The organism is Trinickia mobilis (assembly GCF_017315705.1).
GTDB classification, from domain to species: domain Bacteria; phylum Pseudomonadota; class Gammaproteobacteria; order Burkholderiales; family Burkholderiaceae; genus Trinickia_A; species Trinickia_A mobilis.
Window position 1 is genome coordinate 1 of record NZ_JAFLRF010000003.1, and the last position, 57,671, is coordinate 57,671.

Below are 57,671 nucleotides of genomic sequence, written 5' to 3' on the forward strand. Positions count from 1 at the left end.
AACTTACACCATGGTCACCTTCCACCTCAGGCACTTGCCCCCTCAGCCTTCTTGCACATATCTCCGCACACTACCCAATAGGCTTCGAGCTTACGGGTTCGGCCAGTTTCGGTCAGTGGCGCAGCGGTGCTGGATAAAGGGTGTGGTTCAACCGGATGCGACATCAGCCGTGCTGCCAGACCTTTATCGACGAGATCACCAGAATCGCTGCGAGTACTGGCAGCAGCACGGCGCTGGAGGTGATGCCGACCAACCGGCCGCCCACGAATGCGCCGCCGATCGAGCCGGCCGCCATCAGGAGCACGAATGCCCAGTGCCTTCGCAAGACCGCGAAACTGCTGTCCTGGCTGTAGCGCGCGAATCCGGTCAGCATCGTCGGTAAGCTCACCACCAGACTGAGGCTGCCCGCCAGCTTGATGTCGATACCGAAGAGCAGCACCAGCGTCGGTATCAAGAGTTCTCCGCCGGCCACGCCCATCAGAGCCGCGACGGTGCCGATGATGAGGACCTGCGATTACGCCCAGCGTCATCTGCATCATCCCCGTCACGGGCACTGAGTCGTGATGCGTCGCACTGTGGCCGAACAGCAGGATCGCCGCAATCGCGACAAGCAAACCGGCAATCACCTTGTACAGCAGTTGGGGACGCGTTCGCGTTGCCCAGCCTGCGCCCCGCCAGGCGCCGAGGAGACTGCCGGCCAACAGGTTCACGATCACAGGCCAGTGCGCGAGCACGGCGCTCCATGGCACTGCGTGTGCCCGAAAGGGCAGCGCCGACGCGACAACGACGAGGCTCATCGCCTTGTTGAGAATCACCGCTTCCAGCGCGCCAAACTGAAATGCACCAATAAGCAGCGGCAGGCGAAACTCCGCACCGCCGAGACCAATCAGTCCGCCAAGGGCGCCGATGATCGCTCCGCCACCGAACGCGGCCGGACGATTCCGGGCCACGATGTCCTGCGCTGTCATGTCGTCAGTGATGTTTTGATCATGGCTGCCGCTAAAACCGGATCACCTTGGCTGGAATGCGATAAGGGCCATGCCCGTTAGCGTGAAAGCCACCCCCCGTCCAGTCCCACAACGTGGGGCGGATACCGTCTACACACCAGAGCCAGATGATCGCCACTGAGATGTAGACACCCCCATATGCTGCATACGTTCGACCGGCTGCTGAGGGTTGAAGCGTAAGAAGCCATGCAAAGACTGCGAGCGAGAATGCCGCGGGAATCAACAGCCAGACGCTTCCGCCATCTCTCAACCACCGGAATGGTAGGTAGCAACCGATAATTTCCGCCAGCGCGGTGAGAACAAACAGCAAAAACTTCTTCATTTGCTAGCGGGTGCTTGAGAAAGACTGTGTGTCGTACGTCGGGGGCGCTCAGCAGTATAGCGGTCCCTTTGTGGCGCGTAAGCAGCCATTGGCCATTAGCTTCCGAGCAGTGGCAGTGGGTCCGTGCTTGCCGCCCGCATGTCAGACGGCAGGCCGAGCGAGTTCCAACGGGTCGTCGGTCCGGGCGCGGCCAGGTTCGGCCATTCACCGTTGGCTCCCAGATTGCTGACAATCACCGATGGACCAGCCTCAAACTCTGCGCTAGCGTGCCGTTAGCCGGTTTATAGGCGCGGCCGACAAGGGCGATCAATCAAGGTGCTCGCCAGGTTGCCCAGCGCACAAACGATGTCGCGAGTTGTCGGTGATCATTCGAACGACATCGATTTGTGCGCCGAGATCTTCAGGGTAAGGGAGCGAGGGAGATATTGGAGGCTCGTGTTCATTCGTTGCCGCATGTCACCTGCGAGACGGCATCTGGTCAAAATCGAACCACGTACAGGAGCGCGGATGGCAAACGAACTTGTAGTCCCGTGCTGGACGCGAGGTCGAATGTGGCCGACGCTCGTCTATTTTATTGCTGTCTCGGCGAGCAGTTTGAGGTTGTATAAGGGCAGCCATGCGGCTGGTCCTTGGATAGTGGCAGTGTATTCAATCTTGATTGCCGTGCCGGTTTGCCGAGTGCTGTTCAAAAAGAGGTTCGTCTTCACGGGCCAGCCGAAATCTATTCAGTGCGAGTCGCGTTTCGCTGGAATACTGGTAAACACTAGAGCGCTGGATCCTGCCGCATTTAAATGGGTTCGCTCGCGCATGGGCTCGTTCGAACCGAGGGACGCCATTATTGAAATCGGAATGGAGCACGTCTACGACGCCGTAACCGTGCAAACCATCAAATATGCGATGGGCGAGACGCCTGAGGTGGCAAAAACGCGCACTGAAATTGCCGACATTCTCGCAATCGACGATCGCGGACACGAGCGGTTGCCCCCTCAGAAGACCATTTCCTAGGAATGTCATCGAAGATGAAAAATGAAGACCGGGACCCAATAATCATATGGCGCATTCTCCTGCTGTCGGTCATTTCCTGCCTCGCAGCGTTTGCCTACTCTGCGACTCCGATCCCAGCAGATCTAGTTGGTATCTGGGCAACAGAGAACTCGCAGTTCAGAGGTGAGGCGCTATGGAAGGGCCATGCCATCTATCTCGACGCGGACGGCAGCGGTGCAGGTGTCGGCGGTGATGGAACAGATGTTTTGGGTGTGCAGTTTTTGGTAACTTCTTATGACACAAAAACCAACATGCTCAAGGTTGACTTAATCGACAATGAAAAGATCACTTCTAGTGAGATCATGATTTACGATCCGGCAAAAAAGACACTTTCTTTTGATCCTTCTCTTTTTTCCGCAAAGCGTCCTGTGCAAATCTTCAGTCGTCGCGCGAATCGAATTTCAGCCAATATGAGAAAATCGCTTGGGTTTCCCATAAAATCAAAGTGAATACGTCGTCTGTTTGTGCGTATCCCGAGCGCCATACGCCAGCTTTTTCAAGAGCCCTGGTCGCCGTCAAGTGATAGCGATGGAGCGAGCAATGGCTGCTTTCGCTTCGCACCAGTGGCCGTTGCGGGTCGCATTGTGCCGATCGTTGACATTTATTTTGTGTTGGCGGCGCAAACTGATTAATTTTGAGGACTATGCCGTGAGTCTAATAGACGAATCAGAAGGCGAAACATCAACTCAGATAATCTCAGGAAGGCGTCGCAGTAGATGGTCGTTACGGTCGCTCTTCCTACTATTCAGCACTAGTTTTTTGTTCTTGGCGAGTGCTAGTTTGGCCTGGGCAGGCGATGACATTATAGATGTGTCGGTTGGGTATTATAACAATAATCGCGCACATTTCCATATTCCAAAAATATATAAACCGGAGGTGTATGACAGCTTTTATCGAGTTATTGTGGACTATCCTTCGATGCGCCCGACTATATGGTCGAGGTCTCCACCAATAAACAAGACTTCCTTGGACATCGTGATCAACGGATATCCGAAAAACGGCACATTTGCCGACGTTGTTGTGAACGGAGTCACCGGATCACGAATTGCGGGATATGAGAACGGCTACACCGTTTATGTTGAGCCGATCCGATCGACGCCGAGAAAAATCCTGGCGTTTAAGGATGCGCGCGAGAACAATGTGGTGGTGGAAATTGAGGGGAGCTGGTCGATCCGAAATCAGATAAACCATGGAATCGCGCAACGGTATATGATCACTTTTTCTTTCGATAAGAGTTTGAATGTTGATTATCGGGAAATCGATGATGCCGTGTCAAAATTTATATCGGCAATGTATGTTGGTAATAACTGAATTGGCGAAAGATAGGGCTGCGCGCATTTCTTATTTAGAGGCACTCTATAGCCATCATGGGTGGTGGACATCCCGTTCAATTAAGCCCGTTTGAAGTTTCGTGTACGAACTGGCTATGCATGTTGCCTTCGTTGCGCTCAGGTAATCTCCTTGCCTAGCAAGAAGCCAGGGAGGCTACAGCCGTCTCGAATGGCCGCTTCGTGGTGCGACGACTGTCTCTTGTGGGTCGCTTGCTGTCCTCCAAACGGGCACATAGCTGCCTTTCGACCTGATCGTGTGCTCGACGTCAGCAATACTGAGCAAAGCCGCCGTTGGCCGATGGTTGCGCCAGTGGCGGCTATGGCCGAATTGTTCGCGTAGCTCGACCGTTCTCTGCCGTCGCCGGGGGCGGCACCGGCGGATGTGTGCCCGCGGCGAAGCGTGCGGTTATGCCAAGTTACACCGGATTTTTCGTGTCTAACATGAGGTTGAAACTGCCGCTACGCCAAAAGACTACGGTTATAGCGATCGCGCGGTTCCCGCGCGCTGCGCATCGCCATTGAAAGTCGATTTCTTCAGGCACGACGGAATAACCGTCGATCAATCGCGTTATCTGTCGCAATGGCAGTCTGACGATCGGAGCGTGATTCGTTGTCCGATCCCGCTTGCGCCCTGTGCCGGCGCTGTCGGTATGTGCTTTGACGGCTCCCGCGGCACTGGAATGAATGCCAGCCACCAAGCCTGGAGCGATCTTGAGTCACAACATGGTTCAACCCGGATGGCTGCGGATTACGCATTGGATCAACGCAAAGTCACGCGCGACTGGCGGCATCGCACCCCTAGCGCTGCGCCGATCGGATGGGTGGAGATGCGCTATGGAAAACCTCACGAGAACTCGCTCGACGCTTACTATGTTAGTGCTCCTGCTGGCTGGATGTGCCGTCGGCGGCGTGCCACGAAGCGGGCCGCACCTGAGCCCAACGGAGTGCCGCGACTTGGCCGCACTTAGAAGCAACGCGCCTCCGACGATGGCGCAACACCACAGCGAGCTTGCGGCCCTCAGGAAAGCGGGCTACGACCCGCCACCATGGTACGACGACCCATACTACCCAGAGGATCTACAGGCGGCGCAGCGCCTAGTCGACTATTGGTTCGAAACGGAGTGCCAGCAGTTTCAACCCGGGTGAGAAGCCCCGGAGCCACTGCGGACATCCTCAGACTTAGCGCGTAGCAACCGCGCGTCGCATCGCAGCGCTGATCCCTTGCCGCGTGGGCGTGCAAACCGCCCCACGGGTCTCCTTTCAAGGAATGCACACAGGGCACCGCGATTTGGCATCGCAAGTGTATTCGCCCGTTGGCCAATAGCTTGCTCTCGCCGTCAATTTGGAAAAACGATCAAGATTGCTTTCAGCGGGTGGCAACCTCAAGATTGATGCAGCCAACGCACTTGCTCTCCTCGAAAGTGATCCGGTGGGAAATAAGAGCACGAGACGACGCAGCCCTCGAACGGGAGTTTTTCAGTTCTTTAGTATCGAGCAGCCTTCACTAAAAAACTTTGGGGTCGGCGCACTGCATAGGTGATGGCCGGAGCCCATGACCGTTATCTGCAGTTTCACCGGGCCCTTTTTCTGATCTTCCGCATCAGGTTTTCAATGTCACGATGCCGCTTGGTCCGATGCCTCTAAACGGTTACTCGTGCTCGTGTGTTTGGAGCAGAGTGGGAATTTTTCTGTCTTCAAGCGCGACTTTGTAGATTACCGAAGCGTCATTTTCGGGCCATGCCATTTTCACGCGGTCGATCCAATAATAAAAACACGAGATCAATGCTCTCCGATTTCATTCTCAAGGAGCTTTTATGAAAATCAAATTTTGCGTAGCATTCATGGCGATAATGTCTGCGACATCTGTTTTTGCTGAAAATGGTCACGATGACCCGAAGTCAGCCGCCTCCGTCGAGGCATACACGAGAGACCAAACCGAAAAATCGCTGTCCAGTCTCGATGCAGTTAAGGCAGAAGTTCCCGGGGCAGAAAAAACACGTGGGCAGGTGCGGCAAGAACTGATCGAGTCAGAACGCGCTGGCCTCGTGCCTGTTGGGAGAACTGATTATCCACCGAGTCAGGCGACGATTAACCGCAATCGAGTGCGCTTCAGTCTTGCCGAGAAGTACTGGACGAGGCAACAGTAACAAGAAGATATTTCTAGCCATAGACATCCTTCTTTTATTATGCATAGATATATGAACACTATAAGTCGTTTTAAGCGTGGTATTGATGTCGCGGCCCAATGTCGAGATCCATCGACGCGCTACCTCCGTGGGCAATTTATGCTGTCGCGATCTTTTTCATTGAGCCGTCTGATTGTTCTTTTTGCTTTATTTGGAGCGGTGGCAGGGTGCGCAAACTCGACGACGGGAGGAACGGCAGATTCTCTTGCCCGCAACGAAACGCCGCGCCTTCCACACGAATATCCCTGCCAATATATGCATGTGAAAACCTTGAACTGCCCGTCGAGGTAGAAGCAGCCATCGAGTCGTAGAGTAAGAATTTTTCTTCAAACTTGACTTTGTAGATTGCCGACGCGTCATTTTCGAGTCATGCCATTTTCAGGCGGTCGATCCAATAATAAAAAGCCCGCACCAATGCCGTCCGATTCCGCTTTCGGCGAGTTTTTACGAAAATCAAATTTTCCGCAGCGATTGTGGCTACGAGGTTTGCGAGCCCAAAATAGGTACTCACACGCAGAGAGCGCGACGCGTTTGCGGATCAGGCAGATCGATCGGTGGTTGCGCCGGCACAGGCGACACAGCGGACACCCGAACAGTCGCAATCCTTGTCGGGAGGAGCAAAAGCGCTCCTCGCGAATGGGGGTCAATGGCCGAGGTGCTTGTCGAAGAATTGAGTGATTTCTGCGAATGCCGCTCTGGCCTCGGGCACGCGATCATCCATCTGGTACTGAGCGTGCGATATTCCGTCGAAAACTTCGAGTTGTGCATCGACACCGGACTGCTGAAGCTTCTGGTGCACACGGACCGTGTTGCTGAGCAGCAAGTCGCGTGTTCCCGTGGTCAGGATCGCCGGCGGAAAGCCATGCATATCGCCGTAGACGGGTGAGAGCAGCGGGTCCTTCAGATTATGACCGTGCGCGTAGACAATTGCCGCGGCATGGCAGAACCCATTGGGCGACACCAGGACGTTGTCCACCTTTTCGTTCGTGTAGAACGAGTCGCCAGTCTTCGTCAGGTCGGACATTGGCGTACCGGGCGCGATCGCACCCGGCATTTTCAGCCCTTCCTGCTTCGCGCGCAGCATCAGCTCGAGCACGAGCGCGCCGCCGGCCGAGGTCCCGAAAACGCCTACATTCTTCGGGTCGCTCGTCCGGAGCACCGACTTATACACAGTCTCGACGTCGTCGAGCGCCGCGGGGAAATAAGCCTCGGGCGGCATGCGGTAGTCGACCGAAATGACCTTGTAGTGTCCAAGACCCGCCATGATGATGGCCTCGCCCGTGCCCGACTCGCCAGGGTAAAGCTCGTAGCAGCCGCCATGGATATGAATCAGCACCTTGTCGCGATGTTCGGGCGGAATATGGTTGGGCGTCACGATGTGCACCCTCACGCCGTTGATCGTCGATGCCTGCACCGTCACGTCCAGACGCTCGCGCAGGGCCGGGAGCGTTTGCATGACCTTTGCGGCCTGTGCGTTGGCAGCCGTTCTCCATTGCTCGCCCGTCGTCCACAAGACATTCCAGGCGGGGTTGAGTGGCGCCGCGATGAGCTTTTGCAATTGGGGGCTGACTTCCGTCGGCACCGGAATGGTCTTCGCGGGCACTTGGCGGGGCGCAAGCGCACCGTCGTCGGCAAGCGCCGCGCCGGAAACTGAGGCGAAGGCGGCGGCCGCGAGCAGGAGGAATTGAGTGAGCTTCATCTTGGAGCTGTCTCCGGTTCTGGCTTACCAACGTAGTGCGTCGACAGACAGGTGACGTTTCCGCCGCCGGGCCGGCGATGCATGCTCACGCAAGGCGATCAATTGCCTGCGATTTGTTTGCCGGGAGAGGGAAGGGGATCGGAGCGATTCCACCAACCACCGCCCAGCGCCTGGAATAGTGCCGCGGTATCGGCGAGGCGCGCCGACTGTGCCTGAACCACCGCAAGCCGTGCTGCCTCCTCAATCTGCTCCGCGTTTAGAACGTCCAGATTCGACATCGCGCCAAACTGCTGCTGTTTTTGAGTCAGATCCAGGGAGCGGGACGCGGCCTGTTCGGCGGTAACGGCGGCTTGCAGCGTATTGGCGTCGTACTGCAATGCCCGCAGAACATCGGCGACGTTCTGATACGCGCCGATCACGGTCACGCGATACTGCGCCGCCGCCTGGTCGAACGCTGCCTGTGCTGCGCGCTGACGATGCATGAGCGTTCCGCCGTCAAAAATCGGTTGGGATAATTTGCCGATCACGGTGAAGAATTGGTTGTACGGCGAAAAGGCATTGGCGATCGCACCCGGCGACGTGCCGAACGACGCCGTCAATGAGAGCTGTGGCAGGCGGTTAGCAATCGCGACGCCGACCTGCGCACTCGCCGCGTGCAGTGTTGCAGCCGCAGCGAGAATGTCCGGGCGTTGCTCGACCAGCTTCGACGCAATGCTGACCGGCAACTCCTGCGGCAGATGCAAGGAAGAGAGTTCGAAATTCGCGGCCAGGTCCTCATTCGGCAAGCCACCAACAAGCGCAATCAGCGCGTTGCGCTGCAGGGCCAGTTCTTTTTGCATCGACGGCAGCCGTTCCTCAGCCTGGGCCAACACGGCCTCTTGCTGAAGCACGTCCGATTGCGCAATTTCACCCAGCGCATATTCGCGCTGCAGGATATCCCGGAGTTGCGTGTCCGCCTTGATCGTTTCCTGTTGTGCGGCGATCTGTCCGCGCAGTCCAGCCTCCTGAATGGCAGCCAGCACGACGTTCGTGCTCAGGGTCAGATATGCCGCCTCCAGCTCGAAGCGCTGATTGTCAGCCTGAGCCGCAAACGATTCGACCGTCCGGCGGCCGAGGCCGAACGCGTCAAGAGAATACGAAACGGTGAGGCCGGCCGAATAGAGCGAATAGATGGATTTGTTGTTCGCAGCAACCGGTGCGAGGCTTGCAATTGAAGTCTGGTTCTTGCTGCCGGACACGTCGAGTCCGACGCTGGGCAAGAGTGTGCCGCCTTGCGCGAGCATGTTTTCCCGCGCCACCCCGAGCGCGGCCTGGGCCGCTGCGATCGTGGGATTGGCTCTGAACGACCGGTCCACGAGCTCATTCAGAGCCTGTGACTGAAACAGTTCCCACCAGCGGCCCGAGATGTCCTTGTCCTCGATGAAGCTTTGCGCTCCACCGAATTGAGCGGGTGTCGATGTTGTGGTCCGCGCGAGCGGCTCCGGCGTGTATCCGGCGCCGCTCGGCGCCGACGGCTGCTTGAAGTTCGGACCGACCGCACAACCTGCGAGTAGCAAGGTTGCCAAAAGATTTGTAGAGCGCCTGAAAGCCATGACTGAAGAACCCCCTTTTTATTCTGCAAATTGTGGCTGGGATGCGGACTCGGCTGACGTGCGCGGGGCCCGTCGCTTGCCGCTAAACCAGGGGTAGACAGCAGGCAGCACCAGCAGCGTCAGCAGCGTGGCGGACACCAGTCCGCCGATCACGACGGTGGCAAGCGGTCGCTGGACTTCAGCACCCGAGCCGGTGGAAAGCGCCATCGGCAGGAAGCCCAGGCTCGCGACGGTCGCGGTCATCAGCACGGGCCGCAACCGGGTCATCGCGGCTTGCATCGCGGCCTCCACGGCATCGAGACCGCTTGCGCGCCTTTCTTCGATGTAACTCACCATCACCACACCATTCAGGACCGCAATTCCGAATAGCGCGATGAAGCCGACCGCAGCGGAAATGCTGAACGGCAGTCCGCGCATCGAAAGTGCGAAAATTCCGCCGATCGACGCAAACGGCACATTGAAGAAGATGAGCGCGGCGAGCCGCCAGCTTTTGAACATCAGGAACAGCAGCGCAAAAATCAACGCGAGCGCGGCCGGTACGACGACCGCAAGGCGCGACATCGCTTCCTGGAGATTCTGGAAACTCCCCGCCCACGAAACCGAATATCCGGGCGGCAGATGCACCTGTGATGTGACCGCCTGCTGCGCAGCCGCCACAAAACCGGCAAGATCGCGGCCGCGCACATTGGCCTGCACCGTGATGACGCGGTGTCCCTGCTCGCGTGCGATTGCAGAGGGCCCCGGCTCCATGCGTATGTCAGCGATCTCGCTCAACGGAACGGCGCGGCCCGCGCTGTCGCTGACACGCAGATCGCCGATTCTCGCAACGCTGTCCCGGTCATGCGGCTGAAGGCGAACGCGGATATCGAAGCGACCATCGCCGTCGACGATCGTGCCCACGGTGCGGCCGCCCAGCGACTGCACGAGGTCGAGCACCTGACTGGCATTTAATCCATAGCGCGCGATCGCCTCACGATTGACGACGATGCGCAGATAGGGCTGGCCGATCGTCTGTTCGGCCTCGACGTCGGCGGCACCGGGCACGCGTGCGAGAACGGCGGCCACGCGCTCCGCCGTGTCGTGCAGCGTGTTGAGGTCGTTGCCGTGGATTCGCACAGCAACGTCTGCCTGTACGCCCTGCAGCATGTCGTCCATGCGCATTTCGATAGGCTGCGCCCAACTCAGTTGCAGGCCGGGGACGTTGCGTTTCAACGCTGCTGAATAAGCGGCGACGAGTCCTTCCTGAGTTTGCGCAGTGCGCCATTGGGAGGTCGGCTTGAGCATGATGAACGTATCGCTCTGCTCGACCCCCATCGGGTCCGTCGGAATCTCCGAGGTACCACCCAGAGTGACCGTCGACTGCACCTCCGGAAAGCGCATCAGGGTGCGCTCGATCATCGTCTGCGTTTGAATGGCCGAGGCGAGCGAGATGCCAGGCAGTTTGGTCGTCGTGACAGTCAGCGCACCTTCGTCGAGACGCGGCAGAAATTCGGCACCAAGGCGCGAGCCGGCCGCGCAAGCGCTCAACAACAGCAGTACGGCCAGTCCCATCGCAATGCCGGGATGCCGGGCGGTTCGCGCCAGCGCCGGCTTGTACATGCGGCGAGCCCATTGGATGATGCGGCTGTCATGTTCCGCCACCTTGCGCCGGAGCAGAAAACTCGCGAGCACCGGCATGAGCGTGAGGGTGAGCGCAAGCGAAGCGATGAGTGCGAAGATCACGGTCATCGCCATCGGTTTAAACATCTTTCCTTCGACACCCTGCAGGCTAAGGATGGGCAGGTAGACGGCAGTGATAATCACGACGGCATACGTGACCGGTCGCGCGACTTCCTGGGCCGCCTCGCGGACCGTCTGCAGGACCGGGCGGTCCGGCATTTCCGCGCGTCGACGCACGACGTTTTCAATCAGCACGACGGCGCCGTCGACGAGAAGACCGAAGTCGATCGCACCCAGGCTCATCAGGTTGCCGGACATGCCGGCGTAGTACATCGCGGTAATGGCGGCCAGCATAGAGAGCGGAATGGCCAGCGCCACGATCAAGCCGGCCCGAGCGTTACCCAGCAGCAAAAACAACACCACCATGACGAGAACCGCACCCTCGGCCAGATTGTGGGCGACGGTATGGAGCACGCGGCCCATGAGATCCGCACGGTTGTAGTAGGGCGCTATCTCGACGCCAGGGGGAAGGGAGCGCTGGATCTGCTTGATAGTCGATTCAACATTCTGCGCAACGACCCGCGTGTTCTGGCCGAGCGACATCAAGACGACGCCCACCACCGCCTCGCCGTGGCCGTCTCGCGTCACGCCGCCAAGGCGTGGCATCGGCGCCTCGACCACCTTGGCGACGTCGTGCACGTAAAGCGGCGCGCCGCCGCTGCGCGTGCGCAACACGATGTTGCCGATGTCTGCGCTCTTTTGCAGCAGACCCTCGCCGCGGATGATCGCCTCACCGCCGTTGTGCTCGATCGTTGCGCCGCCGGAGGAACCGTTGTTCACTTGTACGGCATTGAATACATCGTCGATTGACAGGCCGTAGCGAGTCAAAGCATCGTCCGAGACCTGCACTTCGTAGGTCTTGAGTTCGCCGCCATTGACGTTGACGTCCACCACGCCGGGCACTTGGCGCAGACGAGGAGCGACCTGCCAGTCGAGGATCGTGCGCAAGTCCATCAACGACTGTCCCTTGCCGCGCACCTGGAACTGGTAGATTTCGCTCAGACCGTCGGAGAGCGGCCCTAGCTGCGGTGCACTGGTACCGGGCGGCAATTGCAGGGTCTGCAGACGCTCGGTCACCAGGTTGCGATCGAGGTAGATGTTCCCGCCGTCCGCAAAGCGCACGTAAAGTACGGACACACCGTAACGCGATATGGAGCGCAGCCCCTGCATGCCCGGCAGGCCCTGCAGCGCCAGTTCAATCGGCGCGGTGATGTTGCGCTCGACATCGAGCGGGGCAAGACCCGGCGCCTGGGTGGTGACCAGTACCTGAAGAGGCGAAATGTCAGGGTCGGCATCGAACGGCAAGCGCTGCATGCTCATGAAGCCGATACCGACCAGAAGCAGAACCAGAAGCAGTACGACGGCGCGGTTTCCGAGCGCCGCGTCGATCATCTTCGTAATCATGGGGTGGCCTCTTAGCCTTCGTCCGGAATGGCGTTCTGAAGGAAATCGGCTTTGAGCCAATAGCTGCCGTTGGTCACGACCTGCGTACCCGCCTTCACGCCCTCGATAATTTCAGTGAACCCGCCGCTGCTGACACCTGTGCGGACGACTTGCTTCGTGAAGTGGCCGGCGCCGGACGGAATAAAGACCGCTGTTTGACCATCCACGTCCTGCAGCGCGCTATCCGGCACCAGTACGGCATCGCGTCCGAGCGGCGACGCGATATTCGCTGTGGCGAACATGTTGGCGCGCAGGGCACCGTCGGGGTTCGGCAGGTCGCACCGCACGGTCACGGTACCGGTGTTCGGATCGACCTGGTCGGCGATGTAGGTGACATGTCCGGCGAACTGTTTGCCGGGATACGCATCGACCGTGACGGCGACCGCATCACCCTCTTTGATGATGCCCAATTCCCGTTCCGGGACATTGGCTTGCAACCAGACTGTCGAAAGATCCGCCACTGCAAAGATCTGCAGCGACGTGTCGACGATATCGCCGGGCGCGGCTCCCACCGAATTGATCACACCGTCAAAGGGCGCCACTACAGCGCCCAACGAATCGCCGGGGCCCAGTCTGGTCAAAGCGGCGTTGTCGCCACTCCTCGCGAGCGACCCGCTCGGCACCAGCCGCTGTCTCATGCCCAGCCACTTTTGCAACTCCGCCTCGCGCGAGCGTAACGTGGCCTGCGCGCTTGCGACCATCGAACGACGGCGCTCGAGTTCGCTTTGGGCCATCGCACCAATGCCAACCAGCTCAGTGGCGCGCGTCAACGCCACTTGGGCGGTCGTGGCCGCGACCGTCGCGTCCGTGACGGCGGCCTGGGCGCTCGCCACCTGACTGCGCACATCGCTGAGATCGAAGTCATCCAGGATGGCGAGCCGTTGGCCCGCACGCACGCGTTGCCCCACCACAACGTCAATTGCTTCGATCCGCCCGCGCGATGGAGAACTGACTTGAGCGAGATGCCTTGCGTCGAAACTGACCACGCCCGTGGCCTGCACCGAGCGCACAAGCGGCCGGAGCTCGGCGTCGGCGAAGTGCAGGTCCATATTGGCAAGCGCCTCGCGCGGCACGTCCACTGCGGTCGGTACCGGCGGGTTAGACGCGACGGCGGAGGGCGGCGTCGTGTTCGCCTCGGCCGGAGAAAACGCATGAAAAGCGACCAGACTGCCGACGACCACGACGCCGGCGGAGCCAATCGATACCAAAAGCCGCCTGCGGGTCAGCATGTCGCCTCCGCGCGCGCTGTCCGGTGCGACCGGGCGCCCCGGCCAATATCGTCAGTATCGTTGGCATCACTAACGAAGCTGTGACGAGCTCGCATGCACATCGCAGACGTATGGGTATTTTGCATTTTCTGTGATCACTCAAGCATTGGAATGAAGGCCGACCCGAAAGCCGTTCCGGTTGACCTTGGAGTGATGTAATTTTTGCCTCGGCGCAATGAACGCGGTGTGGCGAGAAAATGACTTTTCGGTCATTCCTTCGTCATCGCGACGATGAACGCCCGACAGACGAAACAGCGCGTAACTGGTACGATTCACTGCAGGCCATCGGTTTGCTCGCAACCACAACCTGGCCGAAAATGACTGTTAAGTCATCCGCACCAAGATGGCAAAAATGTAATTTTCTTGCCATTCGTCTGTATCAATCGCCAGGATAGCTTTGACAATGCGGCGTTGGCTCCGCTATAGCTTCCTGTCCTAAAAGGTATTCGTGTAATGAGGATCCTGATCGTTGAGGACGAGCCCAAGATGGCGTCCTACCTTCGCAAGGGGCTGACGGAAGCCAGCTTTACTGTCGATATCGCCGCGGACGGGAGGGACGGACTGTTCCTCGCGTTGCACGAGGATTTCGACCTGATCGTGCTCGATGTGATGTTGCCGGAGCTGGATGGACTCAGCGTGCTTAAACGCCTGCGAATGGAAAAAAAGCACACGCCCGTGCTATTGCTCACGGCGCGGGATACGGTCGAAGACAAGGTCGCCGGCTTCGAATCGGGCGCTGACGATTACCTTTCCAAGCCGTTCGCCTACGCCGAGTTGCTGGCGAGGATTCGCTCGCTGATCCGTCGGGCGCCGCGTACAGCGCGCGATGTCCTGGTAGTCGGGGATCTTGAGATCGATCTGATCAAACGGAGAAGTCGACGCGGGAACGCGCGCATCGACCTGACGGCCCAGGAATTTGCGCTTTTGCAACTTCTTGCTGAACGGCAAGGGGAGGTACTGACGCGGACGTTCGTAACGTCACAGATCTGGGATATGAATTTCGACAGTGACACGAATGTGGTCGATGTTGCCGTCAAACGCCTTCGCGCGAAAATTGACGCCGCATTTGACAATAAATTGCTGCATACCGTTCGAGGCATGGGCTACGTGCTCGAGGACAGATCTTGACTGCCTCTGCCAGACCTGCCGTCGCCAGACCGTATTCTCTACTTAAGCGCCTGACGGTAGCGATCTCGGTCGTTGCGCTATTCGTGTTTGCGTTGGTGGGTGGTCTGCTATACGACACGCTAGGGCTCGAACTCCAACGGCGGGATGACACCGAGATCGCCGAGAAGCTGGATCAGTTTCTACAACAGGCTCGCGATTTCGGTTCAACACAGGTGCTGCGCCAAAAAAGTGCGGTTTTCCATGAAGTGCTGCAGTCGCATCCTGCCGTCTATCTCCTGATCGCGAACAGCCGCGGCGACATCCTGGTCCAGCATTCGAACAAGCCTTCGCGGGAGTTGAGATCTATCGGGTCAAGTCACCCCGGTCAACATACGGCGTATACGTGTGATCCCCCAACCATCGGATCTTCCCGCTGCATCTTTGCGGACGAAACTCTGCCCTCAGGCGAAGGGATTCGCGTCGTTCTCGCGCACGTGGCGACGGAACGGCAATCGCTACTCGACACCTATCAAGTCGATGTTTGGCTAGCGATTGCCGCGGGGTCGATCTTGATGGGCATCCTGGGTTATGCAATCGCGAGCAGGGGACTTTCGCCTGTAAAAGCGATTGGCCGTCAGACGTCAACCATTGAAGCGCACAGGCTGAACGAGCGCCTCGATATCAGCGCGGGTCCCATCGAATTGCAGGAAATTGCGGTATCGGTCAATCGCATGCTTGACCGTCTGGAGCGGGCGTTCATGCGCCTGAGCCAGTTTTCGTCGGATCTGGCTCACGATATGCGAACACCGTTAGCGAACGTGATCAGTTCGTCGCAAATCACGCTGTCCCGCACGAGGACGACGGAAGAATACGAAAACCTGATCGACTCCAATATTGAAGAGTGCGAGCGTCTTCATCGAATGATTGAGAACATGTTGTTTCTCGCGCGAAACGACAATTCAAAGCAGTATTTCAAGCTGGGTGAAGTGGACTGCCGCGGTGAACTCGCGAGGCTTACCTCGTATTTTCAAGGCATCGCCGAAGGGACGGGGGTCCGCTTCGTCATCGATGGCAACGCCACGATCTCCGCGGACCCCACCATGTTTCGCCGGGCAGTCAGCAACCTGATGTCCAATGCACTGGATCACGCCGCGGTGGGAACCGACATCGAACTGCGTACGTACGAATCGGAAGGCTATGTGACCATCGAGGTCACGAATAAGGGTCAGCCCATTCCCCCTGAGCACATCGAGAAAATTTTCGACCGGTTTTATCGAGTCAATGCGGCGAGACACGGGTCAGCCAAGAACACCGGGTTGGGTCTTGCGATCGTGAAGTCGATCATGGAGTCGCATCGGGGCAAGGTGGAAGTTGTGAGCAATCGCGACAACACGACCTTCGCGCTGTATTTTCCACGCTCTGCCTGAATCCACGCCGTCGTAAAGGCAAAAGTCCCCTTCAGGGGGGCGACCTTCACGCCTTCTGGCGTACCTGACGATCACGCCCTGCTCGGTCAGGGAGCGCGACGTGATTGACACGGCGCCGTCGCCTTACAGGCGATAGCTCGCGCTGGTCGGTATTGCGTCGCTTTATCACTAGTGTGACAGCGCGCGCCGGCAGAGAAACGCAAGCGAGCGCCGCTAACGCCCGGGCGACGCTGAATGGCTGTAGAAGCCAGACAACAGGTCGACGAGCTTGTCACGATCGTCGCCACATGCATGCGTGGGCGCATGCGTCGGACCGTGGATGAACTTGCTTGTGAGCGCCTGCGACAGTGCTTCGAGCACCGCGGCGGGGTCGTCGCCGCGTGTGAGCATTTTCTGCGCGCGCTCGAGTTCGACGCGCCGCAGCGCATCGGCCTGCGTGTGAATATGCCGGATCACGGGCACCACGCTGCGCTGCTCGAGCCACTGCCAAGCGGTTTTCAGCATCTGGAGCGCGGGCCGGATTTGCTCGAGAGGGAACGCCACACGTTCGCGCAATGCGACCGGCGCGGTGTGATGATTGATCCCGATCGAGAGCAGTTGCATGTAAGGACAATGAGTCGGCGGATGGGCTGAGCAGCATGCTATGGTTTGCGACACCCGACTGCCAATGGTTTGTCTTTATAGATCCAATAGGCGCGCAGACCATACCGCATATAAGGACTTTCTCTTTTTAGCAAGCTCGGGGTTCATTCATCCATCCATTCGACTCCCATGTCCGACCGCGCCAAGGCCGATAGTCGGCAACGAGGACTCGGTGCACGACATCACAATTTCGAAGTCGTACAGCCGCTCAGGCAAGCCCGCAAGCGGAGTCGCCTGGTCAGCGCTTTCAACGTCCGCTTAGCCAATAGATTTCTTTGATCAATCCAATAGCGCGAGGCATGACAAATTTGTCATCTCCCGGTCTCCTAAATGTCTGAATTGCCGCCCTAAGATCCTGCGGCGGTTGTGCCAGAGGTTGACGTCGAGCACGAACTAGCTGCCCTCGGAATCGACGATCGCGCTTCCGCGATTTGACAAGCCCTCGCGCCCCCCGTTAAAAAGGATTCCACCGTGAAAAGATCTAAGGCTTATCTCTCAGCAAGCGTTCTCTCCGTTGTCTCGGCCATCGGTCTCGCTCAACTGGCTCACGCCGAAGGCGTGATGACCCGTGACACTGGCGCGCCTGTCGCCGACAATCAGAACTCCGAGACCGCCGGTCCGGAAGGCCCGGTTGTGCTGCAGGACTCGAATCTCATCGAGAAACTGCAGCGCTTCGATCGCGAGCGCATTCCTGAGCGCGTCGTTCACGCGCGTGGCACCGGCCTCTTCGGCGAGTTCGTGCCGAGTACCGACATCAGCTCGCTGACCATGGCCAAGGTGTTCACGCCGGGCACGAAGACCCCGGTCTTCGTCCGCTTTTCGACCGTGATGGGCTATCGCGGATCGCCGGAGCAGGCTCGCGACCCGCGCGGCTTCGCGATCAAGTTCTACACGCAGCAAGGTAACTGGGACATGGTCGGCATCAACTGGCCGGTGTTCTTTATCCGTGACGCCATCAAGTTCCCGGACTTCGTGCATGCGAACAAACCGTCGGCAGTGACCGGCGTGCAGGATCCGAACCTGGCCTTCGACTTCTTCGCTCACTCGCCCGAAGCGACCAACATGCTGACGCACCTGTACACGGACGAGGGCATGCCTGACTCGTACCGTCACATGGATGGCTTTGCCGTCCACGCGTTCAAGTTCGTCAATGCCCAGGGCGAAGTTCACTACGTGAAGTTCCACTGGAAGAGCCGCCAGGGCGTCCACGGCATCCGTCCGCAGGACATCCCGCATTCGATCGGCGCGGACTGGAACATGATGACCAACGACCTGTACAACTCGGTCAAGGCACATTCGTATCCGCAGTGGGACCTGTATATCCAGGTGATGTCGCCGAAGGATCTGGCCAAGTACGACTTCGACCCGCTGGACGACACGAAGGTATGGCCGACGTCGATCCCTGAGCAAAAGATCGGCACCATGACCCTCAACCGCATTCCGGATAACTATTTCCAGTCCACGGAAGAGTCCGCGTTTGCGCCGTCGCGCCTCGTGCCGGGCATCGAACCTTCCGAAGACCGGATGTTGCAGGGCCGTCTGTTCGCCTACGCCGATACGCAGATGTACCGCCTCGGACCGAACTACATGGATCTGCCGATCAACCGCCCTGTTGCGCCTGTGAACAACAACAACCAGGACGGCTTCATGAATGCCGGCGACCGCAAGGGTGAAGTCAACTATGAGCCCTCCGGCATCAACGAAATCGCCGAGCAGCCGAAGTACAAAGCCGTGCGGACACCGGTGTCAGGTACGATCCAGCAACAGGCGATCCACAAGACGCTCGACTTTCGTCAGGCCGGCGAGTACTACCGCACCTTGTCCGATCAGGACAAGACGGACCTGGTGACGGCGCTGTCGGCGGACCTCTCGCACGTAACGAACGATGCGAACAAGTACGCGATGCTGTCGTATTTCTACAAGGCTGATTCCGACTACGGAACCCGTCTTGCGCAGGCGACGCACGCGGATGTGTCCCGGGTGCAGAGCATCGCTGCGCACCTGAGCGAAAACTAAGTTGTAGCGTTGAGCCTGCGCGAGCAGGCTCATCTTTGCCCACATACGACTTTCGACGGAGCAGACATGCAATGCATTTCTACCGCGCGGAGCAGGATTCGCAGCACGGCGGCCGCGGCCATAGCGGTATTGATGACGGCGGGTTGCGCCCAGCACATGTATCTGTCGCAAGGGTATTCGAGCGCAGATAACACAGCGGCCGCATCGAAGTACACCGGCGACTGGTTTGCCGCGGCGCGTGCCGGACGAACCGATATCGTCCAGTTACTGATCGACGCGCACTACCCGCTCGAAACAAAGACGCCTGAGGGATACACGGCGCTGATTCTTAGCGCGTATGACAATCATCCGGACACGCTCAAGGCCTTGCTTGCCGCCGGCGCCAATGCGTGCGCGGCGGATCAGCACGGCAATACCGCCCTAATGGGCGCACTTTTCAAGGGCGAGACGAACATCGCAAAGATACTGCTGGATACGCCCTGCAATATCGATCAGACCAACAATGCCGGCGAAACCGCACTCTCGTTTGCGGCGCTGTTTGGCCGCCTCGACATGATCCCGGTGCTGGTGGCGCAGGGCGCCAACGCGAACCACGTGGATGCGCGCGGCGGCACCGCACTGCAAATGGCTATCGCACAGCGCAATACGGCGGTGGCTGATGCGCTACGCCAGGCAGGCGCGACGGAGTGAACCTGGGCGAACTCGGGACACTCGCATTCTCCAGCTCGACAATCACGCTGGAACGTTACGGCACCTGTATTGTTGTCTACTTGCGTGAGCCCGGCGCACGGCGGTCAAGGCCTTTGGCCGGCGTCAGAATCGAGGCTATTGCTTCTGCGGCACGCCGCAAGGTGGGCACGTGCGTCATGCACGATTCAATGGTCATCCGAGCGGTCGGCGCATGAATCGCGACCGCCGCATACACCCGCCCTTGCTGGTCTGTCACCGGAACGCCGACGGCCACCGATGCGTCGAATAGCTCGCTGTCATGCGTTCCCACCAAGGTTCGCTTGGTCCGCTTAAGCTCCTGCTCCAGGAGATGCGGATCCGTAATGGTCTTATCTGTATATCGCCTATACGGCCCCTTGCCCAAGAGCCGGTATATCTGCTTGGCCGACATCTGGCTCAGAAAGATCTTTCCGCTCGCGGTGCAGTGCAGTGGAACACGCGTGCCAGGCTCCAAATGGAGCCGCAGAGGCAAGGGTGTTTCCGCACGGTCGATATACAGCACCTCGTTGCCGTCAAGCATCGTTAGATTGCTGCTTTCGCCGATTTCATCAACCAGTTCCTGCAAAACCGCGTGACATTGGGTGCGCAATGTCGAGTGTTGCATCACGTCAATCGCGAGCGCGGACGTGCGTGCGCCGACGATGTAGCGCTTGCTGAGCGGTTCGCGGCGCAATAGATCGGCTTCTTGCAACATCGCCAGTATTCGGAAGACCGTCGGTTTTGGCAGGTTGCACGCGTGGGTGGCGTCATCCAGCGAGACCGGAACGCCTGCTCTGACCACGTACTCCAGTACCGAAAAAGCTCGCAGTGCCGTGGATTCCGGTTTTGTCTCTTCGTTGCTCGGCATGACTCTTTGCCTGAAGAATCCTAAGGGTTCGCTATTGTATTCCACGTGCTCCACCCTTTGTCGCCGATTCGGAGCGCCACATCGCGCCCGTGCGCGCGAGGCTCTGCATCCAGGCGCTGCAGCTATGCTTGGCCAACGGTACGGATGCCCAAACGCTCCAGAAGTTCGAGGTCGCCCCGCGCTTGGGGGTTGCCGGTCGTCAGCAGCTTCTCACCGAAAAAAATCGAATTGGCGCCGGCGAGAAAGCACAACGCCTGCAGTGCGTCGTCCATGCGCTCGCGCCCGGCCGAAAGCCGAACCATCGCGCGCGGCATCGTGATGCGTGCAACGGCAATGGACCGAACGAACTCTAACGGGTCGATCGATTCGTTGTTCGCCAGGGGGGTGCCTTCGACCTTTACGAGATTGTTGATCGGCACCGATTCCGGGTACGGATCGAGACTGGCCAGTTGCGCGATGAGCGCGGCGCGCTGCCGGCGCGACTCGCCCAGGCCGACGATGCCGCCGCAACACACCTTGAGGCCCGCATCGCGCACGCGTCCGAGCGTATCCAGCCGGTCCTGATAGCAGCGGGTCGTAATGATGTGGCCGTAGAAGTCGGGCGCCGCATCGAGATTGTGGTTGTAATAGTCGAGCCCCGCCTCCTTTAACTGCTGAGCCTGCCCGTCTTCGAGCATGCCAAGCGTGACGCAGGTTTCGAGTCCGAGCGCCTTGACCTCGCGGATCATCGCCGCAACGCGTTCAAGCTGTCGCGGCTTCGGGCTGCGCCAGGCGGCGCCCATGCAAAAACGTGTCGCGCCGTTCTGTTTGGCGAGCTTCGCCGCATCCAGTACCGCTTCGAGCGCGACCAGCTTCTCGGCTTTTATTCCCGTGTCGTAGTGCGCCGACTGCGGACAATAGGCGCAGTCCTCCGGGCATCCACCGGTCTTGACGGAAAGCAGCGTCGAGAGTTGGACAGCGTTTGCGTCGAAGTGCTGGCGATGCACGAACTGTGCGTGGTATAGCAGATCGGCAAAGGACAGTTCGAATAGCGCGAGCACATCATCGGCGCGCCAACCATGGTTGCTTGTGCGCTGCTGGTCTTGTGCGAGTCGTCCTGATGAGTGGACGGATGGAGAGACGTCGATCATGGTGGATTCCTGTTTGCGCGACTATCGGTAGGCTATTCGAATCGAGGGCGCATTGCCCCGCGTATCACACCTTTTCTATGGCCTCTTGGTCTTGCCGATCATTGCTGCAAAAAGCGAGCATCGCGCGGCTCGCGCTCACAGGCTCGCAGGCCGAGGATTTCCCGGGCCTCCGTTGGCGTCGCGGGCCTGCGATTGAATTGGCCGCACGCAGCGGCGATTTTTCTGACCAGCTCCGCGTTGCTCGCAGCAAGACGTGTCGAATCGAAATGGAGGTTGTCCTCGAGTCCGGTGCGGCAATGGCCGCCTTCGGCGAGGCACCATTGATTGACTTCCCATTGATGCCGCCCGATCCCGGCTGCGACCCACGTCGCATGCGGCAGCACCTCCTTGAGTTCCGCTCGCAAGAAGTCGAAGACCGAGCGCCGTGCGGGCATCGCGTTGGGAACGCCCATCACGAACTGGACGTGCGGCGGATTCTTCAGGAGCCCTTTCTTGATCAGGTTTGCGGCGCTGTACAGCATCGCCAGATCGAACACCTCGATTTCCGCTTTGATGTCGTTGTCGAGCATGGTCTTGGCCAGCCCTTCAACGAACTCGGGCGGATTCTCGTAGATGCCATTCGGGAAATTCACCGAGCCGGTGGCGAGCGACGCCATGTCCGGCTTTAGATCGAGCATCGCGCCGCGAGCGGCTTGGTCGCGTCCGCGTCCGCCAGTCGAGAACTGCACGATCATTCCAGGACAGTGTTTGCGCACCCCATCCTGCACCTGAGCATAGAGCGCGGGATCGGAGCTTGGGGACTCGTCCGCATTGCGCACGTGAATGTGCACAAGCGATGCGCCTGCCTCATACGCTTCATGCGTCGACTCGATTTGTTCAGACGGCGTGACGGGCACTGCCGGATTGTCTTTCTTGCGCGGTACGGCGCCTGTGATAGCGACTGTGATGATGACGGGAAGGGTCACAGGATTCTCCTCAAAATATCGCTCAGTGAAATCGTGTATTCCATTATTGCAATGTCGGCCTCCGCGTGCAATTATTTTGCTCAGGGGAACGGGCGATTTCGATGGGCGAAATTTCGTGGCGCTGGGCCGCCTGAATTAGCCTCCGTTCACGTCAGGACAACGGGAGACGATTTGCCGTGAGCAACGAACGTATGACCTATCAGGACCTGCTTCAGATTGTCGAACTGATCAAGTCGTCCTCGCACTTCGGCGAGTTTCATCTGAAAACCGGTGACCTCGAGGTGGACCTCAAACGTGGCGCCGATGGCTCGGCGCGCACGCTGTCCACTTCGGCCTCGTCTCAAGCGGTTGAGGTTCCGCATCAGGTCGCGCCTGCGGCAAATGCCTCGGCGCGAGCCGCCTCCGAAGAGCACGCGTCTGTGACGAGCCAGCGACATGGTCATGTCGGCGGCGGCGAAATCGTTGTGGAGCCAGCAGCGCCGGCACCCGGCCTGGCGCCCACGGGCGCGCATGCGCCGCCGGTCGCTTATCCGCCAGGTGCGGTGTTGATCAAGTCCCCGATGGTGGGGAGCTTCTATCGTGCCGCCGAGCCCGGTGCGCGTCCGTTTGCCGAAGTGGGTCAGCGTGTCGAGGCCGATACGACTGTGTGCATCATTGAGGTGATGAAACTGATGAATTCGATCACGGCCGGGCGCAACGGGGTGGTCACGCACATTCTCGTCGGGGATGGCGACCCGGTGGAGTATGGACAAGTTCTGATGGTGGTCGACCCGGCCTAGTGCCGAGCTGGAGCCGGCGGCCTGCGTCGGCGTTGAATCGCCTGACCTTACCCACCTCGAACGCGAAGCGTGACAACGATGGCAAAACCTTTTAAGCGAGTTCTGGTGGCAAATCGCGGTGAGATTGCTGTGCGCGTCATTCGTGCATGCAAAGAGCTCGGACTGGAAACCGTGCAAGTGTATTCGGATGCTGACCGGGAATCCCTCGCGGTACGCCTTGCGGACCGCGCCGTGTGCATTGGACCGCCGCGCTCAGCTCAAAGCTATCTGAATGCGGAGTTCATTGTCTCTGCTGCGCTGATACACGGTGCCGATGCGATCCACCCCGGATACGGCTTTCTGTCGGAGAACGCGCATTTTGCGAGGCTGTGCGAAAAGGAGGGCGTGACTTTTATCGGACCGTCTGCGGAAGTGATCGCGCTGATGGGCGACAAGGCGATGGCAAGACGCATGGCGCAGGAGGCCGACGTCCCGACGACGCCGGGATCGACCGGCACGGTCGATAACGCTGCGCATGCCGAAGCAGTTGCCGCGACGCTCGGTTATCCGGTCATTCTCAAAGCGGCAGCGGGCGGGGGCGGGCGCGGCATGCGTATCGTATGGGCCGAGGAGGAGCTCGAAAGCCAGTTTCTCAATGCCGCGCGCGAAGCCAAGGCGGCGTTCAACGACGATTCGATTTACGTCGAGAAGTACTTGACCGCGATACGTCATATCGAGATCCAGATCCTCTCCGATGGGCAGAATGTCTTGCATCTGGGCGAGCGCGATTGCTCGATCCAGCGGCGCAATCAAAAGCTCGTTGAAGAAAGCCCTTCGCCGGTACTCGATGACGCAGTGCGCAAGCAGTTAGGGGAAGCTGCGGTGCGGCTGTGCAGACATGTCCGATACAAGAATGCGGGGACCATCGAGTACATTCTCGACGGCACCACCGGACAGTTCTATTTCATGGAAATGAACACGCGCGTGCAGGTTGAACATCCGGTCACCGAGCTGGTGACGGGCATCGACATCGTGAAAGAACAGATCGGCATTGCGCAGGGCAATTCGCTTGTGTTGACTCAGGCTGACATCGGTTTTCGGGGGCATGCGATCGAGTGCCGCATCAACGCGGAAGACTCAGACAACGGCTTTGCTCCGTGCCCGGGGACGATTCAGCATTTTCATGCACCGGGCGGTCCCGGAATCCGTGTCGATTCACACATCTTTACTGGGTACCCAATCCCTCCTTACTACGACTCGCTGCTCGCGAAGGTCATCGCGTGGGGCCATTCCCGTGACGAGGCGCTCGAACGCATGCGTCGCGCTCTGTGGGAGATGCGCATCGATGGCGTCAAGACGACCTTGCCGTTTCATCAGTCGTTGCTGCGCAATGAGCAGTTCAGGCGCGGCGACGTGCATACGAAGTTTGTCGAGGAAACCGTATTGGAGACGAAATGATTCAGCCAACATCGACGCGTGGCAACCTCGGCAAGCCAAACGTGGCCGCCGGCGCATTCGGGCTGGTGGACGTCACGCTCAGGGACGCGCATCAGTGCCTGTGGTCGACGCGCATGACGACGGCGATGATGACGCCGATACTGGCGGCTATGGACCGGATCGGGTACGCCTATATCAATATCCTCGGCGGTGCCGTGTTCGACGTGTGCGTGCGCTATTTGCAGGAGAACCCGTGGGAGCGAATCGGTTTGTTATGCGAACGGTTCGCGACGCCTTGCGATGCATTGACGCGTGGCCAAAGCCTCTATACGTTTGAACTCTTTCCTGACGACATCGTCGCGCTGAACTCCGAAGCCTTGGCCAAACGCGGGATCTCGGTGTTGACGGTCTATGATGCGCTCAATGACAACCGCAACATCGAATCGTCAGTCAAGTCTGCCCATGATGCCGGCATGAAGGTCAACACTATGATGACCTATTCGCTCAGTCCGGTGCACACCGATGAATATTACGTCGCGCGCGCCAAGGAACTGGTCGCGCTCAAGGCTGATTTCATATCGATCAAAGACCCAACCGGCCTGCTCACGCCCGAGCGCGCAAGAACGCTCTTTCCTGCGGTAGTCGCCGCGGCCGATGACATCCCGCTGAAATTGCACTCGCATTGCCAGTCTGGCTTGGCGCCCGAGGTCTACCAGGTTGCGATTGAAAGCGGCTTCAAGTTCGGCTATACAGCCGTGGAGCCGCTTGCGAACGGCGCATCGCTGCCGGCTACCGAGGATATCGACGCCCGATCGCGCGGGCTTGGACTGAACACCGGCATCGATCAAGACGCGCTGCGGGAAGTGTCGGGTTACTTCAGCTGGCTCGCCGAACGGGAGGGCAAACCTCGGGGCATCGTTGCGAGCTACGATCCCGCGCTTTATCAGCATCAGGTGCCAGGCGGAATGATTTCGAATCTCAAGTCGCAACTTCAGACGATGGGGATGCAGGCGCGATTGCCTGAGATCCTTGAGGAGGCGGCTCAAGTCCGGCAGGACCTCGGCTATCCGATTCTCGTGAGTCCTTTTGCTCAGTACATCATCACGCAAGCAGTTCTGAATGTGGTGCAGGGCGAACGGTACAAGACGATTCCGGATGAGGTGCGCAAGTATGCGATGGGCTACTACGGCGGGCTGGCGGCGCAGCCGTCGCAGTCGTTCCTGGAGCGAGCGAACATAAAGCCATCTGAGGTCGTAACAGAGCGGCCCGGGGAACACGTCGCGCCATGGATTCCGCGATTGCGCGCCGAATTAGGCAAGTCGGCTAGCGACGAGGACATTCTTCTTCGTGCATTCTTCGACAAACCGCTGCTCGAACCGCTTAGAAGATCCGCGCCGAGCTACCAATACAAGACCTCGCCGCTGCACGAGCTCATTCGCTACTTGGGGTCACGCAGCGACATTAACTACGCACGCATCCGATTTGCCGGCACCGACATGACGCTCTCAGCATAAACGTGGCAATGCAGCAAGAAGGCGCGGACTCAGCGTCAGGGAAGTGGAATGCCGGCTCGGGTAAGGGCTCACGCTGTTGTGAACGAGGAGACAACGATGGAACGCATAGGGAATGTGGCGGGAGTCTGCCGTCCATGGCTGTGGAGGATCGTGGGATTGCTGGTGTTGCTTGCGTCGCCGTCGCTCGGTTTCGCGCAACAAAAGTTCACTGAATGGGGCTGGCCAGTACCGTATGAACAGGTCTCGCCGAAATCGATCGAGTGGCTCAAGAGCCAGGGTTGGTGGCCGCTCAAGATCGCCTATCAGGCGCCGTGGTCAGGGCAGAACGCGACCAACATCGTGATGGACCGGCAAGGCTTGCTCAAGCAGCGCGGGCTGGAGACGAAATTCCAGGCGTTCGCGTCGGGTCCCGCCATCAACGAGGTCATCGTCTCCGGCCGGTTCCAGGCGGCGAGTGGCGGCAACTTCCCGTTCACGTCGCTACTGGACAAACGCGTACCGGTCAAAGCTATTGCCATCGAGAGTCCCAACCTTCTGCACGCGTTGGTCGTTCCCGACGATTCCACGCTGAAAAGTTTCAAAGATTTAAAGGGCAGCAATCCGCCGGCGGCCATTGGCCTGGTGACCGGCTCGTCTGCCGAGTTCTACATTCAAATGGCAGCAGCAGTGAATGGCGTGACGATCGGCAAGGACATCGTTCTCAAGAACATGGCGCCTGGCGATCAGATGGCGATGCCCAAGGGGCTTGCTGCCGTGGCCTCATGGGATCCGACCGCCAGCATGATTGTGGATGAGCGTAAGACGGGGCGGATCGTGGACACGATTTTTCCGTACAACATGTACGAGGGGCAATTTTATGTTCGCGCCGAACTCATCGAGCACGTGCCTGACGTCGTGCAGGCGATGTCCGACGCGTTTGCGGAGGCAACGCTGTGGATTCGACTTTACCCGGAAAAAGCCGCGCAGCTCATGACCGAGGACCCCAATCTCAAGAACTACTCGAAGACGCTCTTATTGCAGCAAGTCAAGGCCTACAACAACCTTTACAAGCCAACCTATATCTATCCGCACGCGCAATTCTGGGGCGCTGCGAATGAGCCGATATTCAAATGGCTCTACGAGCATAAGCGCATCGAGCAGCAAATGAGCGCGAAGGACTTTGCAGCTGCCGTCGATGCACGCTTTATGGACAAGTCGTTCGCGAAGCTCGGCTGGGCCGTGCCGAAGCAGCCGCCGTTCATTCCCTCCGATTGGCAGGGCCGACCTGACAAGGTGCCCTATCCGCATTACTGGACCGAGCAGGATTTGAAGCAGCCGCAACCTTTTCCCGAGACCGGTGACCTCGTCAAGCCTTGGGCGTTCGGTGGCGAGACATACAACCCGTGAAGCAACACGCGTGTTGTTGCTGCCTCGAGCCGCCGAGGCAGGTGGCCACGTTCCAGTGATGATTCGCAAGGAGGAAAGATGGAGATGACGGGCATATCGAAACGGGCCACGCTCGGCGCTGCCAAGCCACCCGCGCCGCTCGTGCGTTTCGCCAGGCGACTTAGACGGCTGATCCTCCTTACAGGGCTGCTTGTGCTTTGGCAGTGCATCAGCGTCTATGTGCTGAGTGACACCACGCGGACGCTGCTTCCACCGCCGACGGCCATGTTTGCGGCCGCTTGGGAGCTGATCCGTTCCGGGGACCTGTTGCGCAACCTCGAGGACAGTGTCCGGCGCGAACTTGTGGCGTTCGTATGGGCCACCATTGCGATCCCGATCGGCATCGCGATGAGCTGGTGGCCCATGGTCGAGGAGCAACTCGATCCGGTCCTGGAAATCTTGCGCCCGGTTCCGCCGCTCGCCTGGATTCCGCTGTCGATACTTTGGTTTGGCATCGGCGACACGCAGAACCAATTCATCATCTTTTTGGGCATCTTCTTTCCGATCCTCTTGAACACCATCGCCGGGGTCAAAGGTATCGAACCCAATCTCATTCGCGCCGCGCGCTGTCTGGGTGCACCGGAATGGAAGATCCTTTGGCGTGTGGCGCTCAGAGCGGCGTTGCCTCAGATCATGACGGGCATCCGCATCGGCTTGGGTGTCGGCTGGATGGCGTTGGTGGCGGCCGAACTGGTGGGCGCGATCTCCGGTCTCGGGTTCATGATCAACGATGCCAGGACCGTGCTGAGAACGGACTACATCCTGGTCGGCATGGTCACCATCGGACTGGTCGGCTTACTGATGGACCGCGTGATACAGCTCGTGACGCGACGGCTTCTGCCGTGGTCGCGCGCAGTCGCCAAGTGACGCTGCCAAGCAGCCCGTCCGGCAATGGAGGCAAGCATGAGCGAAGTAAGAATCGCCAACGTCTGCAAAGAATATCCGGGCCACGGCGCCCACGATGACGCGGTTCTCGCGCTGGAGAGGGTGAATTTCGAGGCGAAGGATCATGAATTCTGTTCGATCCTTGGCCATAGCGGCTGCGGCAAGACTACGCTGCTGAACCTGTTGGCCGGTTTCGAGAGGCCTACGCGCGGACAGGTTCTCGTCGACGGGCAGCCGGTGGGCAAGCCAACCTGGGAACGGACCATTGTCTTTCAGGACTACGCACTCTTTCCGTGGATGACCGTCGAACAAAACATTGCGTTCGGTCTGGAAATGAAGAAAATCCCCGCGCAGGATCGTGAAGCCATCGTGTCTCGTCACATTGACCTCGTTGGCCTAAGCGGATTCGAAAAGCGCTATCCGCATCAGCTGTCCGGCGGCATGAAGCAGCGTGTTTCGATTGCGCGCGCACTTGCAGTGGAACCCCATGTGCTGCTGATGGACGAGCCTTTCGCCGCACTCGACGCGCAGAACCGAGCGATGATGCAGGAGGAACTGGGCCGCATGCTCGCGTCGAGCGACGCACGCCAAAGAAAGACGATGGTGCTGGTCACGCACAGCATCGAAGAGGCGATCATCCTGTCCGACCGCATCGTTGTGTTGACCCGCAGGCCGGGCAGGGTGAAGGCGAATATCGAGGTGGATCTGCCGAGACCGCGCAGCGAAGCGGATCCGAGATTCATCGACCTGAAAATGGAGCTGCGCAACCTGATCCACGACGAATTCCAGGTGGAGCAGTAAACGGACGGCTATCGGGGAGCGTATTGATGAATGGGGTGCGGGTTGGATTTCTGGTGAGCCGGCGGTGAGCCATCTGCTCGTCGTGTCCATGCTCGTCGCCGCTGCCGGTGGCGTGGTGCGTGGCATGACCGGGTTCGGGGGATCGTTGATCATGACGCCCCTGCTCACCATGGTGTTCGAGCCGAAACAGGTCGTCCCGGCCGTCTTGCTGCTCGAAGCGTTCGCTGCCACGCCGATGCTCATCAAGGCCGCCGGGCTTGCGCACTACCGCACGATTGCCCCTATCTGTGCGGCCTCGTTCGTCACGTTGCCGCTAGGGGGATACCTGCTCGTACATGCGGATCCTCACGTGTTGCGGCGTGGCATCGCCGTTCTGGTGATCGTGTCTTCCGCGCTGTTATTTAAGGGCGTGCGGTATTCCGGACCCAGACCGGTCAGCCTGTTGGTCGGGCTAGGTGCCCTCTGCGGAGCGCTTCTCGGGGCTACCGGCATCGGCGCGCCGCCGATGATTCTGTATTTGCTGTCCGGCTCGGACCCGGTGGTCGTCACCCGCTCGAACCTGACGCTGGGCGTTGCCGCCATGTCCGTCGCCGCACTCGTCATGCTGCGGGCACAAGGCATCCCGGTCCTTGATGGTCCGTTGTCGCCGCTGGCGATGGCGCCGTGCTTTTATGGCGGAATCGTGATCGGCACGTATCTGTTCTCGCGGGTCAGTGAAACCAGGTTTCGGCTACTCGCACTGGCGTTGCTGATGAGTGTGTCGACGGTCGCGCTGTTCCGGTGAAGGCGCGACCCGGTCTGACCCAATTCAACAGGGGGAGTTATGCAGCTCAATGACAAGTCCGCGCTCATTACCGGAGCCGGCAGCGGCATTGGCGCCGCAATTGCGCGCGCGTTCGCGCGGGAAGGTGCCAAGGTATGCGTCGCAGATATCGACTTTGAGGCCGCGCAGCGTGTGGTCGACGAACTCGGGCTTCCGCCGTCCTCGGCTGTGGCGGTTCGCATTGACGTGACATCCGAAGGTGAAGTCGAGCGCGGTGTCGATGCCGCCTCGCAAGCGCTGGGCGGAATCGATATCCTGGTCAGCAACGCCGGCGTACAGCATCTGGACGCGATTGCCGACGTCACGTTCGACAACTGGAGACGTATTATTTCGATCCACCTTGACGGCGGCTTTCTGATGACGCGTGCCTGCCTGCGCCATATGCGCGCGCAACAGCGCGGCGGCACGGTGCTCCTGATGGGATCGGTCCACGCGAAGGAAGCATCGCTTCAAAAGGGACCTTACGTCGCCGCCAAACACGGGCTGCTCGGACTCTGCCGGGTGGTCGCGAAGGAGGGGGCGGACTACGGCGTGCGTGCGAATCTGATTTGTCCGGGGTACGTCCGCACACCGCTCGTCGAAAGTCAGATTCCCGTACTTGCCCGTGAGCGCGGCATCACTGAAGAGGCGGTGGTGCGCGAAGTGATGCTGGGCACCACCGTCGACGGCGAATTTACGACGGTCGAGGACATCGCGCGGGTCGCGGTGTTCCTCGCGGCATTCCCAACCAACGCGCTTACGGGGCAATCCGTAGTGGTCAGCCACGGCTGGCACATGGCCTAGTCGAACACCGGAGGGGCATTGTGGCTACATCACAAACTGAGCAATCGTCGCAGGACTATGGCGTGGGTGAACTGATCGCGCGCTCGCGCGCTGCGCAGCGTATCTACGAGCGCTATTCACAGGGGCAGGTCGACGAGGTCGTGACCGCAGCGGGGTGGGCGATCGTCGATCCGTTGCATAACCAGGCACTTGCCGAACAGGCGGTGAGGGATACCGGCCTTGGCAACGTCCCCGACAAGTTCATCAAGAACCGCCGCAAGACCATGGGCCTGCTGAGGGATCTTCGCGATGCGAAGAGCGTCGGTGTCATCGCGGTCTATCCGGACAAAGGGATCGTCGAAATCGCGCGGCCGGTCGGCGTGGTGGCCGCCGTCACGCCGTCGACCAATCCGGCGGCTACCCCGGCAAACAAGATCATCAACGCGTTGAAAGGGCGCAACGCCATTATCGTGTCGCCGTCCCCGAAGGGCCACAGCACTAGCTCGCTGCTTCTCGAGTACATCCATGCCGAGCTCGACCGCGTCGGCGCGCCGCGCGATCTCGTGACCCAACTGCCCGCGCCGGTCTCGAAGTTGGCTACAGCCGAACTGATGCGCTGCGCTGACCTCGTCGTCGTCACCGGATCGCAAAACAACGTTCGCGCAGCGTATTCGAGCGGGACGCCCGCAATCGGCGTGGGCGCCGGCAACGTCGCCACGGTGGTCGACGAGACTGCGGATCTGGCCGACGCGGCACTGAAGATCAGGCTGTCGAAGACCTTCGACAACGCGACCAGTTGCTCGTCGGAGAACAGTGCAGTGATCGTTGACGGCGTGTATGACGCGCTGCTGGGCCAGTTAAAGCTCCAAGGCTGCGTGATGCTCTCCCCGGCACAGAAGGAACGCTTGAAAGACGCGATGTGGCCGGATGGCAAACTCTCGACTCAGGTGACCGCGAGATCTGCACGTGAAATCGCGGCGATCGCCGGGCTCGAAGGGCGGGAGTTCGAAGCGTGCTCGTGCCTTCTTGTCGAAGAAACCGGCGTGGGCGACGCATTTCCCTTTTCGGGCGAAAAACTGTCACCCGTGCTCGCGCTGTATCGAGCGCGCGACTTCGACGATGCGATGGAACGCGTGCGCGAACTTTACCAGTATCAGGGCGCGGGCCACTCTATCGGCATTCACACCGCCGACGACGCGAGACCGCATCGTCTGGGCCTCGATATGCCTGTATCCCGGGTGATCGTCAATCAGGCCCATTGCTTTGCCACGGGCGGCAGTTTTGACAACGGCTTGCCATTTTCGTTATCGATGGGATGCGGCACGTGGGGAAGGAACAGCATTTCCGACAACCTGAATTACCGCCATTATTTAAACATCACGCGCATCTCGCGAGTCATCCCGGCTGTTGAGCCGACGGAAGAGGAGTTGTTCGGCGGATATCGGCGAAAGTACGGGGCTTAGTCAGAGTCCTATTCACTAATTTATTTCACTCAGAGAAATCGTCTATTCCATCATTGCACTCGCATTCAGACCGTGCAATGATGAATCTATGGAGACATCAAATTTCATCGACCGGCGCACCGGCACTGCCGCAAGCGCGTAACGCAAGCAACTACGGCGCTGAGGCAACCATGGATTCGATCGATATCAGACTCGACGGACGCGTCGTCTTGGTGACGGGTGCCGCGAGTGGCATCGGCCTTGGTATCGCGCGGCATTGCATCGCACAAGGCGCAGTGGTCTATCTGACCGACGTCGAGGAGGTCGCCCTGGCGCGCAATGCCGGCGCGCTCGGTGCGAATGCCTGCGCAAGACGCATGGACGTGTGCGACGCCGGCGAGGTGGAACGTGTTGTTACCGAGATCATCGATACGCGTGGCGGCATCGACGTACTCGTCAACAACGCTGGCGTAGTGGCTCAGGGATCTTACGCGGAAACCTTGGAGCCGGCTTGGCAGAAGCTGCTCGCCGTCAATCTCACAGGGGTCTATCACTGCGTGCAGGCCGTTGCCGGCAGCATGCGGCAACGCCAACGCGGCGTCATTATCAATCTTGCCTCGGTGTCGGCGATGCGCGGCGGCGGTTCGATCGGTAACGTCTGGTACGGCGCCACGAAGGCGGCAGTGGTCTCCATCACTAAGGGCCTGGCGCGCGAACTCGGAGCGGACGGGGTGCGCGTCAACGCGATCGCGCCTGGCGTGATCGAAACTGAGATGGTAAAAACCGCATTGACACCCGAGGTGCGGCAACGCGTGTTGACGCGCTTCCCGCTGCAACGACTCGCGACCGTCGAAGACGTCGCTCGAGCCACCGTTTTTCTAGCCTCCGACGCGGCGTCGTTCATCACCGGCCAGACTCTCGCCGTCGATGGCGGATTTCTGACGAGTTGATCGATGCCGGTCGAACCCGGCTTAGAATTTCGGAGTGCTGACGACGGCTGTCGCCCCATTGCCTTTAACGCGTGAGATTCCACTGTTGGCTCGGATGCACACGTTCGACGAGAAAAGCGTTGTCGAGCGAATCATGCTCGGCGCGACGGTCGACGACGAGATGGATGGAACTTCCCAGGAGGAGGCATCATGGAGATTGATAGCAACAGGATGTTACGACGCGTAGCGCTGGCGAGCGTGATCGGTACGACGATCGAGTGGTATGACTTTTTCCTGTACGGCGTGGTCGCGGGCATTGTCTTGAATAAGCTGTATTTTCCGAACAGTGATCCACTGGTTTCCACGTTGCTCGCCTACACCACTTTTCTTGTGGGGTTTGTTGCGCGCCCGTTAGGCGGCGTCATTTTCGGGCATTTCGGCGATCGTGTCGGCCGCAAGAGCATGCTGGTGGTCTCCTTACTGATCATGGGTATCGCTACCATGGCGATCGGACTGGTGCCCACGTTCGCGCAGATCGGCATCTGGGCGCCGCTGCTATTGCTCTTGTTGCGCGTGTTGCAAGGTCTCGGCCTAGGTGGCGAATGGGGCGGCTCGGTACTGATGGCCTTCGAATACGCCCCGCCGGAGCGCCGCGGATTCTATGCGAGCCTGCCTCAGATGGGAGTCTCGATAGGCTTGTGCCTCGCTTCCGGTCTCATCGCGTTGATGTCCGACACCTTAACTGAAGCCCAGTTCTTCGCCTGGGGCTGGCGGCTCGCATTCGGTGCTTCGGTGGTACTGGTCACGATCGGCTTATGGATTCGCTTGACGCTGATGGAAACACCCGAGTTCCAGGCTGTGAAAGCGCGCGGCGAGCAGGCCAAGATTCCCTTCATGGAAATGATGCGCACTGCTGCGCAGCGGGTGGGGCTCGGTCTCGGCATTCGCTTTATCGAAGGCGTGTTCTTCAATATGTTTGCCGTATTCGCGATTACATACTTGACCGCGCAACTGAAATTGACGCGTGCCGAGGCGCTCATCGGCGTGATGACCGCTGCCGTGGTCATGTGCTTTTTCATTCCGGTGTTCGGTCATCTGTCCGATCGCTTCGGCCGAACGCGTACCTTCTTCTGGGGTACTGTGATCTGCGCCTGTTCGATCTATCCGAGTTTCTGGCTGATGTCCCACCAGACCAGTCACCTGCTCGTGGTATGGGCCGCTATCGTCATCCCGTTCGGTATCTTTTACGCGATGATCTATGGTCCCGAGGCGGCGCTCTTCGCGGAATTGTTCGAACCGCAGATTCGCTACACGGGGATTTCATTTGTCTATCAGTTTTCCGGCATCTTCGCGAGCGGACTCACGCCGATCATCGCCATCGCGCTGTTGCGGGCGAACGGCGGTCAGCCGTGGCTGGTCTGCGCCTATGTGGTGTTCGCCGCGCTGGTTTCGGCCTTCTGTGTGTCGCGGTCCGGCGGCCGCAGCGCTACGACCTATGGGCCGTCGCCACAGGCGCCGGCACAACTACGTTGACAACCGCCATAACGAAGCCGGCGAGCATCACGGCGGCCAACTTCGCATAACCGGCACATGGGTGGCAATGCCTCTGCAAGTCCCTGTATCCCAGCGCATTCCATCGGTGCCTCTACTACTTCCGCCGCAAAATTCCGTTTGATTTGATTGCCCATTACGACGGCAAGAAAGAGGTCATGCGGTCCCTCCGCACGTCCGATGAGCGCTTGCCGGATCGTCCGGACATTGATTGCGAGGCTGTGCCTCAAGAGTGAAATGGCCCGCAGCAATCAGGCGGGTCACGACCGCAATTGGCGATGCAAACGGTTGCTAGCCCTGGCCTTGGGACGGCATTGTGCGCTGTACGGAGATTAGGGTTAACGCTCTATTTCTCGACACGTAATGACGCGTATATTCAGTGCGTTTATGCAAACGGTTGCATAGGAGCTGAATCGTGTCCCAATTGACCATTCCAAAAGGCCTTATCGACGACGTGGCGTCCGTCACCGAGGTCGTCAAGGCCGCCATGTCCGGCACGCGTGATTCGAGGCTGAAGGAAATCGTCGACGCGCTCGTCGATCACGGCCATGCGTTCCTGAATCAGGTACGGCTGACGGACGAAGAGTTCGAAAAGGGCCTGGCATTCCTGAAAGACGTCGGGCAGGCATGTAACGAAAAACACAATGAAGTCGTCCTGCTCGCCGATGCGCTGGGCTTCTCGACGCTGGTAGCGTTGCTGAACAACTCGGACGCGAGCGACCGGACCCCGGCCGCGCTACTCGGCCCGTTCTACCGCGCTGGTTCGCCGACCTACGAGAGCGGCCAGTGCATCGCGTGCGAAGGCTCGCCCGGTTCGCCGCTGTTCGTTCGCGGCCGCGTGCTCGACAAACAAGGCCGCCCGGTCCCCAACGCTAAGGTCGACGTGTGGCAAGCGTCGCCGGTCGGCTTGTACGAGAACCAAGATGCAAGTCAGCCCGAGATGAACCTGCGGGGCCATTTCCATACGGCCGCAAGCGGCACGTTCAGCTTCAGGAGTGTTCGCCCCTCGGGCTATCCGGTGCCGACCGACGGCCCCGTCGGTACGCTGCTCGCGCTGCAGCAACGCCACCCATACCGGCCGGCGCACCTGCATTTCGCGATCTTCGCCGAAGGCTACGCGACGCTCGTGTCCCAGGTGTTTGCAGACGATTCGGAGCACCTCGAATCCGATGTCGTATTCGGCGTGAACCGCCGTCTCGTCGGTGTGTTCGAGCGTCATGAGAACGGTTCGGGGCCGCACGCGGACGTCGGTGAGGCGTACTACACGCTCGATTTCGACTTCATCCTGGCCGAGGGGACGCCGACGTATCCCACGCCGCCCATTCAGTAGAGAGGAGCATACCGGTGTCCAGTACGCTGCAAGGAAAGGTAGCCGTCATTCTCGGCGGCACAGGAGGGATCGGCGCCGCAACCGCGAGGCGTCTTGCCCAAGCGGGCGCGCGCGTGGTGGTCGTCGGCCAGCGTGACGAGACGAAGGCGCGGCAGATAGCGGATGCCGTGCCCGGCTCGGGGCACGGCTCGGCAGTCGCGTCGATCACGGAGAGCCGCAGCCTGAACGCGCTCGCTGAGCAGGTCCGCGCGCAATACGGACGCGCGGACATTCTCGTGAACGCGTCGGGTTTTACCCAAGCCGTCAGGCACGCCGATCTGGATGCGCTGACCGACGAGCTGATCGACGAGATCATGAAGGTCAACTGGCGCGGCCAGTTCGCAGCCGTCCGCGCATTTCGCGCGTTGCTGGACGAGTCGGGCGATGGCCTTGTCGTCAACGTGTCGTCCATCGCGGGCGCTACCGGCTCCGGCAGCAACATCGCGTACTGCGCGGCCAAGGCCGGACTGGACGTGATGACGGCCTCGCTCGGCCGCGCGCTCGCGCCGCGCATCCGCGTGTTGAACGTGTCGCCCGGGGTCGTCGACACGGCGTTCGTGCCAGGGCGCGGCGCTGATTTCAACGACAAGGCGGCGGCGGCGACGCCGCTCGGCCGAATCGGAACGCCTGACGACGTGGCGGCCGCGATCGAAGCGTGCGCCACCCACCTGACGTTCAGCACCGGCGTGACGATCGTCGTCGACGGCGGCCGGCGCTTGATCTGATTCCCCCGGAGACCTGCATGCATACCCGCAAGACCATCATTACCTGTGCGGTAACGGGCAACATCACGCGCCCCGAGCAGCATCCCGGCTTGCCGGTCACGCCTGGGCAGATCGCGACCGCATCGCTAGAAGCCGCGCAGGCGGGCGCCGCGGCTGTCCACATTCACGTGCGCGACCCGGAGACCGGCCGGCCCTCGATGGACATCCGGCTGTACCGCGAAGTCATCGAACGCATCCGCGCCGTCGACGACGCGCTGATCATCAATCTCACCACGGGCCCCGGCGGGCGCTTCATACCGAGCGAGAACGACCCGAAGGTCGCGGCGCCGGGCACCACGCTCTTGCCGCCGGAAAAGCGCGTCGAACACATTCTCGAGCTCAGGCCGGACATCTGCAGCCTGGATCTGAACACGATGAATTCCGGAGGCGACGTCGTCATCAATACGCCGAAGAACGTGACGCGCATGGCGAACGTCATTCGCGAGGCGGGCGTCAAGCCGGAGCTCGAGATCTTCGATTCCGGCGACATGCACCTGGCGCGTGACCTGATCCAATCGGGTGTGCTCCACGGACCGGGCCTCTGGACGATCGTGATGGGCGTCAAATACGGATTCGCGGCCACGCCTGAGACCCTGCTTTATGCGCGCGACCTGCTGCCTGCGGGCTCGGTCTGGTCTGCATTCGGCACCGGCCGCTTCGAGTTTCCGATCGTCGCGCAGGCGTGGCTCGCGGGCGGTCACGTTCGGGTCGGCCTGGAAGACAACATTTACATCGAGAAGGGCGTGCTTGCCGAAAGCAATGCCGCGCTCGTCGCGCGTGCGCGCGAGATTGTCGGCCTGCTCGGCGGCGAGGTGGCCAGCAGCCGCGAAGCGCGCGGCATGCTGGGGCTGGCATGAAGGAGGGCGCACCCGATATTCGCACGCCGGTCGTCGATCCGAGCGCCTATGTTGCACGCGGCGCGGTGCTGATCGGCGACGTGACGATCGGCCGCGCCGCATCGGTCTGGTTCAACTGCGTGCTGCGCGGGGATGTACAACGCATCGTGGTCGGCTGCCGAACGAACATTCAGGACGGCACGGTGATCCACGGCACGACCGGCGGCTCGCCGGTGATCATCGGGGACGACGTCACGGTGGGGCACGGCGCGATCCTGCATGCGTGCACCGTGGAGGATGCAGGCTTCGTGGGTTTCGGCGCGCGGGTGCTCGACGGCGCTGTTATCCGGTCTGGCGGCATGCTCGCCGCCGGCGCCGTACTGACGTCCCGCAAAATCGTCGGCGCCGGCGAGCTGTGGGCCGGCAATCCGGCGAGACTGCTACGTACGCTGGCTCACGAGGAACGCGAGGGGTTGGCGGCGTCCGCCGCCAGATACGTGGCATTGGCTGAACGTTACAAGGCAGCGAATCCTGCCTACGTCGTCATTTAGGAGACCTAGTAGAATGAAAAACGTCCGTATTCTGGAAAGAAGCATCGACATCGATTCGCTGGCGTTGCACATCGATACGCAATCCGTTCCACGGGTCGGGGCTACGGAGTGTCTCGTCGAGATCGAGAGTGCGGGGGTGAACCCGAGCGACGTGAAGGCGGCGCTCGGACTCATGCCGCATGCGGTGTGGCCGCGCACCCCCGGCCGTGATTACGCCGGCCGCGTGATCGACGGCCCCTCGCATCTGCTCGGTATGCACGTATGGGGCAGCGGCGGCGAGCTGGGCATCCGGCGCGACGGCACGCATGCGCGCTACCTCGCCGTGCCCACCCACAGCGTGCGCGAGAAGCCGGCCAATCTCACGATGGACGAAGCGGGTGCCGTCGGGGTGCCGTTCATCACGGCTTTCGAAGGGCTGCGGCGCGCCGGCCGCGTGAAGCAGGGTGACGTGGTGCTGGTGCTCGGTGCCAACGGCAAGGTCGGTCAAGCCGCGATCCAGCTCGCGACGATGGCGGGCGCGAAAGTGCTGGGCGTAGCGCGCGGCGAGCAGCGCTACATCGGCCATGCCAGCGGCGACGTAGCAATGATCGACGCGTCATCGGTCAACTTCGATGAAGTCGTGCTCGACGTAACCGGCGGTCACGGGGCGGACTTCGTTTTCAATACGGTGGGCAGTCCTTATTTCGAGCGCGCCAACAAGGCCATGGCGGTTCGCGGCACGCAGATTTTCATCTCGACGATCGAGCGACCGGTGCCGTTCGATATCTTCGCCTTCTATCGCGGGCAGCACACGTACGTCGGCGTCGATACGCTCGCACTCGACGCCAAGGACGGCGCGCTGATTTTCGACGTGCTGATGCCGCATTTCGAGCAAGGCACGCTCAAGCCGTTTCCGATCGATGGCGATTTCGTGTTTGATCTCGCCGATGCCACGTTGGCTTATCAGGCGGTGTATCGCGGCGCGGCCAACCGGGTGCTGCTCAAGCCATGAACGTGACCCGCTTCGACGAGGCCCCCGAGTACTTTCCCGCGAATCACGTTCTGATGCGCTGCGTCCGGCTGCAGGGGCACGAGGCCGGGCCGGCCGAATCGTTGTGGCTCGGCGTGTCCACGCTGGAACCGGGCGGATACACGACGATGGACGCGTCTTCCGTTGAAAAGCACTACGTGGTGCTCGCGGGCGAGGTCTGCGTATCGACCGACGAGGGGGAGGTCGCAATGCGGACCTTCGATTCGTGCCGGCTCGCGCCAGGTGAGCGCCGTGCATTGCGTAACCGTTCCGATCGGCCTGCGCGACTGCTGCTTGCGATGCCTTTCGCGCGGCCGGCTTCGCGTTGAGCGAGCGCATGCGGCGCGACGGCGATTCGCGAAGGCTTCGCGCGTGAGCGATCGCGCCTGCCACGTGGCGGACGTGCAACTCGGGCCATCTGAACGGCGCGATTTCCCGCGTGACGCCAGCGGACGGTTTGTGTATGTCGGGCGAGGCGGGATCTGGGTCGCCAGCGCACGCCGCGCATACTGCCTGACGCGAGGCAGCGGCATCTGGTTGCCGCCTGCGGCTGCGTATCGCGTCTACGCGGCCTATGAGGCGCAATGGTGCGAGTTGCGGGTTGCGCCCGCGTTGAGCGCCGGATTCGTTCGCCCAGGGCGAGTCGAGCGTTGTTCGAGCGTGCTGGCGTCGCTCCTGTCCGCAACTGGACGGCAGGCGCTCGCGCGCTCCCCGCAGGCGGCCGTCGCGTTGCTGTTCGACGAACTGCGCGCCGCAGGAAACGGGGCGTGGGGGCTCGCCGTCGACATGCCGTCGCCACGTAGCCGTGTCGCGAATCTGTGCGATGCATTGATCCTGAATCCGCGCCGGGACATGCGTCTCGACGAGGTGGCCGGTCAAGCGGGAGTCAGCATCCGCACCCTGCATCGGATCTTCGTCGGCGAGCTCGGCACGAGCGCGGGGCGATGGCGCAGACATGCGCAGATCGGCGCCGGCATGTGTGCGCTGGCCCTCGACTTTCCCGTCGCGGACATCGCTCGCGGTCTAGGGTTCACGGCGAGCGCGTTTTCAACGTTCTTCAAGGCGCAGGTCGGCTATGCCCCGCGTGAATGGTTGGCGCGGCGTCGCGCGCCGGCGCATCAGGACCCGGCATGACCGCCGCGAAGGCGGCGGCTCAGCGCGCCAAGGCGGCTGAGCGCGAACGCGAGGTGGCTTGGCGCGGCGCGGCTGTCGATCCGCGAACCATGAGTTCGGGTGCAAGCGTGATGCGCAGCGGCGCGGCGCCCGGCGTCGAAATCATGCCGAGCAGCAGGCGCGCCGCCTGCCGGCCCATCTCGTGATGCTGAATCCGCAGCGTCGTCAGCGGGGGATGCAGCATGTCGACAAGCGGCATGTCGTTGTGGCCGATCAGCGAGATGTCCGTGGGGCACGCGATCCGCTGCGCGGCAAACACGTCGTAGCAGCCGAGCGCGATGAGGTCGTTGGCAGCCACGATCGCGGTGACGTTGCGGTGGGCCTTGAGCAACTGCTCGCATGCTACCCGGCCGGCCTCGCGCGTGAATTCCGCGGCCTCGAATACGACGGTGGAGCTCAGGCCGTGCTGCTGCGTCGCGATCTGGAAACCCTGAAGCCGGGACAGGCCGGTGGCGAGCCGCTCCGGCCCGGACAAATGCGCAATGCACGTGTGCCCGAGCTTGACCAGATGCTCGACCGCAAGCCTCATGGACAGGAAGTCGTCGTTGACGACTTCCGGAACCTGCCCGCCGTCCTCGCCGCGATTCACGAGCACCACGGGTACGCCGTCGCGCATGCAGCGGCGTACCAGCGGGTCGTGCCGTGACGCCGTCGCGAGAACCAGTCCGTCCACCTGGCGTTCGAGCATCTGTTCGAGCATGCGCTCCTGCTCCTTGGGCTTGCCGACGACATTGGCGATCAGCACGCCGTAGCCTTCCGCCGCCAACGCTTGCGAGATGCCGCAGACGATCGGCGGAAATACCGGGTTTTCGATGTCGGGCAGGCAAACACCGATCACTTTTGACTGGCCGCCGCGCAGCGCGGAGGCGAGCCGGTTCTGGCGGTAGCCGAGGGACTTTGCCGCCGCAAGCACTCTGCGCACCACCTCGTCGCCGATCAGGTGGCGCGTGGCCGGATTCAGGACTCTCGACACGGTGGAAGCGTTGACGGAGGCTGCAGCGGCGACTTCGCGAATGGTCACGCGGCCGGTGCCGCGCGTGTCTGGTGTATTGGCCATGGAACCCGTTGGTCGATTTTGGGCCGATTGTATAGATGCAAAGGGTTGCCTTCAATGTCGCAGTAAAAACCCTCACGTTTTCAGGCACTAAAACGCTTTGACATTGGGCAGTGCGTCGGTACCATATGCACACGTTTGCATGAAACTGAAGCAACCCACCGCTTGATGTGCGTCACGACTGCAAAACACCCGCTGCTGGGATGATGTCGGCACGATAAATCGACTTGTGGGTATTGATGCAAACGGTCGCATGGAAGCATCCAAAAGTGCCGGTGCCGCGACGCTGGCGAGGCCACTTTCGCGTCGCGGCGCCGGCAATGTGCAGGTTTACGTGGAGGGAGACGAACTTGAAAGTAGAACGGATGCCAGCAGGCAAGGGGTCCCGGGGGCGCATCGCCATCGCATGTGCCGTCGCGCTTGGCGTGACTCATGCATCGAGCGCATTCGCGGCAGGCGAGAATCTTGCCGCTTTCTACAAGAACCAGGTCGATCCGCATTTCGCGCTGGTGCACGCCGGCGTGGATGCCGAGGCCAAGCTTCTTGGCGTGTCGGTGACCCATTACGCGCCGACGCGGCCCAACGACCTCGGGGAGCAATTGAGCGAGCTCGAGGATGTGAGCGTAAAGAAACCGGGCGCGGTGCTGTTCATGGGGGTGAACCCGCGCGGCGTGGTGCCCGAGATTGAGAAGCTGAACACCATCGGCATTCCTGTCGTCAACTACAACGACCGGGTCGCGGGCGGCACGTTCGCGTCGGTGGTCGTGGCGGACGACTTCAATCTCGGCCTCGAGATCGCGCGATACCTGTTCACGAACATGGGGGGCAAGGGGAATGTCGTCATCCTCGAGGGCGTGAAGGGCTCGACCACGAGTGACGAACGCGTGCGGGGCTTCCGCAAGGCGCTCGAGGAATTCCCGAACATCCGTCTGCTTGCCTCGCAGCCGGCGAATTATCAACGCTTGCAGGCCCTTCAGGTGACGGAGAACCTGATCCAGGCGAACCCGAAGATCGACGGCGTGCTCGCTGCGGCGGACGTGATGGCGATGGGTGCAATCGAGGCGCTGGAGGCAGCCGGCCAGAAGCAGGCGAAGGTGGTCGGCATCGGCGGCGTGCCGGAGTCGGTCAAGGCGATCAAGGACGGCCGCCTGCTCGCTACCGCCGAATTCAACGGCTTCAAGATGGGCTGCATCGCGACGATGGCGGCGGTCCGAACGCTTCGCAAGGAATCCGTTCCGAAGACCATCCTGTTGAAGGGCATCGTCATCGACAAGACCAACTACGCGCCGTTCGAAGTGCCCGGCGACCAGCGGCAATGCCCGGCATGGGATGAAGTGGCCAGCAATTGACGCGACGGCGGGCCACGCGGGGCGCATTCAGGTGCGGCGCCTCAAGGCGCCTCGCGCGCCGTGGTCGCCGCCCCGTCAGCACCCCGGAGGCGAACATGGAAACCACGACTTCGACCGAGCGCGTGCCGCGACTCGAGTTACGCAAGATCTGCAAGAGCTTCCCCGGCGTTCGCGCGCTGACCGATGTCGATCTGCGACTGTATCCCGGCGAAGTCCACATGCTCCTCGGCGAAAACGGTGCGGGGAAATCGTCGCTGATGAAGGTGCTGTTCGGCGCCTATCGAGCCGACTCCGGCGCGTTCTTCTTCGACGGAGAGCCGATCTCGATCGACTCGCCGGCTGACGCGAAACGGTTGGGCATCGCGGTGATATTTCAGGAGTTCTCACTAGTGCCGCATCTGTCGATCGCGCAGAACATCTATCTCGGGCGCGAACCGCGCAACCGTCTTGGCCTCGTCGACCATCGCAGGATGCACGCCGACGCCTCGGCACTGCTCCGCGAACTGGGGCTCGCGTACGACACGCATGCCCACGTGGCGAAGCTCGGCGTCGCGCAGCAGCAGATGGTCGAGATCGCGAAGGCACTTTCGCACGACGCGCGCGTGCTCGTCATGGACGAGCCGACCGCGGCCATTTCGGACCGCGAGGCCGATGCGCTGTTTGCCGTCGTTCACAGGTTGCGCGATGCCGGCGTGGCGATCGTCTATATCTCGCATCGGATGAAGGAAGTCTTCGATCTAGGCGATCGCGTGACGGTGTTGCGCGACGGACGCCTCGTGAAATCGATGCCGGCTGCCGAGACGGCAGCCGAGGAACTGATCGCGCTGATGGTCGGCCGTCAGGTAGGAACCGTGTATCGGCGGCGTTATTTCGGCACGCCCGGCGAAGTCGCGCTCGACGTGCGGCGGCTGACGACCGCGACCGGTGTGAAGGGCGTCGATCTTCAGGTCAGATGCGGCGAAATCGTCGGCCTGTCCGGGCTCGTCGGTGCGGGGCGCACGGAAGTGGCCCGCGCGGTGTTCGGCGCCGATCCGATTCAGGGCGGCCGCATCGAGATCTTCGGCGAACCGGTGACGGGCGGACCTCACAAGGTGACGGCGCGGGGCGTGGGCCTGATTCCTGAAAACCGCAAGCAGGAAGGGCTGGCGCTGAACCGCTCGGTCCACGAGAACCTGCTCGCGTCGAGCCTGTGGCGGCTTTTTCCAAGAGGCTGGTATCGCGCGGAGCGGGCGCGACGCGCAACGCAGGAGCTGATCGAGACACTGCGGATCGCGCCGGGCGATCCGGCAAAGCGCGCGCGGTTCCTGAGCGGCGGCAATCAGCAAAAGATCGTGATCGGCAAATGGCTCAGCGCCCGCTGCCGCCTCTTCATCTTCGACGAACCGACGCGCGGCATCGACATCGGCGCGAAGACGGAAATCTTCAACTTGATCGAGCGGCTGGTCGAAGAGGGTGCGGCGGTGCTGTTGATCAGTTCCGAACTCACGGAAATCGTGCACGTCTGCGATCGCGCGTACGTGATGCGCGAGGGCGCCATCTCGGGCGAATTGCCGCGCGATCGGTTGAGCGAGCAGAACATTCTTGGTCTGGCCATGCATGGAGGGTAACGATGTCACGCGATGGGAAGCAAGGCAGGAAAGTCGAGACGGCACGGCGCGGGCGGCCGCTGCCGTCGATCGTGTGGGCAAGCGCCGTGCTTGCCGTGGCTGCGTCGATCGGCGTGCCGGGATTCGCGTCGCGCGCCAATGTGACCGACATCGGTCTGCAAATCGCGATGCTCGTGATGATTGCGATGCCGATGACACTCGTCATCCTCAGCGAAGGGCTCGACCTCTCGGTGGGTGCGCTGCTTAGCCTGTGCGGTGTGGTTTTCGCCATGACGCTGGGAGCGGGGTTCGGCGTGGCGGCCGCACTGCTGATTGCGGCGGCGGTGGGCATTGCGATCGGCTTGCTGAACGGCACGCTCATCGCGAGGCTCGGGCTGCCGCCTTTCGTCGTGACGCTCGGCACGCTCGGCATCTCGCAGGGCATCGCGCTCGCGTTGACCGACGGCAACGCCGTCGTGGTCGGCACGCCCGCCGTCGCGCAGCTGTACGCGTGGTCGGCGCTCGGCGTGCCGTTTCCGGTTCTCTGCGCGCTGGCGGCCTATGCGGCGACGCATCTGCTGCTCTATCACACGAAGTTCGGCGCCTACGTGTTCGCCATCGGCGGAAATCGCGAAGCACTCGTGCTGGCAGGCGTGAAGGCGAGGGCATTTCACGTCGCGATCTACGCCTTGAGCGGCCTCTTTGCCGGTCTTGCCGCGCTGCTGCTGGTCGGCCGTATGAACGCCGCGGAACCGACCTCGGCGATCGGCATGGAGTTCGACGCGATTGCCGCGGTCGTGCTCGGGGGCACCTCGTTCGAGCGCGGCGAAGGCGGATTGTTCGGAACCCTGATGGGCGTCGTGACGATCGGGGTGTTGCGCAATGCGCTCAACCTGCTCGGCGTCGAGTCGTCCCTTCAGGTGGTGTCGGTGGGCATGCTGGTCCTGCTCGTCGTCGTTGTCGACAGCGTTCGCAAATCCCGCGTCATTGGAGCGCAAGCATGAGTATCCAGAATCACTCCCGGTCCCTGTGGGCTCAAGTGGGCCAGTTCGATGTCCGCCGTCGCGTGCGCGAGGAGCCCGCCGGGCTGATCTCTCGCGCGATACTGGTGGGGGCGATCGCGCTGGCGCTCGCCGTGGCGACTGACGGATTCGCCACCTCCGCGAACCTGCTGAACGTGATGCGGCAGGCGAGCCTGATGTTCCTGCTGGCCTCGGGCCTCACGCTCGTGATCCTGTCCGGCGGCTTCGATTTGTCGATTGCGGCCAACATGACGTTGTCCGCATGCCTTGCCGCCGGCGTGATGAAGTCGGGCGGATCGCCGGTGCTGGCGGTCGCGATCGCGCTTGCGTGCGGCACCTCGATCGGGTTGCTGAACGGGCTCGCCGTGACGTTCCTGAGGCTGCCGCCTTTTCTGGCGACATACGGAATGCTGTGGGTCGTGCAGGGGCTCGCCTTCCACTACATGGGCGGCAACGAAATCTTCGGGTTTCCGGAGGGATTTCGGGCGCTCGGCACCGGATTCTGGTGGCACGTGCCGTTGCCCGTCTACATGATGCTGTTCGTTTTGATCGGCGGCACGGTTGTCACAGCCTGTCTGAACTTCGGCCGCGAGATCTATGCCATCGGCGCCAATGCCGAGGCGGCGCGGCTGTCCGGAATTCCCGTGCGCCGGCGCCGGATTGCCGTCTACACGATCAGCGGCCTGACGGCGGGTATCGCCGCGATCGTCTACCTGGCCAGAGTCAACGCGGCGGACTCGGCGATGGGCGAACCGATTCTGCTGCCGGCGATCGCCGCGATCCTGATCGGCGGCGCGTCGCTGTTCGGCGGATCGGGGTCATTGCTGGGCACCCTGTCCGGGTGCGTGATCCTCGCGCTGGTCATCGACGGGATGAACCTGTTGAACCTCAACGCGAACTGGCAGCCGTTGGTAGTGGGCGCTGTCTTGCTGATCGCCGTGCTGGCCGATGCGCTCGGCCGGCGGCATGCGGAGAAGGCCCGCTGATCGCTGCCGCGTCGGCGGGCACAACAAAGAGACGATTTGACAAGCGGCGGGACTTTTCGGCGACCGCACATGACAGAGTTTTCCGTAGCATCCATGTAACGACGCCGCATGCGGCGTGCCCTGATAACCGCGGCGAGGCATTGCATCATTGCGGTCAACAGGGCGAACGATTCGCTATCGATTTCGACTGCCACTGACCGGCATCGCTTCATCGACAGGGAATCGAGATTAAAAATAAATTCGCAGTGCGAATCGACGAAAGATCGAGTGCGAAATGCACCAGTTACTGGTTTGCTGACATGGAGGGGAATGGTGGAGATGAAAAGAAGGATGATCGCGGCGTCGATCGTTGCGGCAATCAGCAGCACGGCGTTCGCGCAGAGCAGTGTCACGCTTTCGGGCAGGATCGATGAAGGCATCACGTATGTCTCGAAAGACGGAGGGAGCAGCAACACGAAGATGGACAGCGGCGTGCTGTTTCCGAACCTGTGGATACTCTCGGGCACCGAGGATCTCGGCGGCGGAAACAAAGCATTGTTCAAGCTGTCGTCGCTCTTCAACCTGAACAACGGAGAGCTGGGCCAGGCCAACACGCTGTTCGGGCAGCAGGCCTGGGTGGGGCTGCAAACCCGCTTCGGCACGGTCTCGTTCGGCAATCAGTTCGATTTCAGCGCCGACTACTACGGACAGTTCAACATCGGCTCGTCGGGTAGCGGCTATGCCATTCACCAGGGCGACTTCGATCGCACCAACAACGATCGGCTGAAGAATTCCGTCAAATATGTCAGTCCGTCGTTTGGCGGGCTCACGTTCGGTGCGATGTACGGATTCAGCAACACGGCGGGAAGCTTTCACGACAACAGCGGCTGGAGTGCAGGCGCGCAATATGCGAACGGTCCGCTGACGGTTGCGGCTGCGTACACCTATCTCGCGACACCGACTCTGGATCCGTACGCGCAGATCGGCACGCACACGTTTTTCGGCCTGCCGGTAGCGAGCGTGTCGAACAACGTCGCCACCGACCTCGCGCCCAATTTCCAGATCCGCTCGCTTGGCACGTTGGGCGTCGGCGCGTCTTACGCGATCGGCGACTTCACGCTGTACGGCAACTTCAGCGACACGGTGCTGAAGTACTTGAATGAAACGTCCGTCATGCACGTCTACGAAGGGGGCGCCACCTGGCAGGTGACGCCTGCGACCGAGCTGGTCGCGGGCTATCAGCACACGAGCTTCGAAGAACATGCCTGGAATCAAGTGACCGCGGCCGCGCTTTACTCGCTGTCGAAGCGAACCCAGGTCTACGTGTCGTCGGACTACCTGAAGGCATCGGCCGGTGTCGATCCCGTGATCGGCGCGAGCTTCGCGCCGTCGCTGGCGGGACAGCAGGTCGACGTGCGCGTCGGTATCTATCACACCTTTTAGTCGAAGCTGGCGGCGCGCCGGTGGGCGTGCCGCAGGCGAACGGCTGCAACATCCTGTCCCGGCTTCGGCTGGAGCCATCAACGAGTGTAGGAGGAGGCGAATATGAAACGAGCATTGGGTGCAATCACATTGGCGGGCGCGCTGGCGGCGTGCGCCTACGCATGGGCGAGCGATGCGGGCAACGCGCCGAAATGGCTCACCAACATCCCGATGACGAGCGCGAAGCCGTTCGGCTTCGACATCAGCGCGACGGCGGACGGTACCTATTATCTTGCGGACGGTTCGAACGCGACGCTCGACGTATTCGACGCGAAGACGATGACGCTGCGCGACCGGATCTCCGCGGACTTCGCCGGCATCGGCCCGAGCCACGACAAGTCGGGGCCGGCGGGCGTGATTCCGGTGCCGGGGACGTCGCTCGTCTACGTCGGCGACGTCAACGCGGTGAAGGTGATCGACGTGGCGTCGAAGCAGCTCGTCAAGCGCATCGAAGTCAGCACGACCGGAATTCGAGCTGACGAGGGCTGTCTCGATCCGCAGCATCACATCGTGATGTTCTCGAGCGGCGCCGAGGAGCCGCCGTTCGCCACCTTCATCAACACTGACACACAGTCGGTCGTCGCAAAGCTCGCCTTGAGCGACTCGACCGGACTGGAAGCGTGCGCGTACGACCCGAAGGGCAACAACTTCGTCCTCAACAACGACGGTACGAAGGCCAATCCCAAGGGAGAGGTCGATGTGATTCCGGTCGCATCGGTGCTGGAGGGTAAGCCGGTCGTGTCGAACACCTTCAAGTTGAAGGGCTGCGAAGGGCCGAGCGGCATTGCCATGGGGCCCGGCAACGACGCGTTGATCGGCTGCGACCCGGACGAGGGCGGCAAGCAGTCCACCGTGATCATCGATCGCACCAACGGCACGACGCTCGCCGAACTACCGTTCGGCGGCACGGACGAAGCCGTCTACGATCCGGTCTCGAACCGCTATTTCCTCGCCGCCGGTCACCACTCGGCGGACAACGTCTCGCGCGTCGGCAACAAGGCAGCGAAGTTCGATCCGTCTCTCGGCATCGTCAATGCGAGCACGCGCAGTCTGGTCGCGATCGTGCCGACCGGCGCCGGCGCGCATTCAGTAGCGGTCGACGGCGAATCGCATCACGTGTTCGTCCCGTTTGCCGCGGGCCCGTCGGAGCAATTCACGGGTACCGGCGTGTCGGTGTTCGAGACCGAATGACGGTTTCATCGTCGCGCGATCGAGGCGGCTTGCCCGTGAGGCCGCCCGAGGGTCTTACGGGTTTTTTTGTCGCGCGGCGGTTTCGTCATGCCGTGTTCCGGTCCGGGCAGCGTTCACGAGCCGGCGTGCTGGGCCGTGTCAGGCGCGGATCGGCTGGTGTCGCCCTGACTCTGCGGCGGGGGCTGGTAACGCGTGTGGTCGTGTTCGTGATCGACGTGAAACCGACCGTTCGCCATAGACGGACCTGCCAGGAGCATCCCCAGCATTAGCGCGGTGCCATACATCAACGTTTTCATGATGGTTCTCCAGGTTCTACGTTACGCAAACCTGAAATCAAGGCTAGGCAGATTTCGCCTGCCGTTCTAACTCGTGGATACCCGTAAAAGTGGCCGATTTTGAAAATATTTTGGATAACGATTCGAATGACGGACGCGACCCGCTCGGTCGGCGCTGCGACACAAACGGATTGCGCAACAAGAAGGAGAGGGATGTGAAGTTCAGGTTCTCGATGCAGCGGCTGGCGCAGGTGGCGATCGCGTCGTTGGGATTCGCGGGCATGGCTCATTCCGCGGCTGCCGACGAGACCGGCGCGCTCGCGCCGGCGCCGGCCTATTCGCTCAGCTTCGCGCAAACCGAAAAGCTGATCGGGCTCGCGGTCGCGGCAGCGAGCGCGCGCCATCTCGCGATGAGCTTCGCGGCCGTCGATCCCGGCGGTCATCTGATCGCCGCCGCGCGCATGGACGGGGCGCCGTTCGCGAGTCTCGATTTCGCGCGCGGCAAGGCGTTCGCGTCGGTGGCGCTCGGCGGGCAATCGGGCACGACGCTCGAGCAGCGGTACCGCGACGATCCGTCGGAATACAGCAACGTGTCCGGCGCGGGCTATTACGCCCCGTTCCTGCCGGCGGGCGGCACCTTTCCCGTCTTCTCGAACGGACACCTGCTGGGCGCATTGGGCGCAAGCGGCGCACCGTCGGCGATTGACGACCAAGTGGTCAAGGAAGCCATCGAAGCGCTCGGCGCGAGCACCGCGCGTTGAGCGTGCTTTGTCATTGCAACTTTGTCAGGACGATTTATGACACGCAACACAGAGATTGACCGCTCGGCCGACATGGCGGCGAGCGACATGGAGACGACAGGCACCGCGACGCGGGACGCGACGGCGATCTGCCGGCGGACGATGCTGCGGCTCGGCTTTGGCGCGCTTGCCGCGGGCGCGGCCGGCTTGGCCGGCGCGGCCCGTGCGCAAGCGACCCATGCGGCCGCCGGCGGCGCGAGTCCCCATGCGGTGCGCCGCGGCAAGGTGGTGCGCCTCGTGCCATCGTGGGACACGGTTCAGGTCGGACGCATGGAGCCGAACGCGGCGCCGGCCGTCACGATCCATCCGGGCGATACCGTGTGGTACGACGGCACGTGGACCAATTGGGGCAACGAGGCGAAGTACGGGATGGGGTTCAAGGAACGCGAGCCGATCCGCAAGAAGTATCCGAACGGCGCCTTCTCGCTGATCGGCCCGGTCGTGATCGACGGCGCGGAGCCGGGCGATCTCGTCGAATGCCGGATGCTGAAAATGCGGACCATCGACTGGGGCTGGAACTCGGCACCGCCGGGCGTCGGTGCGTTGCCGCACGATTTCAAGCCCTATCTTCGCTACCTGAAAATCAACAGCGACCGTACGTATGCGGCGTATGTGCCCGGCGTCGACATTCCGCTGAAGCCCTTTCAGGCCTATCTCGGCACGCAGCCGCCGGGCGACCGGCCGACCAGCGCGAATTTCGCGGGCAGCTACGGCGGCAATCTGGATTGCGCCGTGCTCGGCGCCGGCAGCTCGATCTTTCTGCCGGTGCAGATGGCCGGCGCGCGGGTTTGGACGGGCGGCTCGATGGGGGCGTCGGGCGAGGGCAACGTCGATCAGACGTCGATCGAGACCGCGTTCGAAGAGATGCGGATCCAGTTCCTGCTGCACAAACGCGCGGCCCTCGACGGGCCGATGGCGGAGACGCCGGAGCACTGGATCGGCTTCGGCTTCTCCGACAGTCTGGACAGTGCGCTTGTCGCATGCCTGCGGCAGATGATCGGCTGGCTATCGGCCGCCACCGGCATCGCGCCGGAAGACTGCTATGGCATCTACAGCGTGGCGGGGAGCTTTCGCGTGTCGCAGTACGCGAATCAGACCGGCACGGTGTACGCGACCAAACCGCCGAAGGGCATTCATTGCATGCTGCCCAAGCGCATTTTCTCGGCGGAACTGCAACAACGCATTTCGGCTTACATGCGGGCGTGATGCGGCGTTCCTTTCCAATGGTTTGAGCAAACGGCGGTGCCGGTGCCTCCGTGTTTCGAATGGGGGCGTGCAGGCGCACGCCGTGAGGAGTGGATGTGATGGATGTGAAAGACAAGAAGGCCGCGGTCGCGGACGAACTTTCTGCAATGGGCAGCACGGGCCGGTGTTTTGCGCTGCTGGTGTGCTTTCTGATTGTCGTGCTGGACGGATTCAATACGACGTCGATCTCGTTCGTCGTTCCGACGCTGGCGCGTGAATGGCAACTGGCGCCGGCTTTGTTCACGCCGGTGTTCGTGGCGACGAACGTCGGCGCGGCGATCGGATTCGTCGTCACGGGGCCGCTCGCGCATCGCGTCGGACAGAGGCTCGTCGGCCTCGCGAGCGTCGTGCTGTTCGGCGGCTGCACGCTGCTCACCGCGTACGCGGGCGACATCATGAGCCTGTCTGCGATGCGCGTGCTCGCGGCGATCGGACTGGGCGCGGCATTGCCGATCGCCATCACGGCGTCGGCGGGCATCCTCGGCGCGAAGCACAAGGTCGCCGCATCGATTCTGGTGACGACCGGCATGTCCGTGGGGGCCGTCATCGGCGGTCTCGTAGGCGGGCCGCTGATGCACCAGTTCGGTTGGCAATCCGTCTTCGTGCTCGGCGGCACGCTGCCGTTCGTGGTGGTGCCCGCGTTTTACAGCGTCCTGCGAACAGCCGGGCAGGCGAGCGGGGGTCCCGCGGCGGGGCAGGGCGCCAATCAGTTGAAGGCGCTATTCAGGAACGGTCTTGCGGGCTACACGTGCCTTCTTTGGCTGTTCTCCTTTCTGATCTTCATGGACGTCTATGCGCTGCTGTTCTGGCTACCGACGCTCTTGGTCGCATTCGGCTTCTCGCTCGATCATGCCCCGGCCGGGATGGCGGCATTCAGCGTCGGCGGGCTGAGCGGCAATCTTCTGATGACGGCGGCCGTCGCGGCGATGACGCTGAAGGGCAAGCTGCGGATCAAGTCGGCGCTGACGATCGGCGTGGCGTGCGTGATCGCCAGCATAGCGGCGCTGAGCCAGGCCGCCTTGCCGCCGCCAGGCGTGCTGTTGCTGATCGGCGTCATCGGCGCGGGGCTCGTCAACGGCATCATGGGACAAACCGCGCTTGCGGTTGCTTTCTACCCGGCGAACATCCGCGCGACGGGTGTGGGCTGGGGCCTCGCGATGGGACGCATCGGGTCGTTCATCGGTCCGGCGGTCGGCGGTGCACTGCTATCCCTGGGCTGGGCGCCGCGCGACATCGTCCTGACCGCGATCCTGCCGGCGCTCGCTTCGATCGTGACGCTCGTCGCATTGTCGTTGGCCGGGCGCCGGGCAGGCAGCCGGGCAGCCGGTCATGCGCTGGTGGAGCATTGAACTCCCGACTACAGTTTTCGTTTTCTTAACTCAACTCGAAATCACGTTTCAATCATGAAAATCATTGCTTATGCGGACGCGGGCCGTACCGCGCTTGGCGTCGTCACCGGCGCGACCCGCTTCATCGCCGTCGACGATGTTGCCCCTGACTTGCCCACCCGTCTGATCGATATTCTCGAAATGCACGATGGCCTCGCGCGACTGCGGCAAGCGGTCGAGGGCAAAACAGGCAACCGGGCGCTCGCGGACGTGACCCTCAAGCCGTTCCTCGATCGGCCGAACGCGATGTGGGCGCTGGCGCTGAACTTCAAAAGCCACATCGCGGAAACCGGCTTGCAGACCAACGCCGACTACCCGCATCTCTTCATGCGCACGGCGGCGTCGTTCGTCGGTGCAGGAGAGCCGATTGTCGCGCCGCCGGAAGACGTGGCGCGCGCATTCGATTACGAGGGCGAACTGGCCGTCGTCATCGGCAAGCCGGGGCGCTATATTCCCGTCGAGCGCGCAATGGAGCACGTTGCGGGCTACACCTGCCTGAACGAAGGTTCGGTGCGCGAGTATCAGATGCACAACCGGCAATTCGGCTTGGGCAAGAATTTCGAGGCGTCCGGCGCGTATGGCCCTTGGCTGATGACACCCGACGAGTTCGGGGATCCGCAACGGCACACCGTGCTCACCCGCGTCAACGGCGTCGTACGGCAGCGTGCGCCGTTGGACGACATGCTGATCGATGTCGCCAGCGTGATCAGCTATCTGAGTCGCGGCTACTCGTTGCGTCCCGGCGACCTCATCGCGATGGGCACGCCCGGCGCACTGAAGCCGCAGCCCGACGATGCGGAGGGCCTCGATCTGTCGCGGCAGTACGGGCCGTTCCCGACGCCGGGTCTGGTGCACATGCGGCCGGGAGACTGCGTGGAGGTCGAGATCGACGGGTTAGGCGTCCTGTGCAATCCGGTGATTGCGGACCCGTCGTACGCCGGCGCCGAGTGACGGATGCCGCCCGCAGGCGCCCGGTGCATGAGCCGGGCGCCTGCGGCGGCGTCCGGGACGGCGAGGCCGTCTTCGGGCGATCAGCCTTCGCGCGTGTTCAGCGTGACCGAGTGCCGGCGGAATTCGCTCGGCGGCACGCCCATGTGCTGCGCGAAAAAGCGCGTGAAGTGACTGTGTTCCTCGAAGCCCAGTTGGTCTGCGATGTCGGCAAGCGGCTTGGCGCTTGCGCCGAGCAGTTGGATCGCGTGCGACATGCGCACCCAGTCGATGTAGTGCTGCGGCGAGATCCCCATGCAGCGCCGGAATTGCTCGAAGAATCGCGATCTTGAAAGCCCGACCTCCGTGGCGACTTGCGCGACTGTCGGGTTCGCGACCGGAGACCGCTTGATGAAGTCGAGCGCCTTGCGGATCCGGAAGTCGACCGGACGACGTGACGGCACGATGCCTGTCGTGAGCGCGGGGTCCGCGAAATCACGTCCGAGCGCCTTGACGAGATCCTCCAGAATCGGCATGCAGCCTTCGTCGTGTGCAACGAGATGATGGGTGATCGCGGCGGCGAGACGGTCCACGTGGTGACGCACGTCCGGCGTCACCACGACCCATCGGTTCGGGAAGATATCGGCCGCTCCGCTGTCGGCCAGCTGCAACGTGTCACGCAGCCAGGCGGGTTCGATCACCAGCGAAAGGATCAGCGACGCCATTTCGCCGTTACCGTCTTTCGCATGCTCGACCCAGGGATTCAGGCAGATCGCGCGTTCGGCCGTCAGCGTGCAGTCCTGGGCGCCGATACGGAAGTCGCAATCGCTTCCGCCCAGCTTGAAAAGGAATTGGTACTGCGAATGCGCGTGAGCAACGAGCGGACGGTTGATGAAGTTGACAGTCGCGCGGCCGAAATCGCCTCGCAGGATCCAGACGGGCTTTTCTGCGTTCTCTGCATCGGTTACTACGGTCGGCATACCCAAATTCTCTCTTGGCGGATCAGCTAAACAAGCGCCATCACGCGTGTTTCGTTCAAATGCTTGCGGCAAGCATCCCATTGCGCGCGCACTGCTTGACTCCGGAATGCGCGCACGAACGTCACTTAATCAAATGCCTGTTAACACGTCAATCGGTGAAAACATGCTTGCACCACGTCCGCTGCGTAGTCGCACTTGGAGGAAAGAACGATTCGTGTGCTGCGGGGGACGCAGGCGAATTTCGGACGATTCGGCAAGTGACCGGCGCCTTCGATCAATCGCCGCGGGAACGGCGACCGTATATTGAGAGCCACGCGCATCGTCGCGCGAACGGAACGGCTCGACGCTTGACGAGGGGCAAGACATGGGATGGTTTGAACGCGAAGGAATCCGCTTCGCTTATGAGGAATTCGGCCCGCGCGCCGCACCGGCGATCGTGTTCAGTCACGGCTTTCTGATGGACGGCGCGATGTTCCAGCCGAACGTTGCCGCATTATGTGACGTGTTCCGATGCGTCGTTTGGGACCAGCGCGGCTTCGGTGCGACCGGACCGACCGATCGCACCTTCAGTTATTGGGATTCCGCTCGGGATCTGATCGGTTTGCTCGATCATCTGGAGGTGGATTCGGCTTCGCTCGTCGGCATGTCGCAAGGCGGATTCCTGTCGATGCGAGCGGCGTTGCTCGAGCCCAACCGCTTTCGCGCGCTCGCGCTGATCTCGACCCGAAGCGATCCGGATGCCGAGCCGGTGAAAGCGTCGTTCGAGCAGCTGAAGGCCGAATGGGCGCGCAATGGTGCGGCGAACGTCGCGTCGCCAATGGCTGCATTCCTGTTCGGCCCGGACTATTGCGCATCGGCGTGGACTGCGAAATGGCTACGAATGAGTCGCGACCATTTCGAGCGTCCGGTCGATGCGCTGACGACGCGAGACGATATTACGCCTCGCCTCGACAGCATTGCGCACGCGTCGATCGTGTTCCATGGCCGGGACGATGCCGCGATCAGCCCGAGCTGCGGCGAGGCGCTCGCCTCGGCGCTGCCGAACTGCAAGGGGCTGGTTCTGGTGGACGGCGCCGGACACACGCCCAATCTCACGCACCCTGCGAGCGTCAATCCGCCGTTGCGGGAGTTCTTGCGGCGCTACGGGCGCTGATGTGCGGCTGCGGCACGGTCTGCGAACGTGCCTCACGCACGATGTTTCAATGCTTGAAACGGCTGCATCGCGAGGCTTCGTCACCCAGGCTGGCTCGCTTGATCCAGGCGTCAAGCCCCTTGGCCTTTCAACTCTGTCTCCACTTTATTTGCACTAAGATTAACGCTGCGGGATGGGTAGGGTGGTTCCAGTCGCGGCTGTGGAAAAGCCGCGCCTCAAATGTCTGGGGAATTTGAGGCAGGTGGGCTTTGCCGTATGCCAGCGCCGCTTCCCATCGTCTGAGAATTGAAGTCGCGGCAATCGCAACAGGCGCTCTCCATGCCAGCCTTCTTTGCCGGGTTCCGGCCGCGCCCACTTCCTCGTTTTGCTCATCGAAGCGTGACATCCATAGCGACGCACGAACTTGCGGGGCGTTGATGGTTCAGATCGGCAAACTGCATGTCAATCTCGAGCGGCGGGAGGTGAGCCGGGATGGCGCGCCGCTGCGCATCGGTTCGCGTGCATTCGATGTCCTCGGACACCTGATCGAGGCCAACGGTGCGCTGGTGTCGAAAGAGGACCTCATCAGCCGGGTCTGGCCCGAAACGATCGTCGAAGAAAACAACCTGCAAGTCCAGATCACCGTGCTGCGCAAGGCGCTCGGCGAGGACCGCGACCTGATCCGGACCGTGCCTGGGCGGGGCTATCAACTTGTCGGGAGCGGTACGCATCTGCCTGGCCGGCGTTGTGTCGCGCAACGCGACGCGATACGTAATCTGCCGGCACAGATGGATCTCATTGGCCGCGAGTCGGCCGTCGACGAGATCACTGCGATGCTGGCGCAAGCGCCCCTGGTAACACTGGTTGGCGCCGGCGGGATCGGCAAGACCAGTCTTGCGATCCGCGTGGCACGCGAGTTCGGTCATCGATTTGCGGGCGGCGTGCACTTCATCGAACTGGCGCCGTTGTCCGAACCGGGTACGGTGCTCGTAGCGGTGGCCGAAGCATGCGGCATGCGCTGCGCCAGCGGTGCGATCAGCGCGCCCCATATCGCCGGTGCCCTTGCGCATTCGCCATGTCTCGTCGTCCTCGACAACGCCGAACACGTCGTCGACGTCGTTGCCGGGCTGGTCGACGCACTGCTGCCTTATTACCCGGAGGTCAACGTGCTCGTGACGAGCCGGGAGCCGCTGCGGGTGGCCGGGGAGTCGATTTACCGGGTTCGGCCGCTCGAGGTCGCGGCCGACGACGCACCGATCGAGCATCTGCTGTCATCCTCTGCCGTGCAGCTTTTCGTGCGGCGCGCCCGGGCACTGGCGTGCGACCTCGGCACCGACGCCCGAAGCGTGCGCCTGATCGGCGCCATCTGCCGTCGTCTGGACGGCATTCCGCTGGGGATCGAGCTGGCCGCGGCGCGTGCGGTGGCGCTCGGGGTGGCGGGCGTCTACGCGCACCTCGACGATCGTTTGCAGTTGCTGGCGGGCGGACACCGGAACGCGCTGCCGCGCCATCAGACGCTCCGGGCCACCTTCGACTGGAGCTACGCGTTGCTCGACGCGATGTCCCGCAAGGTATTCCGGCGCCTCGGCGTATTCGCCGGCGTGTTCACGTTCGAAGCGATCTGTGCGGTGGCCGGGGACCGGGACATGGCAGCCGCCCGCGTGATCACCAGCATCAGCGAACTGACCGAGAAGTCGCTGTTGAACGTGGAGTTCGAGGACGGCGTGGCGCGCTACCGGCTGCCGGAATCGACGCGTGCCTATGCGCTGGAA

51 protein-coding genes and 3 pseudogenes (1 of these 54 running past the window's edge) are annotated in these 57,671 nt (G+C 61.4%); 40 read left to right on the forward strand and 14 right to left on the reverse strand.

The window, feature by feature from the left end; translation table 11 throughout:
• Positions 1 to 163: 163 nt before the first annotated feature.
• The 3 genes and pseudogenes from J3489_RS05020 to J3489_RS05030 all read right to left on the reverse strand — a co-directional run bounded on the left by J3489_RS05020 (position 164) and on the right by J3489_RS05030 (position 1,329).
• Positions 164 to 454 (reverse strand): TSUP family transporter, encoded by a 291-nt coding sequence (locus J3489_RS05020; protein WP_242539795.1) that lies wholly within the window; start codon positions 452 to 454, stop codon positions 164 to 166.
• 112 nt (positions 455 to 566) lie between these two features.
• Positions 567 to 968 (reverse strand): annotated as a pseudogene (locus tag J3489_RS38740) (TSUP family transporter); the annotation flags it as partial.
• Positions 969 to 1,010: 42 nt separating this feature from the next.
• Positions 1,011 to 1,329 (reverse strand): annotated as a pseudogene (locus J3489_RS05030) (YnfA family protein).
• Positions 1,330 to 1,878: 549 nt separating this feature from the next.
• Between J3489_RS05030 and J3489_RS05035 the strand changes: the two are divergent.
• The 5 genes from J3489_RS05035 (at position 1,879) to J3489_RS05055 (ending at position 5,851) form a co-directional block, all read left to right on the forward strand.
• Positions 1,879 to 2,334 (forward strand): hypothetical protein, encoded by a 456-nt coding sequence (locus J3489_RS05035; protein WP_242539797.1) that lies wholly within the window; start codon positions 1,879 to 1,881, stop codon positions 2,332 to 2,334.
• A gap of 14 nt (positions 2,335 to 2,348) precedes the next feature.
• Complete coding sequence (locus J3489_RS05040; RefSeq protein WP_206996624.1) at positions 2,349 to 2,822, forward strand: hypothetical protein; 474 nt, start codon at positions 2,349 to 2,351, stop codon at positions 2,820 to 2,822.
• 517 nt (positions 2,823 to 3,339) lie between these two features.
• Positions 3,340 to 3,684, forward strand: a complete 345-nt coding sequence (locus J3489_RS05045) for a hypothetical protein (protein WP_206996625.1) — start codon at positions 3,340 to 3,342, stop codon at positions 3,682 to 3,684.
• A gap of 854 nt (positions 3,685 to 4,538) precedes the next feature.
• Positions 4,539 to 4,850, forward strand: a complete 312-nt coding sequence (locus J3489_RS05050; RefSeq protein WP_206996626.1) for a DUF4148 domain-containing protein — start codon at positions 4,539 to 4,541, stop codon at positions 4,848 to 4,850.
• A 668-nt stretch (positions 4,851 to 5,518) separates the two neighbouring features.
• A complete protein-coding gene (locus J3489_RS05055) occupies positions 5,519 to 5,851 on the forward strand; it encodes a DUF4148 domain-containing protein (protein ID WP_206996627.1) in 333 nt (110 codons plus the stop codon).
• 682 nt (positions 5,852 to 6,533) lie between these two features.
• Here the strand turns inward: J3489_RS05055 and J3489_RS05060 are convergent.
• From J3489_RS05060 to J3489_RS05075, 4 genes are all read right to left on the reverse strand, one after another.
• The gene (locus J3489_RS05060; protein ID WP_206996628.1) at positions 6,534 to 7,589 is read right to left on the reverse strand and encodes an alpha/beta hydrolase; all 1,056 of its coding nucleotides are present in this window, start codon (positions 7,587 to 7,589) and stop codon (positions 6,534 to 6,536) included.
• Between the two features lie 98 nt (positions 7,590 to 7,687).
• The gene (locus J3489_RS05065) at positions 7,688 to 9,181 is read right to left on the reverse strand and encodes an efflux transporter outer membrane subunit (protein WP_206996629.1); all 1,494 of its coding nucleotides are present in this window, start codon (positions 9,179 to 9,181) and stop codon (positions 7,688 to 7,690) included.
• Between the two features lie 18 nt (positions 9,182 to 9,199).
• Positions 9,200 to 12,292 carry an efflux RND transporter permease subunit gene (locus J3489_RS05070; RefSeq protein WP_242539798.1) on the reverse strand — a complete coding sequence of 1,031 codons (3,093 nt, stop codon included), beginning with the start codon at positions 12,290 to 12,292 and terminating at the stop codon, positions 9,200 to 9,202.
• Between the two features lie 23 nt (positions 12,293 to 12,315).
• Positions 12,316 to 13,572, reverse strand: coding sequence for an efflux RND transporter periplasmic adaptor subunit (locus tag J3489_RS05075; RefSeq protein ID WP_206996631.1), 1,257 nt, complete (start codon positions 13,570 to 13,572; stop codon positions 12,316 to 12,318).
• Between the two features lie 492 nt (positions 13,573 to 14,064).
• On the opposite strand from J3489_RS05075, the gene J3489_RS05080 reads away from it, so the two are divergent.
• A complete protein-coding gene (locus J3489_RS05080; protein WP_206996632.1) occupies positions 14,065 to 14,739 on the forward strand; it encodes a heavy metal response regulator transcription factor in 675 nt (224 codons plus the stop codon).
• Entirely contained in the window at positions 14,736 to 16,145 is a 1,410-nt protein-coding gene (locus J3489_RS05085; RefSeq protein ID WP_206996633.1) for a heavy metal sensor histidine kinase, read from the forward strand. Before J3489_RS05080 ends, J3489_RS05085 begins: the two co-directional genes overlap by 4 nt.
• Before the next feature lie 213 nt (positions 16,146 to 16,358).
• Here the strand turns inward: J3489_RS05085 and J3489_RS05090 are convergent.
• Positions 16,359 to 16,631, reverse strand: a pseudogene (locus J3489_RS05090) (glutamyl-tRNA reductase); the annotation flags it as partial.
• Between the two features lie 717 nt (positions 16,632 to 17,348).
• Between J3489_RS05090 and J3489_RS05095 the strand changes: the two are divergent.
• Positions 17,349 to 18,803: a catalase gene (locus J3489_RS05095; protein WP_206996933.1), complete on the forward strand. Its 1,455-nt coding sequence runs from the start codon at positions 17,349 to 17,351 to the stop codon at positions 18,801 to 18,803.
• Positions 18,804 to 18,869: 66 nt separating this feature from the next.
• Positions 18,870 to 19,493 (forward strand): ankyrin repeat domain-containing protein, encoded by a 624-nt coding sequence (locus J3489_RS05100; protein ID WP_206996934.1) that lies wholly within the window; start codon positions 18,870 to 18,872, stop codon positions 19,491 to 19,493.
• 76 nt (positions 19,494 to 19,569) lie between these two features.
• Here the strand turns inward: J3489_RS05100 and J3489_RS05105 are convergent, their stop codons facing one another.
• The 3 genes from J3489_RS05105 to J3489_RS05115 form a co-directional block, all read right to left on the reverse strand.
• Entirely contained in the window at positions 19,570 to 20,379 is an 810-nt protein-coding gene (locus J3489_RS05105) for an IclR family transcriptional regulator (protein ID WP_206996634.1), read from the reverse strand.
• Positions 20,380 to 20,501: 122 nt separating this feature from the next.
• A complete protein-coding gene (gene bioB, locus J3489_RS05110; RefSeq protein ID WP_206996635.1) occupies positions 20,502 to 21,509 on the reverse strand; it encodes a biotin synthase BioB in 1,008 nt (335 codons plus the stop codon).
• Between the two features lie 98 nt (positions 21,510 to 21,607).
• Positions 21,608 to 22,474: a 3-oxoadipate:acetyl-CoA acetyltransferase gene (locus J3489_RS05115; protein WP_206996636.1), complete on the reverse strand. Its 867-nt coding sequence runs from the start codon at positions 22,472 to 22,474 to the stop codon at positions 21,608 to 21,610.
• A gap of 176 nt (positions 22,475 to 22,650) precedes the next feature.
• On the opposite strand from J3489_RS05115, the gene J3489_RS05120 reads away from it, so the two are divergent.
• The 19 genes from J3489_RS05120 (at position 22,651) to J3489_RS38535 (ending at position 40,464) form a co-directional block, all read left to right on the forward strand.
• Positions 22,651 to 23,253, forward strand: a complete 603-nt coding sequence (locus tag J3489_RS05120) for an acetyl-CoA carboxylase biotin carboxyl carrier protein (RefSeq protein ID WP_309491338.1) — start codon at positions 22,651 to 22,653, stop codon at positions 23,251 to 23,253.
• Between the two features lie 78 nt (positions 23,254 to 23,331).
• Positions 23,332 to 24,690 (forward strand): acetyl-CoA carboxylase biotin carboxylase subunit, encoded by a 1,359-nt coding sequence (gene accC, locus J3489_RS05125; RefSeq protein WP_206996936.1) that lies wholly within the window; start codon positions 23,332 to 23,334, stop codon positions 24,688 to 24,690.
• 41 nt (positions 24,691 to 24,731) lie between these two features.
• A complete protein-coding gene (locus tag J3489_RS05130) occupies positions 24,732 to 26,183 on the forward strand; it encodes a pyruvate carboxylase subunit B (protein WP_206996637.1) in 1,452 nt (483 codons plus the stop codon).
• Positions 26,184 to 26,231: 48 nt separating this feature from the next.
• Positions 26,232 to 27,569 carry an ABC transporter substrate-binding protein gene (locus J3489_RS05135; RefSeq protein ID WP_206996638.1) on the forward strand — a complete coding sequence of 446 codons (1,338 nt, stop codon included), beginning with the start codon at positions 26,232 to 26,234 and terminating at the stop codon, positions 27,567 to 27,569.
• A 78-nt stretch (positions 27,570 to 27,647) separates the two neighbouring features.
• The gene (locus tag J3489_RS05140; RefSeq protein ID WP_206996639.1) at positions 27,648 to 28,475 is read left to right on the forward strand and encodes an ABC transporter permease; all 828 of its coding nucleotides are present in this window, start codon (positions 27,648 to 27,650) and stop codon (positions 28,473 to 28,475) included.
• Between the two features lie 36 nt (positions 28,476 to 28,511).
• Positions 28,512 to 29,294 carry an ABC transporter ATP-binding protein gene (locus tag J3489_RS05145; protein ID WP_206996640.1) on the forward strand — a complete coding sequence of 261 codons (783 nt, stop codon included), beginning with the start codon at positions 28,512 to 28,514 and terminating at the stop codon, positions 29,292 to 29,294.
• Between the two features lie 64 nt (positions 29,295 to 29,358).
• Complete coding sequence (locus J3489_RS05150) at positions 29,359 to 30,078, forward strand: sulfite exporter TauE/SafE family protein (protein WP_206996641.1); 720 nt, start codon at positions 29,359 to 29,361, stop codon at positions 30,076 to 30,078.
• A gap of 39 nt (positions 30,079 to 30,117) precedes the next feature.
• Complete coding sequence (locus tag J3489_RS05155) at positions 30,118 to 30,900, forward strand: 3-hydroxybutyrate dehydrogenase (RefSeq protein ID WP_206996642.1); 783 nt, start codon at positions 30,118 to 30,120, stop codon at positions 30,898 to 30,900.
• A 20-nt stretch (positions 30,901 to 30,920) separates the two neighbouring features.
• The gene (sauS, locus tag J3489_RS05160; protein ID WP_309491339.1) at positions 30,921 to 32,342 is read left to right on the forward strand and encodes an acylating sulfoacetaldehyde dehydrogenase; all 1,422 of its coding nucleotides are present in this window, start codon (positions 30,921 to 30,923) and stop codon (positions 32,340 to 32,342) included.
• A 170-nt stretch (positions 32,343 to 32,512) separates the two neighbouring features.
• The gene (locus tag J3489_RS05165) at positions 32,513 to 33,271 is read left to right on the forward strand and encodes an SDR family NAD(P)-dependent oxidoreductase (RefSeq protein ID WP_206996643.1); all 759 of its coding nucleotides are present in this window, start codon (positions 32,513 to 32,515) and stop codon (positions 33,269 to 33,271) included.
• Between the two features lie 189 nt (positions 33,272 to 33,460).
• The gene (locus J3489_RS05170; RefSeq protein ID WP_206996644.1) at positions 33,461 to 34,783 is read left to right on the forward strand and encodes an MFS transporter; all 1,323 of its coding nucleotides are present in this window, start codon (positions 33,461 to 33,463) and stop codon (positions 34,781 to 34,783) included.
• Between the two features lie 83 nt (positions 34,784 to 34,866).
• Positions 34,867 to 35,037: a DUF6538 domain-containing protein gene (locus J3489_RS38745; RefSeq protein WP_374193429.1), complete on the forward strand. Its 171-nt coding sequence runs from the start codon at positions 34,867 to 34,869 to the stop codon at positions 35,035 to 35,037.
• A 251-nt stretch (positions 35,038 to 35,288) separates the two neighbouring features.
• A complete protein-coding gene (locus J3489_RS05175) occupies positions 35,289 to 36,131 on the forward strand; it encodes a dioxygenase family protein (protein ID WP_206996938.1) in 843 nt (280 codons plus the stop codon).
• Between the two features lie 14 nt (positions 36,132 to 36,145).
• Positions 36,146 to 36,895: an SDR family NAD(P)-dependent oxidoreductase gene (locus J3489_RS05180; RefSeq protein ID WP_206996645.1), complete on the forward strand. Its 750-nt coding sequence runs from the start codon at positions 36,146 to 36,148 to the stop codon at positions 36,893 to 36,895.
• Between the two features lie 17 nt (positions 36,896 to 36,912).
• Positions 36,913 to 37,791, forward strand: coding sequence for a beta-keto acid cleavage family enzyme (locus tag J3489_RS05185; protein ID WP_206996646.1), 879 nt, complete (start codon positions 36,913 to 36,915; stop codon positions 37,789 to 37,791).
• Positions 37,788 to 38,321, forward strand: coding sequence for a gamma carbonic anhydrase family protein (locus J3489_RS05190; RefSeq protein ID WP_206996647.1), 534 nt, complete (start codon positions 37,788 to 37,790; stop codon positions 38,319 to 38,321). The genes J3489_RS05185 and J3489_RS05190 overlap by 4 nt, the downstream gene beginning before the upstream one ends.
• Before the next feature lie 13 nt (positions 38,322 to 38,334).
• Positions 38,335 to 39,312: a quinone oxidoreductase family protein gene (locus tag J3489_RS05195; protein ID WP_206996648.1), complete on the forward strand. Its 978-nt coding sequence runs from the start codon at positions 38,335 to 38,337 to the stop codon at positions 39,310 to 39,312.
• Positions 39,309 to 39,659, forward strand: a complete 351-nt coding sequence (locus J3489_RS05200) for a cupin domain-containing protein (RefSeq protein WP_206996649.1) — start codon at positions 39,309 to 39,311, stop codon at positions 39,657 to 39,659. The genes J3489_RS05195 and J3489_RS05200 overlap by 4 nt, the downstream gene beginning before the upstream one ends.
• Positions 39,660 to 39,702: 43 nt before the next feature.
• Positions 39,703 to 40,464, forward strand: a complete 762-nt coding sequence (locus J3489_RS38535) for a helix-turn-helix domain-containing protein (RefSeq protein ID WP_206996650.1) — start codon at positions 39,703 to 39,705, stop codon at positions 40,462 to 40,464.
• Between the two features lie 19 nt (positions 40,465 to 40,483).
• Here J3489_RS38535 and J3489_RS05210 read toward each other — a convergent pair whose 3' ends face one another.
• Positions 40,484 to 41,560: a LacI family DNA-binding transcriptional regulator gene (locus J3489_RS05210; protein ID WP_206996651.1), complete on the reverse strand. Its 1,077-nt coding sequence runs from the start codon at positions 41,558 to 41,560 to the stop codon at positions 40,484 to 40,486.
• A gap of 347 nt (positions 41,561 to 41,907) precedes the next feature.
• Here J3489_RS05210 and J3489_RS05215 point away from each other — a divergent pair, with 347 nt between their 5' ends.
• From J3489_RS05215 to J3489_RS05240, 6 genes are all read left to right on the forward strand, one after another.
• Positions 41,908 to 42,906, forward strand: coding sequence for a sugar ABC transporter substrate-binding protein (locus tag J3489_RS05215; RefSeq protein ID WP_206996652.1), 999 nt, complete (start codon positions 41,908 to 41,910; stop codon positions 42,904 to 42,906).
• 95 nt (positions 42,907 to 43,001) lie between these two features.
• Positions 43,002 to 44,513, forward strand: a complete 1,512-nt coding sequence (locus J3489_RS05220) for a sugar ABC transporter ATP-binding protein (RefSeq protein WP_206996653.1) — start codon at positions 43,002 to 43,004, stop codon at positions 44,511 to 44,513.
• Positions 44,514 to 44,515: 2 nt separating this feature from the next.
• Positions 44,516 to 45,496, forward strand: a complete 981-nt coding sequence (locus J3489_RS05225) for an ABC transporter permease (RefSeq protein WP_206996654.1) — start codon at positions 44,516 to 44,518, stop codon at positions 45,494 to 45,496.
• A complete protein-coding gene (locus tag J3489_RS05230; protein ID WP_206996655.1) occupies positions 45,493 to 46,500 on the forward strand; it encodes an ABC transporter permease in 1,008 nt (335 codons plus the stop codon). Before J3489_RS05225 ends, J3489_RS05230 begins: the two co-directional genes overlap by 4 nt.
• Before the next feature lie 318 nt (positions 46,501 to 46,818).
• Positions 46,819 to 47,922, forward strand: a complete 1,104-nt coding sequence (locus J3489_RS05235; protein WP_242539799.1) for a porin — start codon at positions 46,819 to 46,821, stop codon at positions 47,920 to 47,922.
• 102 nt (positions 47,923 to 48,024) lie between these two features.
• Positions 48,025 to 49,152 carry a YncE family protein gene (locus J3489_RS05240; RefSeq protein ID WP_206996656.1) on the forward strand — a complete coding sequence of 376 codons (1,128 nt, stop codon included), beginning with the start codon at positions 48,025 to 48,027 and terminating at the stop codon, positions 49,150 to 49,152.
• 113 nt (positions 49,153 to 49,265) lie between these two features.
• Here the strand turns inward: J3489_RS05240 and J3489_RS05245 are convergent, their stop codons facing one another.
• A complete protein-coding gene (locus J3489_RS05245) occupies positions 49,266 to 49,448 on the reverse strand; it encodes a hypothetical protein (protein ID WP_206996657.1) in 183 nt (60 codons plus the stop codon).
• A gap of 194 nt (positions 49,449 to 49,642) precedes the next feature.
• Between J3489_RS05245 and J3489_RS05250 the strand changes: the two genes are divergently transcribed.
• The 4 genes from J3489_RS05250 to J3489_RS05265 all read left to right on the forward strand — a co-directional run bounded on the left by J3489_RS05250 (position 49,643) and on the right by J3489_RS05265 (position 53,811).
• Positions 49,643 to 50,188: a GlcG/HbpS family heme-binding protein gene (locus tag J3489_RS05250; RefSeq protein WP_206996658.1), complete on the forward strand. Its 546-nt coding sequence runs from the start codon at positions 49,643 to 49,645 to the stop codon at positions 50,186 to 50,188.
• 36 nt (positions 50,189 to 50,224) lie between these two features.
• On the forward strand, positions 50,225 to 51,433 hold the full coding sequence (locus J3489_RS05255) for an acetamidase/formamidase family protein (protein ID WP_206996659.1): 1,209 nt from the start codon (positions 50,225 to 50,227) through the stop codon (positions 51,431 to 51,433).
• 98 nt (positions 51,434 to 51,531) lie between these two features.
• Positions 51,532 to 52,821 (forward strand): MFS transporter, encoded by a 1,290-nt coding sequence (locus tag J3489_RS05260; protein WP_206996660.1) that lies wholly within the window; start codon positions 51,532 to 51,534, stop codon positions 52,819 to 52,821.
• A gap of 54 nt (positions 52,822 to 52,875) precedes the next feature.
• Positions 52,876 to 53,811 carry a fumarylacetoacetate hydrolase family protein gene (locus J3489_RS05265; protein ID WP_206996661.1) on the forward strand — a complete coding sequence of 312 codons (936 nt, stop codon included), beginning with the start codon at positions 52,876 to 52,878 and terminating at the stop codon, positions 53,809 to 53,811.
• A gap of 80 nt (positions 53,812 to 53,891) precedes the next feature.
• Here the strand turns inward: J3489_RS05265 and J3489_RS05270 are convergent, their stop codons facing one another.
• Complete coding sequence (locus J3489_RS05270; protein ID WP_206996662.1) at positions 53,892 to 54,767, reverse strand: helix-turn-helix transcriptional regulator; 876 nt, start codon at positions 54,765 to 54,767, stop codon at positions 53,892 to 53,894.
• Positions 54,768 to 55,131: 364 nt separating this feature from the next.
• On the opposite strand from J3489_RS05270, the gene J3489_RS05275 reads away from it, so the two are divergent.
• Entirely contained in the window at positions 55,132 to 55,920 is a 789-nt protein-coding gene (locus J3489_RS05275) for an alpha/beta fold hydrolase (RefSeq protein ID WP_206996663.1), read from the forward strand.
• Positions 55,921 to 56,336: 416 nt separating this feature from the next.
• On the forward strand, positions 56,337 to 57,671 hold the 5' end (the start) of the coding sequence (locus J3489_RS05280) for an ATP-binding protein (RefSeq protein ID WP_206996664.1). The gene runs 1,590 nt beyond the window's last position; the window shows 1,335 of its 2,925 coding nt (coding positions 1–1,335); it begins with the start codon at positions 56,337 to 56,339; its stop codon lies off the right edge, out of view.

Bases quoted from the DNA above. Each gene is read 5' to 3' on its own strand.
- J3489_RS05185 (WP_206996646.1), top strand. From the start codon at position 36,913: ATGCATACCCGCAAGACCATCATTACCTGTGCGGTAACGGGCAACATC.
- J3489_RS05240 (WP_206996656.1), top strand. From the start codon at position 48,025: ATGAAACGAGCATTGGGTGCAATCACATTGGCGGGCGCGCTGGCGGCG.
- J3489_RS05095 (WP_206996933.1), top strand. From the start codon at position 17,349: ATGACCCGTGACACTGGCGCGCCTGTCGCCGACAATCAGAACTCCGAG.
- J3489_RS05265 (WP_206996661.1), top strand. From the start codon at position 52,876: ATGAAAATCATTGCTTATGCGGACGCGGGCCGTACCGCGCTTGGCGTC.
- J3489_RS05100 (WP_206996934.1), top strand. From the start codon at position 18,870: ATGCAATGCATTTCTACCGCGCGGAGCAGGATTCGCAGCACGGCGGCC.
- J3489_RS05235 (WP_242539799.1), top strand. From the start codon at position 46,819: ATGAAAAGAAGGATGATCGCGGCGTCGATCGTTGCGGCAATCAGCAGC.
- J3489_RS05225 (WP_206996654.1), top strand. From the start codon at position 44,516: ATGTCACGCGATGGGAAGCAAGGCAGGAAAGTCGAGACGGCACGGCGC.
- J3489_RS05135 (WP_206996638.1), top strand. From the start codon at position 26,232: ATGCCGGCTCGGGTAAGGGCTCACGCTGTTGTGAACGAGGAGACAACG.
- J3489_RS05140 (WP_206996639.1), top strand. From the start codon at position 27,648: ATGGAGATGACGGGCATATCGAAACGGGCCACGCTCGGCGCTGCCAAG.
- J3489_RS05175 (WP_206996938.1), top strand. From the start codon at position 35,289: ATGTCCGGCACGCGTGATTCGAGGCTGAAGGAAATCGTCGACGCGCTC.
- J3489_RS05200 (WP_206996649.1), top strand. From the start codon at position 39,309: ATGAACGTGACCCGCTTCGACGAGGCCCCCGAGTACTTTCCCGCGAAT.
- J3489_RS05070 (WP_242539798.1), bottom strand. From the start codon at position 12,292: ATGATCGACGCGGCGCTCGGAAACCGCGCCGTCGTACTGCTTCTGGTT.
- J3489_RS05190 (WP_206996647.1), top strand. From the start codon at position 37,788: ATGAAGGAGGGCGCACCCGATATTCGCACGCCGGTCGTCGATCCGAGC.
- J3489_RS05055 (WP_206996627.1), top strand. From the start codon at position 5,519: ATGAAAATCAAATTTTGCGTAGCATTCATGGCGATAATGTCTGCGACA.
- J3489_RS05230 (WP_206996655.1), top strand. From the start codon at position 45,493: ATGAGTATCCAGAATCACTCCCGGTCCCTGTGGGCTCAAGTGGGCCAG.
- J3489_RS05210 (WP_206996651.1), bottom strand. From the start codon at position 41,560: ATGGCCAATACACCAGACACGCGCGGCACCGGCCGCGTGACCATTCGC.
- J3489_RS05080 (WP_206996632.1), top strand. From the start codon at position 14,065: ATGAGGATCCTGATCGTTGAGGACGAGCCCAAGATGGCGTCCTACCTT.
- J3489_RS05165 (WP_206996643.1), top strand. From the start codon at position 32,513: ATGGATTCGATCGATATCAGACTCGACGGACGCGTCGTCTTGGTGACG.
- J3489_RS05145 (WP_206996640.1), top strand. From the start codon at position 28,512: ATGAGCGAAGTAAGAATCGCCAACGTCTGCAAAGAATATCCGGGCCAC.
- accC (WP_206996936.1), top strand. From the start codon at position 23,332: ATGGCAAAACCTTTTAAGCGAGTTCTGGTGGCAAATCGCGGTGAGATT.
- J3489_RS05220 (WP_206996653.1), top strand. From the start codon at position 43,002: ATGGAAACCACGACTTCGACCGAGCGCGTGCCGCGACTCGAGTTACGC.
- bioB (WP_206996635.1), bottom strand. From the start codon at position 21,509: ATGATCGACGTCTCTCCATCCGTCCACTCATCAGGACGACTCGCACAA.
- J3489_RS05195 (WP_206996648.1), top strand. From the start codon at position 38,335: ATGAAAAACGTCCGTATTCTGGAAAGAAGCATCGACATCGATTCGCTG.
- J3489_RS05060 (WP_206996628.1), bottom strand. From the start codon at position 7,589: ATGAAGCTCACTCAATTCCTCCTGCTCGCGGCCGCCGCCTTCGCCTCA.
- J3489_RS05270 (WP_206996662.1), bottom strand. From the start codon at position 54,767: ATGCCGACCGTAGTAACCGATGCAGAGAACGCAGAAAAGCCCGTCTGG.
- J3489_RS05170 (WP_206996644.1), top strand. From the start codon at position 33,461: ATGGAGATTGATAGCAACAGGATGTTACGACGCGTAGCGCTGGCGAGC.
- J3489_RS05245 (WP_206996657.1), bottom strand. From the start codon at position 49,448: ATGAAAACGTTGATGTATGGCACCGCGCTAATGCTGGGGATGCTCCTG.
- J3489_RS05065 (WP_206996629.1), bottom strand. From the start codon at position 9,181: ATGGCTTTCAGGCGCTCTACAAATCTTTTGGCAACCTTGCTACTCGCA.
- J3489_RS05050 (WP_206996626.1), top strand. From the start codon at position 4,539: ATGGAAAACCTCACGAGAACTCGCTCGACGCTTACTATGTTAGTGCTC.
- J3489_RS05105 (WP_206996634.1), bottom strand. From the start codon at position 20,379: ATGCCGAGCAACGAAGAGACAAAACCGGAATCCACGGCACTGCGAGCT.
- J3489_RS05275 (WP_206996663.1), top strand. From the start codon at position 55,132: ATGGGATGGTTTGAACGCGAAGGAATCCGCTTCGCTTATGAGGAATTC.
- J3489_RS05040 (WP_206996624.1), top strand. From the start codon at position 2,349: ATGAAAAATGAAGACCGGGACCCAATAATCATATGGCGCATTCTCCTG.
- J3489_RS05075 (WP_206996631.1), bottom strand. From the start codon at position 13,572: ATGCTGACCCGCAGGCGGCTTTTGGTATCGATTGGCTCCGCCGGCGTC.
- J3489_RS05035 (WP_242539797.1), top strand. From the start codon at position 1,879: ATGTGGCCGACGCTCGTCTATTTTATTGCTGTCTCGGCGAGCAGTTTG.
- J3489_RS05260 (WP_206996660.1), top strand. From the start codon at position 51,532: ATGGATGTGAAAGACAAGAAGGCCGCGGTCGCGGACGAACTTTCTGCA.
- J3489_RS05155 (WP_206996642.1), top strand. From the start codon at position 30,118: ATGCAGCTCAATGACAAGTCCGCGCTCATTACCGGAGCCGGCAGCGGC.
- J3489_RS05255 (WP_206996659.1), top strand. From the start codon at position 50,225: ATGACACGCAACACAGAGATTGACCGCTCGGCCGACATGGCGGCGAGC.